The organism is Ruegeria intermedia, from assembly GCF_900129345.1.
Taxonomy (GTDB): Bacteria; Pseudomonadota; Alphaproteobacteria; order Rhodobacterales; family Rhodobacteraceae; genus Ruegeria; species Ruegeria intermedia.
This window is the reverse complement of sequence record NZ_FQVK01000010.1, coordinates 55548-111277: the sequence shown is the minus strand read 5'-3', so window position 1 is coordinate 111277 and position 55730 is coordinate 55548. Positions and strand designations below refer to the sequence as shown.

Here is a 55730-nt window from a genome sequence, read left to right as displayed (position 1 = left end):
CAACCTGAGACGGAATTCGAACGTGAAGGACCGCATTGCATGACCGCTCAGACAGACCCGGCCGCCCGCAAGAAAGCCATTATCGACCGCCTGATGGCCCTGGAAGCCCAGGAGCTTGAAGCCGCGCAGGCCCATCACGAGGCCTTTTTGAAAGAGTCGCAGCTGGACGATCGCGAGGTGCATGACAAGGACGACATCGCCGCCTCGCGCGAGAGCGCAGATCTGGCGGCGGCTTTCGACGGGCCGGTGCATGCGCATCATGCCAAGATCGACGTGATCGAAAACACCGATTTCGGTCCGAAACAGACGGTCGAGCCGGGTGCGGTGGTCAAGCTGAATGACCGGCATTTCGTGGTCTGTGTCTCGACCACGCGCTTTGACGTTGACGGCGACACCTATATGGGGATTTCGCCCCAAAGCCCGATCTACCTGGCGATGGCCGGTTTGCAGACGGGCGACGTGTTCACCCACAACGGAACCGAATTCGAAATCCAGGAAATCCTGTGAGCTTCGGCCCCGCCCTGCGCGGCGGGGTCATCCGGTCCTTTGCGGGATCAGTTGCTGGGCAATGCCGGCGAACACCAGGTACAGGCTGGTGACGACAAGTCCCCAATGCGCCCAGCTTTGCGGGTGGAAATCGACCCAGGCGGCCCATCCGGCGAAAAACGTCCAGGCAAAGGCCATGGGCAGGGACAGGTTGCGCCAGCGTTCCGTACGCACGGGGTGGATGAATTTCAGCGGCAGGAACATCGCGACGGCCAGCAGCGCCACGAGGATCAGGCTGAACCAGAAATCGGGCTTCAGCGCGAAGATCACCACCACGACCATGTTCCAGCAGCCCGGGAAGCCGGAAAAGGAATTGTCCTTGGTCTTCATTCGCGTGTCGGCGAAATACATCGCGCTGGCGAAGGTGATGACGATGATCGCGAACCAGCCGGTCCAGCCGTCCATCAGACCGGATTTGAACAGCGCATAGGCCGGGATGAACACGTAGGTCAGATAATCGATGATCAGGTCCAGCAGCACCCCGTCGAACTCGGGTGCGTTCTTTTTGACGTGATAGTGCCGCGCCAAGGGGCCGTCGATTCCGTCGACGATGAAAGACACCACCAGCCACAGGAACATCAGGCTCCATTTTTCCTCGACCGCCGCCAGCATGGCCAGCATGGCGAAAACGGCACCGGTCGCGGTGAACAGATGAACGGCAAGGGCTTTGAATCTGAGTGTCATGCCCCGTGTCATGGACGATACATGCCCCAGATGCAAAGCAAAATCCCGCCTCGAACGGTCTATGCAGGCGGCCGTGTCGATTCCGTTGCGTTCAGGCCTTGGGGTGGGTGCGGTTGTAGACCTCCATCAGCCGCGCGGTATCGACGGCGGTATAGGCCTGCGTGGTGGACAGAGACGCGTGCCCCAACAGTTCCTGAATGGCGCGCAGGTCGCCACCTGCCGCCAGAAGATGCGTGGCAAAGCTGTGGCGCATGGCATGGGGCGTGGCCGTTGCCGGCAGGCCCAACTGCATGCGCGCCTTTGCCATGACGCCCTGGATCGCCCGTGGATTCAGCGCCTTGCCCCGCACGCCCCGGAACAGCGGGGCGGTTGCACTTTGCGGGTGCGGGCACAACTCCAGATACCGGTCCACCGCCTGACGCGCGGCCGGGATGACCGGAACGATTCGCTCCTTGTTGCCCTTGCCGACGATCCTGAGCGTTTCCGGCAGGGGCGCGTCGGCGCCGTTCAGCGAGAGGGCCTCGGAAATGCGCAGCCCGCAGCCATAGAGCAGGGTTACCACGGCCACGTCGCGGGCCGCGACCCAATCCGAACTGGATTGCAGCTCGACCGTTTCGATCATGGCGCGGGCGGCGTCTTCGGCCAGGGGGCGGGGCAGCTTTTTGGTGAATTTCGGGGCGCGGGTCGACAGAACGGCGGTGGGCTCGAACCCCTCGCGCTCGGCCAGCCAACGGTAGAAGCTTTTCACCGCTGACAGCTTGCGCGCCAGAGATCGGGCACCGACGCCGGAATCGCGCTGTTGCGCCATCCAGGCCCGCATGTCCGACACGCTGATCCGTTCCAGCGCGGCCAACCCCTGACGTTCGCTGTGATGCAGGGTCATGAAGGCCAGGAAATCGGCGACATCCCGTCGATAGGCGTTGGTGGTGTTTTCCGACCGGCCGGCCAGCGCCGAGAGACTCTCCAGCCACACTTGCAGCGCATCGCGGCAGGCCGGAGAGATCAGGCTCATGACAGCCAGTGGCGCATCGACCGTTCGAACACGCCGGCGAAAAACGCCAGCAGATCGGTGCCCAGTTGCGGAGAGAAATGCCGCGGGTCGCGCGCGCCCATCACGATCATGCCCGGCAGGCGGCCCGTGCCCAGGTCCAGCAGCATGCAGGCCTCGGATTGCAGTTCGCCGGCCTGATCTCCGTGCACCAATCGGTTGGGCTGGTGAATCTCGCGCAGCACGACGTCGCGGGCGGGGCCGCCCCGGTCATGGCTCAGGTAGCGGTCGATGAAGCCGGGTTCGGCCACGGCCAGAATGCCGTCCAGCCCGGCGATGCCTGGATCGCGTTGCGCGGCCGTGGTTTCCAGAACCAGAGTGATCCGGTCGACCCGCAGGATGTCGGCGACGTCGGTGCCCAGGGTGCGCAGGAAATCCTCGAACTCCGCCGGTTCGAGAAGACGCAGGATGGCGCGGTGCACCTGGTTGGTGCCGGCCAGGTTCTCATACGCGGCGGCGATGACCGAGCGGTGCGTGTCCTCCAGCCGATCCAGCCGCGCCTCGAGCCGCTGCATGGCGATGCCGCGCAGATCGATGATGTTGTCTCCGCGCGCGCGTTCGTTCGCGGCGACCAGGGCCTGCATCAGGTCCTTGTCGTCCAGAACGGCGTCCGGTTTGGCCAGAATCGCGGCTCGGAGGTTGTCCTCGAGTTTGGGGTTGCTGCTCATGTCCTGTCCGGGTTTTTTTGGTTGCCGGCGTTATAGCACGGGCTGCCGGAAATGCCTTGGAAAAAATGCACGCTTAGGTGGATTTGCCGGGCGATGTGGGGAGGGCGCTCCCGCCTGCAGGCGCCTGATCGTTGATCAGGCCCGTGCAGTTGGGCCGGGCGCGGCCCCGGACGGGGCCGCGCGGTGGTGCGTGGGATCAGCGGATCACAGAATCTTCTGACCGGTCTTGGCCCAATCCGACAGGAAGGCCTCGAGCCCCTTGTCGGTCAGCGGGTGGTCGGCCAGCTTCTTGATCACGGCGGGCGGGGCGGTGATCACGTCGGCGCCGATGCGGGCGCTGTCGGCCACATGGTTCACGCTGCGGATCGAGGCGGCGAGGATTTCGGTTTCGAACCCGTAATTGTCATAGACCTGACGAATGTCGGCGATCAGGTCCATGCCGTCGAGATTGATGTCGTCCAGACGTCCGATGAAGGGCGAAATGAAGGTCGCGCCCGCCTTGGCCGCCAGAATCGCCTGGTTGACCGAGAAGCACAGGGTGACGTTGACCATCTGGCCCTCTTCGCTGAGCGTCTTGCAGGTCTTCAGGCCGGCCCAGGTCAGCGGCACCTTGACGGCGATGTTCGGTGCGATCTGCGCCAGCTTGCGGCCTTCGGCGATCATGTCCTCGGCTTCGGTGGCGACGACTTCGGCGGAAACCGGGCCATCGACCAGGTCGCAGATTTCCTTGGTCACTTCCAGAATGTCGCGACCCGATTTCAGGATCAGCGAGGGGTTGGTGGTGACACCGTCCACCATGCCCAGGTCGTTCAATTCGGCGATGGCGTCGATTTCGGCTGTGTCTACGAAGAATTTCATCGGGGCAGTCCTTTGATGGGTTGGCCTTGCTCGCGGATGCCTTTACCTCAAAGAGACCCGTGCTGAAACCCCTGCTGAAGAAAGGCGCGCATTGAGCGACCCGGTGCATTTCGACCAAGGTGAGCTGGTGGCGGTTCTGACGACCCAGCCGCTGGACCGGACGTTGGATTACAAGGCGCCCGAGGGGGGGTGTTTCCTGGGGGCCTTCGTCGAGGTGCCGCTGGGCCCGCGCAAGGTTCTGGGTGTGGTCTGGGGCGCGGGGCGCGGTGATTTCGACCGCAGCAAGATCCGCTCGGTCATCCGGGTGCTGGACGTGGCGCCCATGCGCGAAGAGATGCGCCTGTTCCTGCAGCGCGCGGCCGATTACACGCTGACGCCGATGCCGGCCATGCTGCGGCTGGCCACCCGCGCGCCCGGGCTGGGCGATCCGCTGTCGATGCGCAAGATCTATCGGCTGGGCAGCGGCATGCCCGACCGCATGACCGATGCCCGGGCCCGAGTGCTGGAGGTGCTGCGTGACTATGGCGGGCTGGCCTTTACCCTGAAGGAGTTGGCCGAGATGGCCGGGGTCACCTCGTCGGTCGTCAAAGGGCTGGTCAAGCAGGGCACCGTGCGCGAGGAGGACAGCCCCCGCGACCTGCCTTATCCGCATCTGGACCCGGACCGGCCCGGCAAGGCGCTGACCCCCGATCAGACCGCAGCCGCAGACACGTTGCGGGCCGCGCTGCGCAGCGGAACCTACGGCACCACGCTGCTAAAGGGCGTGACCGGGTCGGGCAAGACCGAGGTTTACCTTGAAGCGGTGGCCGAAGCACTGCGCATGGGCCGGCAGGCGCTGGTGCTGCTGCCCGAGATTGCCCTGACCGCCGAGTTTCTGACACGGGTCGAGGAGCGGTTCGGTGCGCGCCCGGCCGAATGGCATTCCGGTGCCACGATGACTGAGCGCCGTCGGGTCTGGCGCATGGTCGGGCAGGGCGATGCGCAGATGGTGGTGGGCGCGCGGTCGGCGCTGTTCCTGCCGTTTCGCGATCTGGGCCTGATCGTGGTGGATGAGGAACACGACACCTCGTACAAGCAGGACGACGGCGTGCATTACAACGCGCGCGACATGGCGGTGCTGCGGGCGGCGATCTGCGGTGCGCGCGTGATCCTGGCCAGTGCCACGCCCTCGCTGGAAAGCTGGGCCAATGCCGAGGCCGGCAAGTACGACCGGCTGGACCTGACCTCGCGCTTTGGGGCGGCGGTGCTGCCGGACATGAAGACCATCGACATGCGCGCCGAGAAGATGCAGCCGGGCACCTGGATTTCCCCCAGCCTGCGCCAGGCGGTGCAGGCGCGGATCGAGAAGGGCGAACAGTCGCTGCTGTTCATCAACCGCCGGGGATATGCACCGGTGACGCTGTGCCGAGCCTGCGGCGAACAGATCGCCTGCGACCACTGCGATGCGCGCATGGTCGAGCACCGGTTCCTCAAACGTCTGATGTGCCATCAGTGCGGCGAGACCAAGCCCATGCCCGAGGCCTGCCCCGCCTGCGGGGTCGAGGGCAAGCTGGCTCCGGTCGGCCCCGGCATCGAACGTCTGGCCGAAGAGGCCGAGGCGACCTTTCCCGACACCCGCATCGCCATGCTCAGTTCCGACCTGTTCGGCTCGGCCCGGGCGCTGAAGGCCAAGATCGAAGAGATCGCCGAGGGCGACGCCGATATCGTCATCGGCACGCAGCTGGTGGCCAAGGGGCACAATTTCCCGAACCTGACGCTGGTCGGGGTGATCGACTCGGATCTGGGCCTGCACGGGTCCGACCTGCGCGCGGCCGAGCGGACTTTTCAATTGATGCGGCAGGTGGCAGGCCGGGCCGGGCGGGCCGACAAGCCGGGGACGGCGCTGCTGCAGACTTTTCAGCCCGAACACCCGGTGATCCGCGCGATCCTGTCGGGGGACGAGGAAGGGTTCTGGCGGGCCGAGGCCGCCGGGCGGCAGGCGGCCGGTGTGCCGCCCTATGGCCGGATGGCGGGGATCGTGCTGTCCGGCCCCGAGGTCGGGCCCGTCTTTGACGTCGGCAACGTATTGGCGCGCAATGACGCGCCGCTGCGACAGATCGGGGCACAGGTCTTTGGCCCTGCCCCGGCGCCGATTGCCCGTATCCGCGGGCGGCACCGGGTAAGGCTGCTGGTCAAGGCGCCCAAGGGGGCGCCGATCCAGGACGCCATCGCCCGCTGGATCGCACCGCTGCGCCTGAAGGGTGACATCCGCCTGACCGTCGATATCGACCCGCAGAGCTTCTACTGACCCTGCATCAGCGCAGACCCGATGTGCGGCTGCGATTTCCCCTCGCCAAGGGCGTGGAATGGGCGTAGATCACTCTCATGCTGAAACCGGTGCCCTTGTCCGAGGCGCAGAACCTGCCGTTCTGGCGCCGCCCCGTCACGTTGCTGTTCGTGATGGCGCTGACCATGCCGATCGCCTTCAACACCTGGAACGCGCTGTTGAACAATTTCGTCATCGAGGTGGCAAATTTCGACGGGGCAGACATCGGCTTGCTGCACACGGTGCGTGAAATCCCGGGCTTTCTAGCCGTCGGCGTGATCGCGGTGATCCTGCTCGTGCGCGAGCAGGTGCTGGCCATGATTTCGCTGATGCTGCTGGGCGTGGCCACGGCGGTGACGGCGTGGTTTCCCAGCCTCGGCGGGCTGCTGTTCGTGACCTTGTTCAGCTCGATCGGGTTTCACTACTATGAGACGGTGAACCAGTCGCTTCAGTTGCAATGGCTGCCCAAGGACCGCGCCCCGCAGGTGCTGGGCTGGCTGGTGGCGATGGGCTCGGCCGCGACGCTGGTGATCTATGGGCTGATCGTGCTGACCTGGGAGCGGTTCGATCTGTCCTACAACACGGTCTTCATGGCGGCTGGTGGGCTGACAGCGGTGCTGGCGCTGTTCTGCCTGATCGCCTATCCGCAATTCGATGCGCCGACACCGCAGACCAAGAAAATCGTGCTGCGCCGCCGCTACTGGCTGTATTATGCACTGCAGTTCATGGCAGGCGCGCGGCGGCAGATCTTCGTCGTGTTCGCGGGGTTCATGATGGTCGAGCGCTTCGGCTTCGAAGTGCATCACCTGACCAGCCTGTACCTCATCAACCTTATCGTAAACATGGCCGCCGCCCCCTTGCTGGGCAAGGCCGTCGCGGTGTTTGGCGAGCGGCGTACGCTGATCTTCGAATATCTGGGCCTTGCCATCGTGTTCGCGGCCTATGGCGGCATCTACTGGTTCGGTTGGGGTGTGCTGCTGGCGGCCATTCTCTATGTCATCGACCACGTGCTGTTCGCGCTGGCTCTGGCGCTCAAGACCTATTTCCAGAAAATCGCCGATCCGGCCGATATTGCCCCAACCGCGGCGGTGGCCTTTACCATCAACCATATTGCGGCGGTGTTCCTGCCGGCGCTTCTGGGGCTGCTGTGGGTCGTGTCGCCCGGGGCGGTGTTCGGCCTGGCGGCGGGCATGGCGCTGATCTCTCTGGCGCTGTCGCTGCTGATCCCGCGTCACCCCGAGCCAGGAAACGAGACCATCTTTTCGAAATACGCGCCAGCGCCGGCCGAATGACGCGCGGGACGCTTGACCTCGGCGGCCGACGGCCCTAGGCGCAAGGGCGGTTTCTGCAGGAGGTTCCCATGCCCACATTCACCGCCCTGACCACCCTGAAAGGCAAAGCCGCGGCCGAAAGCCTGGGCGAAGCGATGGAGCGTCTGGATCCCGAACCCACGGGCGTGGGCGTCTTCGAGGTCGAGGACGGCTCGGGCCTGTGGGAAGTCGGCGGCTATTTCACCGAAAACCCCGACGAGGCCGCCCTGGCCCTGCTGGCGGCGGCTTTCGAGGCCAAGCCCTTCGTGGTGTCGGAATTGCCGGAAACCGACTGGGTCGCCCATGTCCGGCGCGAGCTGGCCCCGGTCGAGGCCGGGCGGTTTTTCGTCTATGGCAGCCACGATGCCGACAAGCTGCCCGAGGGCCGCATTCCGCTGCTGATCGAGGCGGCGATGGCCTTCGGCACCGGGCATCACGGAACGACGTTGGGATGTCTGAAGGCGCTGGACAAGCTGATCGAGAACGGGTTCGAGGCCGGCAAGGTCGCCGATATCGGCTGCGGTACGGCGGTGCTGGCGATGGCGGCGGCGCGGGTCTGGTCGGGCGAGATTCTGGCCAGCGACATCGACGAGGTCGCCGTGGAAGTGGCCGAGGCCAACCTGAAGGCCAACGGCATGGCCGGGGCCGTCCGCTGTGTCGAGGCCGCCGGATTTGATCATCCCGACCTTCAGGCGGCGGCGCCTTACGATCTGATTTTTGCCAACATTCTGAAGGGACCTCTGGTGGCCCATGCGCCTGAAATTGCGCAGAACCTGCGCGCAGGCGGACACGCGATCCTGTCGGGAATCCTCAACGAGCAAGCCGACGAGGTGGAATCGGTTTATGCGCGAAACGGGTTCAATACCGCTGATCGATCAATGATTGGTGAATGGACGACGCTGGTCTTAACCAAACAGGGCGCAAATTAGGCCATTTGCGGGAGTTTTGTGGATTTTCGCCACGGTTTTGACGCATTCTCTTTCTACCGTCATCCAATGAATTTGGGGGCGGTTTTTGGAGGCTGCCATGACTGGAAAACAACTTGAATTCGATCAGCGCGTTCACCGGCTGACAAAGAAACACAACAAGATGAGCCGCGGCTATCGCGCGACAATGCGCAAGGATGGTCTGGTGGTCATGAAACCCCAGCGGGTGCGCTCGGCCGTGCCGCTGAAGGTTCTTGTCATGTGTCTGGTCGGGCTGTTTGCGTTCAAGGCCTTCCTGCTGTCCAGCCTGGGACCGTCCGGGTATCAAAGCCGGCTTGACGTGCTGAACGGCGGGACTGCGATCGAACAGGCTGGCGCATGGGTCATGCAGATCGACCCGGTGACCCAGTTCGTGTCCGATCAGTTCAAGGCGATCATCTACAAGCTTTCCTGAACGCAAACACCGCGCACCCTCCGGTCCGCGGTGTTCGTTTGTTGCCCCGCCTTCGCGCGGAAGACTGGGGTGAGTGAGTGGTGGGCTTCGTTCAGCGGCGGCCTTCGGCGACCGCGTCGATGTCGCCCCGGCACAGGCCGATGTCTTCCAATTCACGATCGCTCAGGCCGTTCAGCGTCTTGCGGGTGATGCGAGCATCGTTCCATTCGACGACGGCATTCACGACCGAGGCCAGAAATGCGCCGATACGGCCTGCAAGGCCGATCGAGCCAATCGCGGCGCGGGTGGGTTCCAGTGCAGCCATATCCTGCTTCCTTCTGGTTGGTGCTTCGTTCCAAATGATGCGCGGCAGCTAATGACGAAGATGCGCCCGAGCAAGGCACAAAATTGCATGTGTCCCATGCAGTTTTTGCAAGGGTCCAGAAGTCTGAAAAAGCAATGAAAAAAAGGTGAAATACGACCCCCGAACCATGTCGATTTCAGGCCTTTCGGCGTCGGATTCAGGCCGCAATGTCGCGAGTGAAACAGCGGTGTCGTTTTTGGATGTGATGTCAATTCGCTTGGAAAATGTTCACGCTTCGTGCTAATCGATGAAAAAGATCACGAAAACCCGAGCAGGCCGAGGCACGACATGCGAATTCTGGGCATTGATCCGGGGCTGCGCACCCTGGGATGGGGCGTCATCGAATCACATGGCAGCCGGCTGAGCCATGTTGCCAACGGCCTGTGCAAATCCGACGGGGATGATCTGGGCGAGAGGCTTTTGTCGCTGCACAACCAGATCGTCGAGGTGATCGCCGAACATCAACCCGACCAGGCAGCCATCGAACAGACCTTTGTGAACAAGGACGGCGCCGGGACGCTTAAGCTGGGTCAGGCGCGCGGAGTGGCGTTGCTGACCTTGGCGCAGGCCGGGTTGCCGGTGGGCGAATATGCGCCCAACCGGGTCAAGAAAACCGTGGTGGGCGTGGGGCACGCCGAGAAGGAACAGATTCTGCACATGGTCAAACTTCAACTGCCGGGATGCCAGCCCAAGGGGGCCGACGCAGCGGATGCGTTGGCGATCGCGATCTGCCATGCGTTCTACGGGGCGACGCCGCAGGCGCGCATCAAGCAGGTGGCCACATGATCGGCAAGCTGACCGGACGCATCGACTACCGCGCGGCGGATCACCTTCTGATCGACGTTCGCGGGGTCGGCTACATCGTCTATTGCTCGGACCGGACCATGGCGGCCCTGCCCGGGGTGGGCGAGGCGGTCTCGCTGTACACCGATCTGGTGGTGCGCGAGGACCTGATGCAGCTTTACGGCTTTCTGTCGCTGGTCGAGAAAGAATGGCACCGGCTGCTCTGCTCGGTTCAGGGGGTGGGGGCCAAGGTGTCGCTGGCCATTCTGGGGGCGCTGGGGCCGGACGGGGTCAGCCGGGCCATCGCGCTGGGCGATTGGGGTGCGGTGAAGGCGGCCAAGGGCGTAGGTCCCAAGACCGCGCAGCGCATCGTGCTGGACCTGAAAGACAAGGCGCCCGGCGTCATGGCGATGGGCGGCACGGTGACCGAGGCGATGGACGGCCCCGTGGCCGAGGTGGTTGAACCCGCAGACCCGAAGCCGGCCCCGGTAAGGGCCCCGAAACCCGGCGCGGGCGCGGCGTCGGCAGGTGCATTGTCGGCGCTGTCGAACCTGGGCTATGGCCCGTCCGAGGCCGCCTCGGCCGTGGCCGAGGCCTCCGCCAACCTGCCCGATGCCGGCGAGGCCGAATTGATCCGCGCGGCGTTGAAACTGCTGGCTTCGAAAGGCTGAATGAATGGTTGATGCCGACCCGACCCTGCGCCCGCAGCCTCTGCCCGAGGACAACGACCGCGCCTTGCGCCCGCAGGGGCTGGACGAATTCATCGGCCAGGCCGAGGCGCGGGCCAATCTGCGCATCTTCATCCAGTCGGCCCGCCAGCGGAACGAGGCGATGGACCACACGCTGTTCCACGGCCCGCCGGGCTTGGGCAAGACGACGCTGGCGCAGATCATGGCGCGCGAGCTTGGGGTGAACTTCCGCATGACCTCGGGGCCGGTTCTGGCCAAGGCTGGGGATCTGGCGGCCATCCTGACCAACCTTGAAGAGCGCGACGTGCTGTTCATCGACGAGATCCACCGCCTGAACCCGGCGGTGGAAGAGGTGCTGTACCCGGCGATGGAGGATTTCGAGCTGGATCTGGTGATCGGCGAGGGGCCCGCGGCCCGTACCGTACGGATCGAGCTGCAGCCCTTTACCCTGGTCGGGGCGACCACGCGGATGGGCCTGCTGACCACGCCGCTGCGCGACCGGTTCGGCATTCCCACCCGGCTGCAATTCTACACCGTGGACGAACTGCACGAGATCGTCACCCGCAACGCCCGCAAGCTGGGCGCGCCGGCCGATGACGACGGTGCGCGCGAGATCGCGCGCCGGTCGCGGGGCACCCCCCGTATCGCCGGGCGGCTGCTGCGGCGGGTCGTGGATTTCGCCATCGTCGAGGGCGACGGACGCATCACGCGCGAACTGGCCGATGGGGCGCTGACACGGTTGGGCGTGGACAATCTGGGCTTGGACGGGGCCGACCGCCGCTATCTGAAACTGATCGCCGAGAACTATGGCGGCGGCCCGGTGGGGATCGAGACCTTGTCGGCCGCCCTGTCCGAAAGCCGCGACTCGCTGGAGGAAGTGATCGAGCCCTACCTGCTGCAACAGGGCCTGATCCAACGCACGCCGCGCGGCCGGATGCTGGCGCAGAAGGCCTGGACGCATCTGGGCATGGCCGCGCCCAAGGGACAGAGCGACCTGTTTGGTTGAAGCCGCGGGTCTCAGACCTTAAGGCTGGGGCGAGAGAGTTTTCAAAAGACGAAGGGCAGGGCGTGACACCCGAAGAGATCCAGGCGTTGTTTACCCGATCCGATGGCGCGTTCCTGTTTGCGCGCTGGGGCCGACCGATCGTGCCGATCGTGTTCGGGGTCGCGGATGAAACCCTGGCCACGGTCAAGGGCGCGTTCGAGGCGGTGGTTGCGCTGGCCGATCACAAGATGGCCGAGACCGACCCCGAACTGGGCGCCAACTGCATGGTGTTCTTCTTTCGCGAGTGGAGCGAGTTGCCGGACGTGCCCGACCTGGATCGTCTGATTCCCGATCTTGTCCCGCTGGTTGCTCGGCTGGAAGACGCCGATGCGAACCAGTACCGGGTTTTCCGGTTCGACGAAAACGGCGCGATCCGGGCGGCGTTCGTCTTTCTGCGGATGGATCGCGAGTTGTCGAAGGTGCCGGCTGAAACCCTGGCCCTGTCGCAGGTCGTTCAGACCGTTCTGCTGTGGTCCGACACGGCGTTCCGCGACCGTTCACCCCTGGCCATGGCGGGCGACACGACGATCCTGCGGCCTGACATTGCCGGGCTGATCCGCGCCGCCTATGATCCGGTTCTGCCGGCGGTGGCGCAGGACCCTTCGCACGCGCTGCGCCTGTTTGCCCGGATGGAGCGTCCGCAATGAAACACGTCTTTCCCATTCGCGTCTATTACGAGGACACCGACATGGGGGGCGTCGTCTATCACGCCAATTACCTGCGCTATATCGAGCGCGCCCGGTCGGATTGGGTGCGCAATCTGGGCAACGACCAGAACGCCATGCGAGAGGCGGGTATCGTCTGGGTCGTGCGGCGGGTCGAGGCGGATTATCTGGCCTCGGCCAGGTTCGACGACGAGTTGCTCGTCGAGACCGAGGTCGTCGCGATCTCGGGCGTGCGTCTGACCATGGCCCAGCTGATCCGCCGGGGTGACACCGAGATCTTCCGTGCCACCGTCACCGCCGTCTGCATCAACCGCGACGGCAGGCCGATCCGGCTGCCGGCAGAGATTCGCGCATTGATGTAACAATTTCCTCAGGCCCTGTGGTTCTGTTGGCATTTTGCCCGCAACTGCGCTAGCGTCTGGCAAAACAAGGCCGAACAACGGTCGTCAGGCAAAACAAAGAGCAGGTTCATGGAAGCTGAAACGCTGGCGCTTGCGCAGGGGATCGATTTCTCCATGTGGGGGCTGTTTGCCCGCGCGACATTCATCGTCAAGGTCGTGATGCTGATACTGGTCGTCGCGTCCTTCTGGTCGTGGTCGATCATCATTCAACGGCTGATCAACTATCGCGCGGCCCGGCGCGAGGCGGAGGCATTCGATCAGGCCTTCTGGTCGGGCAACCCGCTGGACGAGCTGTTCGAACAGATCGGACCGCAGCCCGGCGGCGCATCGGAAAAGATCTTCGCGGCCGGCATGATCGAATGGCGCAGGTCGCATCGCAACGACGGCGGGCTGATCGCGGGGGCCACCGCGCGGATCGACCGGTCGATGGACGTGGCCATCGCCAAAGAGGCGGAAAAGCTGAACAAGGGCCTGCCGATCCTGGCCACGGTGGGGTCCACCGCGCCCTTCATCGGGCTGTTCGGCACGGTCTGGGGCATCATGAACGCCTTCATCGAAATCGCCGAGCAGCAGAACACCAACTTGGCCGTCGTGGCGCCGGGCATCGCCGAGGCGCTGCTGGCCACCGGGCTGGGCCTGCTGGCGGCCATTCCGGCAGTGATCTTCTACAACAAGCTGAGCGCGGACAGCGACCACATCGTCGGCGGGTACGAGGCCTTTGCCGACGAATTCGCGACCATCCTGTCACGCCAGTTGGACAGCTGACATGGGTGCGGCGATTCAGCAATCGTCGGGCGGCAACGGGCGTCGGCGCGGACGTCGCCGCGGCCGTGCCCAGCCGATGGCCGAGATCAACGTCACCCCCTTCGTGGACGTGATGCTGGTGCTGCTGATCATCTTCATGGTTGCGGCTCCGCTGATGACGGTGGGTGTTCCGGTGGACCTGCCCAAGACGGCGGCCAGCGCCTTGCCCGGCGACAACGAGGAACCGCTGACCGTGACCCTGACGGCCGATGGACGGGTGCAGATTCAGACCACCGACGTGGCGCGTGACGATCTGGTCGGCAAACTGCGCGCCATCGCGGCCGAGCGCAGCAGCGATCGCGTGTTCCTGCGGGCCGACGGCGCGATCCCCTATGCGCAGGTCATGCAGGTCATGGGCGCGTTGAACGCGGGTGGCTTTTCCAATGTGGGTCTGGTCACGGATACTGGCGGACCGACGCTGGACCAAGGCCAAGAGTGAGGCCGCGCGGTGGATACCGGCACCAAGATTTCGGCGATTGCCCACGTCACCCTGATCGGCTGGGCCTTGTTCGGTGGCACCTTCCGGTCCGAGCCTTTGCCGATGGCGGTGCAGGAGGTCTCGGTGATCTCGGCCGAGGAATTCGCGGCGCTGACCGCACAGCGGGAGGCTCCGGCTGTGGCGGTTGCGCCCGGTGGGCTTGAAGCTCCGGACGCGCCCCCCCCGGCGCCACAGCTCCCCGAGCCGGTTGATGAGGAACCGCCGCGACCCGACACCGTGACACCGCCGGAACCAGACCCCGAGCCGCAGCCCGCCCCGATCGAGGCGCCGCCCGAGCCGGACGTCATCGAGCAGCCCCCGGTTCTGGCGGAACCCGAACCCGAGGTGGCCGTTTTGCCCGCCTTGCCCGAATCTCAGCCGCGCCCCGCCGACAAGATCGCGCCGGAACCCATCGCGCCGCCACCACCGGATGCCAAGCCCGACGACATCGAAACACCGGCCGTGTCATTGGATGAGGGCGCCGAGACCCAGCGGGAACAACAGGATCAGACTGCCCCCAAGGAGGCGACCGACCAGATCGTGACCGAGGCGGAACAAGGCAAGGACCTGTCGCCCCAGCGGTCACCACGCCCGCGGGCCCGGCCCAGCCGGCCGCAGCCGACCGCGCGGCCCGAGGTGGCCGAGACCGATACGCCATCCAAGCCGGCGCCGCAGGATCAGGCCGCCATCAACGATGCCCTGGCCGAGGCGTTGGGCGTCGCCGAGGAACCGGCCGGTCCGCCCCTGACAGGCGGCGAGAAGGACGCGATGCGTTTGGCCGTTTCGCGGTGCTGGAACGTGGGGTCCCTCTCGACCGACGCCCTGCAAACCATCGTGGTGGTCGGCTTTTCGCTGAACCGCGACGGCACGATCGTGGCGGGCAGCCTGCGGATGCTGGACAGCTCGGGCGGGTCGGCGGGCGCCGCGAAACAGGCATACGAGGCCGCCCGACGCGCGATTTTGCGCTGTGGCGCCAAAGGATACGACCTTCCTGCTGACAAATACGCGCATTGGAAGGATATTGAGATCACCTTCAATCCCGAGAGGATGCGGATCAAATGATGAAACTTCTGACCAGCCTCCTAGTCGGCCTGACCTTGCTGTCGGCCCCCGCTTCTGCCCAGACAGGGCCGCTGAGGCTGGAGCTGGATCAAGGCATCATCGAACCGATGCCGTTCGCCGTGCCGAATTTCGTGCCCGATACCCCGGCGGCCGCGCAATATGCCGCCGACATCAGCCGCGTGATCGCCGCCGATCTGACCGGCACCGGCCTGTTCCGCGAAATCGCGCCCGAGGCCTTCATCAGCCGGGTCAACAGTTTCGAGGCCCCGATTCAGTTCGCCGACTGGAAGGCGATCAACGCCGACGCGCTGTTGACCGGCGCGGTGAACCTTTCGGGCAATACGCTGACGGTGCGGTTCCGGGTGTGGGATGTGTTTTCGGGGCAGGAACTGGGCAACGGGTTGCAGTTTTCGGGCCCGACCGATGGATGGCGGCGGATGGCGCACAAGGTGGCCGATCAGGTCTATGGCCGCATCACCGGCGAGGGCGGTTATTTCGACAGCCGCGTCGCCTTCGTGTCGGAAAGCGGTCCCAAGGACCAGCGGCGCAAGCGGTTGGCCATCATGGACTACGACGGCGCCAATGTGCAGTACCTGACCGACAGTGCCGCCATCGTTCTGGCGCCGCGCTTTTCTCCGGCGGGCGACCGGCTGCTGTACACCAGCTATGAAAGCGGCCGCCCGCGCATCTATCTGCTGGATGTGGGCCGGGTCAGAAAGCAGGAATTGAAAACGCAGGACGGCACCATGAGCTTTTCGCCGCGGTTCTCGCCCGACGGCCGCTCGATCGTCTATTCGCTGACGCAGGGCGGCAATACCGACCTGTGGAAGATGGATCTGGCCTCGGGGCAAAGCGTGCGCCTGACCAATACGCCCGCCATCGAAACCGCGCCAAGCTATTCGCCGGACGGGTCGCGGATCGTCTTTGAAAGCGACCGGTCGGGCCAGCCTCAGCTGTACGTCATGCCCGCCAATGGCGGCGAGGCAACCCGCATCAGCTTTGGCCAGGGCCGCTATGGCACGCCGGTCTGGTCACCGCGGGGCGACCTGATCGCCTTCACCAAGCAGAACAAGGGCCGGTTCCACATCGGCGTGATGCGCGTGGATGGCAGCGAAGAGCGCCTGCTGACCGCCTCGTTCCTGGATGAAGGCCCGACCTGGTCGCCCAATGGCCGGGTCATCATGTTTACCCGCGAGACGCAGGGCGCCAGCGGGCGGTCCTCGCTGTATTCGGTCGACATCTCGGGGCGCAACCTGCGCCCGGTCCGTACACCGGATGGGGGCAGCGATCCATCCTGGGGGCCGCTGTTGAATTGAACGGATTGTCAATGGTGCCGACGTTCACAAGGTACCTTGGCTGTGATAGACAGGCGTCAAACAACAAAATGGAACCAGAGGCGATTGAAATGAACGTATTGAGCAAGATCGCGGCACTGGGCGCGCTGGCGCTGGTGACCGCCTGTACCAACAATGATCCTTCGGCTCTGGGCGGGGCAGGTGGGGCCGGGGCGCTGGTGCCGGGTTCGGCCAGTGATCCGCGCTCGCCGGCCTATTTCCAGCAGGCGGTCGGTGACCGGGTTCTGTTCGCGGTCGACCAGTCCACGCTGTCGCCCGAGGCGCAGACCATTCTGCAGGGGCAGGCCGACTGGCTGCTGGCCAATACCGACTATACCGCCACCATCGAAGGCCATGCCGACGAACAGGGCACGCGGGAATACAACCTGGCGCTGGGCGCCCGCCGGGCCAATGCGGCGCGCGAGTTCCTGATTTCGCGCGGGGTGGCCGGGAACCGCCTGCAGACCGTCAGCTATGGCAAAGAGCGCCCGATCGAGATTTGCAGCACCGAGGAATGCTACTCCAAGAACCGCCGTGCGGTGACGGTGCTGACCGGTTCGACCGCGGGGTGACGGCATGAAGGTTGCAGGTTTGGTGCTGGCGGCGGTCCTGACCGTCGCCACCGGGGCGCAGGCGCAGGATCAGCAGACCCTGGCGGATATCCGGCAGGAGCTGACCGTGCTGCATGTCGAAATCCAGCGGCTCAAGCGCGAATTCTCGACCACAGGCGCGCCTGCGCCGAACCTGTCCGGCAGCTCGATCCTGGAACGGGTCGATGCGATCGAGGCCGAATTGCAGCGGCTGACCCGCCAGACCGAGCAGTTGAACCAGCGCATCCAGAACATCGTGAGCGACGGAACCAACCGGATCGGTGACCTGGAATTCAGGCTTTGCGAGCTTGAGCCGGGCTGCGAGTTCAGCGGCGAGCCGACCGTGCCCCTTGGCGGCGAGGACGCCGCGGCGATCGTAACCCCACCGGCGCCGGACATCGCAGAGGGTGCAGGCCAGGTCGAGCTTGCCGTCGGCGAGCAGGCCGATTTCGACGAGGCCGCGCAGGCCCTGGCCGATGGCGATTTTCGGACGGCGGCTGATCTGCTGGCGCAATTCGACGCCAAGTATCCCGGCAGCCCACTGGCTGCCGAGGCCAATCTGCGCCGCGGTCAGGCGCTGGAAGGGCTGGGGGACACGCGTGAAGCCGCGCGGGCGTTTCTAGCGAGTTTCACCGCCGATTCCGAAGGCCCCGTGGCCCCCGAGGCATTGTACGAGCTTGGGGCGGCATTGGGTCGGCTGGGCCAGGTTGACCAGGCTTGTATCACGCTGGGAGAAGTCGGCGTCCGGTTCCCGTCGTCGGCCTTTGTGGCCACGGCAACCGAGGAAATGGCGTCGCTGAGCTGTTCTTGAACTCACCGGCCGACACCCTTCCCGAGCGCGTCAGGGCGCTTCTGCCTGAAAAGCTTCCGTCACGGCTGGGCGTGGCCGTGTCCGGCGGAAGCGACTCGCTTGCATTGCTGCATCTTTTGGTCCGGATCGCACGGGACGAAGACGTTCGGCTGTTTGCGGCCACCGTGGACCACGGTCTGAGGCCGGATGCGACCGCCGAGGCCGCCCGTGTCTCCGAGATGTGCACGCATCTGGGCGTGCCCCATGTCACTCTGAAATGGACGGGATGGGACCGATCGGGAAACCTGCAGGATCAAGCGCGGCGGGCACGTTACGGCCTGCTGCGGGACTGGGCGGTGTCGAAGGACATTCCTGCGGTCGCCGTGGGCCATACCGCAGATGATCAGGCGGAAACCGTGTTGATGCGTCTTGGGCGCGCGGCTGGCGTGCGCGGATTGTCGGCCATGTCTTTCGCGCGGGATCTTGACGGTGTCACGCTTTGGCGACCTTTGCTGGGCGAAACGCGCACGGTTTTGCGGGGCTACTTGCAGGCTGAGGGGGTGCAATGGATCGAAGACCCTTCGAATCAGGACCTGCGCTTCGACCGGATCAAGGCCCGCGAGGCGTTGGGCCACCTGTCCGGCTTGGGGATTACGGCTCAAACATTGTCCCGGGTTGCCGCGAACCTCGGGCGTGCGAACCGGGCGCTTGAGCATTTTGCGCAGGAATCCGCCCGCCGATTTGCGAAAGAGAAAGCCTGTGCGGTGCGTGTGGATCGCGCCGGTTTTGCCGCGCTGCCTGAAGAAATGCAGCGCCGGCTTGTGGCCGGTATCCTCCAGCGGATTTCCGGTCCGGGGTACCCGCCGCGGCAAAGCAAAGTCGAGCAGGTCGTACAGGCCGTTATTGCGGGACGTTCGTCGACGCTGAGCGGTTGTCAAATCCTGACGGACGGGAATAGTTCGTGGTTTTGCAGAGAGCTGATCGCTGTTTCGGCATGTGTGGCCCGACCGGATGAACTCTGGGACGGGCGTTGGATCGCGACAGGACCGGACACGCCCGGAGCGCAGATCCGTGCGCTTGGCGAGACCGGGTTGCCACAAGTACCCGACTGGCGCGCGACGGGGGTGCCGCGCATGGTGCTGATGGCCACGCCCGCCGTTTGGCAAAGCGACCAAATCGTGTCCGCGCCATTTGCCGGTTTTTCGAACGGATGGACGTTTGAAATGAACCCGAAATTCCCCGAGTTTTCGGCTTCTTTTTTATCGCATTGAACCTGCTTCAATCATCTCTATTTTAAGAGGCAACCCGGCAGCGCCTCATCTGCCGATGTCTTTTGGGAGAAATTTCTTGGGCAACGCTCGCAACATAGCCTTCTGGGTCGTTCTCTTCCTGTTGATCCTTGCACTGTTCAATCTGTTCAGCGGACCGGGAGGAACCCTCCAGAGCAATGAAAAAACCTATTCGGATTTCGTAAGCGCCGTCGAAGCAGGCGACGTAAAAGGCGTGACGCTGGATGGTGAGCAGATCCGATACACAACCAGTTCCGGCGGCAATTTCGTCACGATCAAGCCGGGTGACGCCGAAGTCACCAAGCTGCTGATCGAGAAAGACATCCCCGTGCGGGCGGAAAAGCAACAGCAATCGGGTTTCCAGTCGTTCCTGATCACGCTGCTGCCGTTCCTGCTGCTGATCGGTGTCTGGGTCTATTTCATGAACCGGATGCAGGGTGGCGGCAAAGGCGGTGCCATGGGCTTTGGCAAGTCCAAGGCCAAGATGCTGACCGAAAAGCACGGCCGCGTCACCTTTGACGACGTGGCGGGCATCGACGAGGCCAAGGAAGAGCTGGAAGAGATCGTCGAATTCCTGCGCAACCCGCAGAAGTTCTCGCGCCTTGGCGGCAAGATCCCCAAGGGCGCGCTGCTGGTCGGCCCTCCGGGTACCGGCAAGACGCTGCTGGCCCGAGCGATTGCAGGTGAGGCCGGCGTGCCGTTCTTCACCATCTCGGGTTCGGACTTCGTGGAAATGTTCGTGGGTGTGGGTGCGTCCCGCGTGCGCGACATGTTCGAACAGGCCAAGAAGAACGCGCCCTGCATCGTCTTCATCGACGAGATCGACGCCGTGGGCCGCCACCGTGGTGCCGGATATGGCGGCGGCAACGACGAACGCGAACAGACCCTGAACCAGCTGCTGGTCGAGATGGACGGGTTCGAGGCCAACGAAGGCGTCATCATCCTGGCCGCAACCAACCGCAAGGACGTGCTGGACCCGGCACTGCTGCGCCCGGGCCGCTTTGACCGTCAGGTGACCGTCGGGAACCCCGACATCAAAGGGCGCGAGAAGATCCTTGCGGTGCATGCCCGCAAGACGCCGCTGGGCCCGGATGTCGATCTGCGCATCATCGCCCGCGGCACGCCGGGGTTCTCGGGCGCCGATCTGGCCAACCTGGTGAACGAAGCCGCGCTGATGGCCGCGCGGGTCGGTCGGCGTTTTGTCACCATGGAAGACTTCGAGAACGCCAAGGACAAGGTGATGATGGGAGCCGAGCGCCGCTCGATGGTGCTGACCCAGGACCAAAAGGAAAAGACCGCCTATCACGAGGCCGGCCATGCCGTGGTCGGCATGACCCTGCCGCTGTGCGATCCGGTCTACAAGGCCACGATCATTCCGCGCGGCGGCGCGCTGGGCATGGTGGTCAGCCTGCCCGAGATGGACCAGCTGAACTATCACAAGGACGAGTGCGAGCAGAAGCTGGCCATGACCATGGCGGGCAAGGCGGCCGAAGTCATCAAATACGGTGAAGACCATGTGTCGAACGGCCCGGCCGGCGACATCATGCAGGCCAGCCAGCTGGCGCGGGCCATGGTGATGCGCTGGGGCATGTCCGACAAGGTCGGCAACATCGACTATGCCGAGGCGCATGAGGGCTATCAGGGCAACACCGCCGGGTTCTCGGTTTCGGCCCATACCAAGGAGTTGATCGAGGAAGAGGTCAAGCGCCTGATCCAGCAGGGATATGAGCGCGCGCACCAGATCCTGACCGATCATCACGAGGAATGGGAGCGCCTGGCGCAGGGCCTTCTGGAATACGAAACCCTGACCGGAGATGAGATCAAGCGGGTGATGAAGGGCGAGCCCCCGCACGCAGGCGATGACGAGAGCGGTACACCCGACCAGGGCGGTGCGGCCAGCGTGACGGCCATTCCGAAGACCAAGCCCAAGAAATCTCCGCCCGAGGGCGGGATGGAGCCCGAACCCACTGCATGACGCAAAAAAACCCGGCCCAAGCGCCGGGTTTTTCTTGCCTTTCCTGCAATGGGACACAGGCTGCGACGGATGGATCGTCAGACAAGGAAACTCCCATGCCCGTTTTGCGCGAAACCGATTTCAAGGCCACGGTCGTCTGGCTGGGGCATGTCCCGGCCGGGGACTCTCTGCGTGCCCGGTCGGTAGACCGGCTGGACCTTGATTTCGCGGGCGACGGCGGTGCGCGCCACGAAGGGCTGAACCGCCCTTCCTGCGTGCGGGTCAGCAATCTGTATCCGCGGGGCACCGAGATCCGCAACGTGCGCCAGCTGACGATCCTGTCGGCCGAAGAACTGACCGATATCGCCGCCGAAATGGGTCTCGACAGTCTGGACCCGGGCCTGCTGGGGGCCAGCATCGTGGTGCAGGGCATCCCGGATTTCACCCATGTCCCGCCATCCTCTCGCCTGCAGGCCAGCGGCGGGATGACGCTGACCGTCGACATGGAGAACCGCCCCTGCGTGCTGCCGGGCCGCGAGATCGAGGCTGACGCGCCGGGCCATGGCGCTGCGTTCAAGCCGGCCGCACAAGGGCGGCGTGGGGTGACGGCCTGGGTCGAACGACCGAGCGCGGTGGCGGTGGGCGACACCCTGACCCTGTTCGTTCCCGATCAGCGTCCCTGGTTGCCCTGACGTGCAGGCGTTTCCCATTCGAAACCGCTGAACGGTGACAACGCCGTTTCGCGGCCGGAAAATGTCGGAATCCACATCCACCCGAACGGTACACGACGGTATGGGTTACGCAGCATCGGCGCCTGGCGTCGGTTTTGCACGGAATTCAATCAGGGACCTTGCCCAATGAGCTACAAATCCGACATTGAAATCGCGCGAGAGGCGAAAAAGCTGCCGATCCAGGAGATCGGGGCCAAGCTGGGCATCTCCAGCGACGATCTGCTGCCCTACGGCCACGACAAGGCAAAGGTCAGCCAGAGCTTCATCAACTCGGTTCAGGACCGCGAGGACGGCAAGCTGATCCTGGTGACCGCGATCAACCCGACCCCGGCGGGCGAGGGCAAGACCACCACCACCGTCGGTCTGGGCGACGGCCTGAACCGCATCGGCAAGAATGCGATGATCTGCATCCGCGAGGCCTCGCTGGGCCCGAACTTCGGCATGAAGGGCGGCGCCGCGGGCGGCGGCTATGCGCAGGTCGTTCCGATGGAAGAGATGAACCTGCACTTCACGGGCGACTTCCACGCGATCACCTCGGCGCACTCGCTGCTGTCGGCGATGATCGACAACCACATCTATTGGGGCAACGAGCAGGAAATCGACGTGCGGCGCGTTGCCTGGCGCCGCGTGGTCGACATGAACGACCGCGCCCTGCGCCAGATCACCTGTTCGTTGGGGGGCGTGGCCAATGGCTTCCCGCGCGAAGCCGGGTTCGACATCACCGTGGCCTCCGAGGTGATGGCGATCCTGTGCCTGGCCAACGACCTGAAGGATCTGGAAAAGCGTCTGGGTGACATCATCGTGGCCTATCGCCGCGACAAGTCGCCGGTCTATTGCCGCGACATCAAGGCCGAGGGCGCAATGACCGTTCTGCTGAAGGACGCGATGCAGCCCAACTTGGTGCAGACGCTGGAAAACAACCCGGCCTTCGTGCATGGCGGCCCGTTTGCCAACATCGCGCATGGCTGCAACTCGGTCATCGCGACCAAGACCGCTCTGAAAGTCGCCGACTATGTCGTGACCGAAGCCGGTTTCGGGGCCGATCTGGGCGCCGAGAAGTTCATGAACATCAAGTGCCGCAAGGCGGGCATCGCGCCGTCGGCGGTGGTGATCGTGGCCACGGTGCGCGCGATGAAGATGAATGGCGGCGTGGCCAAGGCCGATCTGGGCGCCGAAAACGTCGCGGCCGTGCAGTCGGGCTGTGCCAACCTGGGCCGCCACATCGAGAACGTGAAATCCTTCGGCGTGCCGGTCGTCGTGGCGATCAACCACTTCGTCACCGATACCGACGCCGAGGTTCAGGCGGTCAAGGACTACTGCGCCGAGCATGGGGTCGAGGCGGTTCTGTCGCGCCATTGGGAGCTGGGTTCGGAAGGGTCCGAGGATCTGGCCCGCAAGGTCGTGGAACTGGCTGATGCCGGCACCGCGAACTTTGCGCCGATCTACCCCGACGAGATGCCGCTGTTCGAAAAGATCGAGACCATCGCCAAGCGCATCTATCGCGCCGACGAAGTGCTGGCCGATGCCAAGACCCGCAACCAGCTGAAGGACTGGGAAGCCGCCGGATACGGAAACCTGCCGGTCTGCATGGCCAAGACCCAGTATTCCTTCTCGACCGACCCGTCGCTGCGCGGCGCGCCCACCGGCCACTCGGTTCCGGTGCGCGAAGTACGCCTGAGTGCCGGCGCCGGCTTCATCGTTGTGGTCTGCGGCGAGATCATGACCATGCCCGGCCTGCCCCGCAAACCGGCGGCCGAGACGATCCGACTCAATGACGCAGGCCAGATCGAGGGCTTGTTCTGAGCCGCCGAATAAGACATCTCGTGGTCCGGGGAATCCCCGGGCCATGAGGAGATTGCGATGCCCACTCTGACACCGCCGCAGGGCTGTGGAACCATGCAGGAACTGCGGAAACAGATCGACAAGCTGGACCGCCAGCTGATCGAGTTGCTGGTGACGCGCGCAACCTATATCGACCGCGCGTCCGAGCTGAAGCCGGGCGAGGGCCTTCCGGCCCGAATCCCTGAGCGTGTCGAAGACGTGGTGCAAAAGGTGCGTTCGAACTCGGTCGATCTGGGCCTGGACCCCGATCTTGCCGAACGACTGTGGCGCATCCTGATAGATTGGTCGATCGCGCGCGAGGAGCGTGTGCTCGGCCCGAGTTGAACGAACCGGGCGCCGCATGCGCCCGGCCTGGTGTTTGAACAGAAGGGATCGAGCGATGGTAGCCCAGGTTATCGACGGCAAGGCGTTTGCAGCAAAGGTGCGCGCACAGGTGGCCGACAAGGTCGCGAAGCTGAAAGAGGAACACGGCATCACGCCCGGTCTGGCCGTGGTGCTGGTGGGCGAGGACCCGGCCAGCCAGGTCTATGTCCGCTCGAAGGGCAAGCAGACCGTCGAGGTCGGCATGAACTCGTACGAGCACAAGCTGGATGCCGAAACCTCGGAACAGGACCTGCTGGCGCTGATCGACAAGCTGAACAACGACCCGGCGGTGCATGGCATCCTGGTGCAGTTGCCGTTGCCCAAACATCTGAATGAAGACCTGGTGATCAATGCGATCAACCCCGCCAAGGACGTGGATGGGTTCCATATATCGAACGTGGGTCTGCTGGCCACCGGGCAGAAGGCCATGGTGCCCTGCACCCCGCTGGGCTGCCTGATGATGCTGCGGGATCAACATGGCTCGTTGTCCGGCATGGATGCGGTGGTGATCGGCCGGTCGAACATCGTGGGCAAGCCGATGGCGCAACTGCTGCTGGGCGACAGCTGCACCGTGACCATCGCGCACAGCCGTACCAGGAACCTGCCCGACGTGGTGCGCCGTGCAGATATCGTCGTGGCCGCCGTGGGCCGCCCCGAGATGGTGCCGGGCGACTGGATAAAGGAGGGCGCCACCGTGATCGACGTGGGCATCAACCGGATCGAACGCGATGGCAAGACCAGGCTGGTCGGGGATGTGGATTATGCAAGCGCGGCCGAACGGGCAGGTGCGATTACCCCCGTTCCAGGCGGTGTCGGACCGATGACCATCGCCTGCCTGCTGGCAAATACCCTGACCGCCTGCTGCCGGGCAAATGGTCTGCCCGAGCCCGAAGGTCTGACCGCATGACCACAGGCTGCGGCCAGCGCATGGCCGCAGCCTGGCGACCGGCCGGTCTGCCGGACTATTAGGAATGCACACGAAAAGTTTACCGGCGACCGATCGTATTGGATGCCGGTCGCTTTCGTGATAATTCCATCTTATCAGAGTGTTGAAAGGTGAAGGTGCCCGGCAGTCCTGGCCTGCACGGCGTCGGATCGGGGCGGAGTGATAAGTTGGAATGACGTCGATGTTGCGCTCAATCAGGGCCGAGTGCACGCCGCAACGGCTTGTGGCTGGTTTTGTCTTTGTTCCGTTGTTGGCCTATACGATCAATCCGTTCAACGAGCTGGATTTGTCCTACCCGCTGCGGTTGTCGTTTTGGACCGGGCTCATGGCGCTGGCGGTTCTGGCGGTCTGGAGCGGGCGAAAATTCGCCCTGCAGCGCTTTGGCCATTTGGGAATGACGGCGCGCAACTATGCCGTCGCGCTGATGATCATGGCGTTCTTTACGCCTGTGTTCTGGGTCTTTACCGTTCTTCTTTTCACGGCTTGCGGCTACCGGTCTCCGGGATTCAGCGCGGTCGGTGCCTATGGGGTGCTGTTGGGAACAGGCCTTGTTCTGGTGTCCAAAAGCATCAGGAGTGACTCTGCCGAGCAGCGCCCCACGGAATCCGCGCGTCTGGTTCGGCGCTTGCCCGAGGGGTTTTCGGGCGACATCCTTCGGCTCAGCGCTCGGGGTCATCATGTCGACGTCGTGACGACCCAAGGGGTCTTCACCGTGCGTCTTCGCCTGAGCGATGCCGTCGTCGAAATGGATCCCGTCGTCGGTCATTGTGCGCACAGGTCTCATTGGGTGGCCGAAGCGGCGGTCGAGGGTGTCGAGAAAGCCGGTGGCAAGCTGTTCCTGCGCCTTTGCAATGGCGATCTTGTTCCGGTCAGCCGGAAATACAAGCCGGATCTGGAAGCAGCCGGTCTGGTCTGACCGGTCACCGCGGCATGGCGGTGAGGCGCGGCTGTTCCCCGGTCAGGATCGCGCGCGCGTCGGGCCCCATCAAGCCGGACAACGCGGTGTCACTGCTGCGCAGCCCGCCGGTATAGGTGCCGTAGGCCGGAAGAATCAGGCGCCGGTCGTCGAAGAGAAACGCAGGTCGTGTGATCGAACGGCCCCGGGCCTGCAGCCGCACCTTCGGGTGATAGTGACCCGAGACCTCGCCCCGCGCATCGTTTTGGGCGATGTGGCGGAATACCAGCGGCGCGCGGCGCCACTCGGCCAGATGAGTCCCACCCAGGGAAACGGGTCCGGGATCGTGATTCCCTTCGATCCAGATCCACATCCGACCGGCCTGCAGAGCCGGGATTTGCAGTCGATCAGTTTCGTGTAGCGTATCAGCGGCCTCGATGTCGTCGAAGCTGTCTCCGAGGCAGATCACGGTCTTGGCCCCGGTCCGCTTCAGGTCCGCGGCAAGACGCGCAAGCGTGTCGCGGGTTTCATACGGGGGCAGGGCGGGGGCGCCCCGCCGGGCCATGCGGGCCGATTTTCCGAGATGCAGGTCCGACACGCACAACAGGTCGTGATCGGGCCACCACAGGGCGCCCGAGCCAAGGGCGTGCAGGCGCACACCGGAAAACGAGAACGCGAGGCTGTTCATGGTCCGGTCCTTGCCTGATCCGCGCGTAGTTTCAACCTGATTCTCAGTCCGGCGACAGACCTGCAGCCGCCAGCAGGCGGGCGCTTTCCTCGGCCAGCAGCCGCTCTTCGGCCGCGCCCTTGACCGGGACCTTTCCCACCTCGAGCAGCAACGGCGCCGCCAGCGGTGACACCCGGTCCAGCCGGATCAGGTCGATCCGGTCGCCGATGCGCGCGATCATCGCCTCGATCCGTCCGAAATCGACCAGCCCGCGCATGGCTTCTTCGCGGGTGATCTGCATCAGCAGGTGGTCGGGGTCGTATTTCAGCAGCGTGTCGTACAGGATGTCCGACGAAAAGGTCGCCTGCCGCCCGCTTTTGCGTTGGCCGCCCGAGTTGCGCTCGATCAGCCCGGCGATGGTGGCCGAGGCGCGGAAGGTCCGTTTCATCACCGCGTTGCCTGCCAGCCAGTTGTCCAGCCCGTCGCGCAGGGCCTCGATCTGGAACAGGGGGCTGGGGTCGGTCACCGCGTCCAGTCCCCAGATCAGCGTGGCATAGTCGGTCGCGACAAAGCCCAGCGGCGCAAGTCCGGTTTCCTCCATCCGTTTGGTCAGCAGCAGGCCCAGCGTCTGTTGCGCGTTGCGTCCGGCAAAGCCGTAGACGCACAGGTTTTCGCGGCCGTCATTGGGAAAGCTCTCGATCAACAGCCGGTCACGCCCGGGCAGCCGCGACATCCGGCGCTGCAGGTCCAGCCATTCACCCGTATGTTCGGGCAGTTGCGGCCAGTCGGGCTGTGCGAACATCCGCAGGATGCGGTCGCTCAGTTGGGTCGAAGTGGCGAACTTGGTGCCCGAGAAGGTGGCGATCTTGGGCTTTTTGTCCGCACGGCGCGTGACCTCGACAACCATTTCGCGCAGCCCTTCATAGCGCACGATCTGACCGCCGATCAGGAAGGTGTCGCCGGGGGTCAGTGATGCGGCAAAGGACTCTTCGACCTCGCCCAGGGGTTTGCCGCCCCGGTTGCGTTTCAGCCGGACCTTCAGGGTATCGCTGTCCTGGATCGTGCCCAGGTTCATGCGGATGCGTTGCGCCGCGCGCGGGTCGCGCAGCTGCCACAACCCGTCGGGGCGCTGTTGCAGGCGTTGCCAGCGGTCATAGGCCCGCAGCGCATAGCCACCAGTTGCGCAGAACTCCAGACAGGCATCGAAGGCGGTGCGGGACAGATCGGCATAGGGACCGGCCGAGGTGACCTCGGCATACAGGGCGTCGGCATCGAACGGCCCGGCGCAGGCCGCGATCAGGATGTGTTGGCACAAGACGTCACGCGGTCCGGGGCCGCGCGGCTCGCCGTCCAGATCGTGTTCGCGCGCGGCCTCCAGCGCGGCAACGCATTCGACCACCTCGAACCGGTTGGCAGGCACCAGCAGGGCCTTGGACGGCGCGTTGTAGCGGTGGTTGGCCCGCCCGATCCGCTGGACCAGGCGCTTGACGTTCTTGGGGGCGCCGATCTGGATCACAAGGTCCACGTCGCCCCAATCGATCCCCAGATCGAGGCTGCCGGTGCAGACGATGGCGCGCAGGTCTCCACGGACCATCGCCGCCTCGACCCGTTCGCGCTGTTGCCGGTCGAGGCTGCCGTGGTGGATGCCGATGGGCAGGCCTTCGTCATTGGCCAGCCACAGGTTGTGAAAGAAGATCTCGGCCTGGGCGCGGGTGTTGTGGAAGATCAGCGTCGTCTTGTGCTGCCGGACCTGCTCCAGCACCGCCGGAATGGCATAGGCCGCGCCGCCCCCGGCCCAGGGCGGCATTTCGGCCGTCTGCAACATGGCGATATCGGGGTCGGGGCCGGGGTCGGCCAGAACGATGTCGCAAGGGTCGGGGTGACGGGCCAGAAAGCGCGCGATGGCGTCCGGGTCCTCGACCGTCGCCGACAGGCCCACACGCCGCAGATCGGGGCACAGGGTCTGAAGCCGGGCCAGGGCCAGCATCAACTGATCGCCCCGCTTGCTGTCGGCCAGCGCATGTATTTCGTCAACGATCACGCGCTGGACGCCTTGGAACATGCGCGGCGCATCCTCGTAGGACGTCAGCAGCGCCAGGCTTTCCGGGGTCGTCAGCAGGATATGCGGCGGGTCCACGCGCTGGCGCTTTTTCTGGGTGGGGGTGGTGTCACCGGTGCGGTCCTCGATCCGGATCGGCAAGCCCATCTCGTCGGCCGGGCCGCGCAGGTTGCGCTTGATGTCGGCGGCCAGCGCTTTGAGAGGCGAGACATAGATCGTGTGCAGCCCCGCGTGCCGCCCATCGGCCAGTTCGATCAGCGAGGGCAGGAACCCGGCCATCGTCTTGCCGCCGCCCGTGGGCGCGATCAACAGCGTTGCCGGGGCCTGCGCCCGGTCGATCATGGCCTGTTGATGCGGGTGCAGGGACCAGCCGCGTGCGGAAAACCAGGCGTCTATCCGGTCAGGTGGCCTGATCATGTAGCGGACCGGGTGGTCGTGGTCGCCCGCGCGGAAATAGATCGAAAAACCGCGACGGATCGCAGTGCCGTGAACGTGTCACTTTCGGCACTACGAATCCTGGAGAGAACTATGTCCAATCTGCGCAGCTGGGCGACACCTTTGACCATCGGCAGTTTCCTGATCATGGGAACGACGGGAAGCCTCATGTTCTTTCATTTGAACAGCGGCTTCAACAAGTCGATCCATGAATGGGCGGGTTGGGCGATGATGATCGGGGTTGCGGCACATTTGATATTGAACTGGCGGCCCTTCACTGTCTATTTCAAGCGCCCCGCGGCCCTGGCGATCATCGCGGGGTGCGCAGGGCTGCTGGCCCTGTCTTTCCTGCCCATTGGGGGCGGCGGAAACCCGATGCTGGCCGTTTTCCGGGCGATCAACGACGCGGATGCGGCTGTGGTCATTCAACTGAGCGGGCTGGATCTGGAAACCGGATTGCAACGGCTGGAACAGGCCGGATTCCACGCCGAGCCGGGAACCCGGATCAGCGACCTGACCGACGGTGACCGCGGCAGGCAGATGCAGATTGTCGACGCTCTCTTCACGCAGTAGGAGCGTACCAGGCCGTGCCCTATTTCACGATCTTCTCGTCCTTGACGAACATGTTCGCCCAGGCGCGGTCGATCAATTCGGGGCTCATCTGATAGGGGATGCCCTCGAACTCGCAGATCGAGATCATCTGGTCGATCAGGAAGATCGGTTGATAGTTCGCATAGACATTGTTGATGGTCGGATACTTGACCTTCAGCAGATGCACCAGCGCGGCCTCGTCCAGCGGCATGCCGCGCTTGCGGGCGACCATGGCGAAAATCTTCAGGAAGTTTTCCTGGTTCGGGCCGTCGATCTTGATCTTGAAGAAGATCCGGCGCAGCGCGGCCTGGTCGAAGATCTCGTTGGGGTGGAAGTTGGTCGAAAAGATCACCAGCGTGTCGAAGGGCACCTCGAACTTTTCGCCCGACTGCAGGCCCAGAATGTCCTTGCCCTCTTCCAGCGGAACGATCCACCGGTTGATCAGGGCCTGCGGCGGCTCGGCCTGGCGGCCAAGGTCGTCCACGATGAAGATGCCGCCGGTCGATTTCAGCTGCAGCGGCGCCTGATAGGTGCGCGCCGTGGGGTTGTAGACCAGGTCCAGCATGCTCAGCGACAGTTCGCCGCCGGTGATCACCGTGGGGCGTTCACATTTGACATAGCGCGTATCGAACCGTTTGCGGCGGCGCAGGCTGTTGGCGTCGTCGGGTTCGTCCTCGATCGCGTTGTGCACGATCGGGTCATAGACGGTGATCACCTGGCCGGCATATTCGATGGCGCGGGGCACATAGACATTGTCGCCCAACGCATCGCGAATCCCGTTCGAGATCGAGGATTTGCCGTTGCCCGGCGGACCATACATCAGGATCGACCGGCCGGCGCTGACCGCAGGCCCCAGATGGTCCAGCAGGCTGTCGGGAAGGACAAGATGACCCATGGCGCTGGTCAGTTGCTCGCGCGTGACCTGGATGTTGCGGATCGACTGGCGTTTGACCTGTTCGCGGTAGACTTCCAGCGGCACAGGCATCGCGCCGAAATATTCGGACTGGCTCAGCGCATCCAGCGCTCGCGCCTTGCCGGCATCGGTCAGTTGATAGCCCATCTCGTTGCCGCTGTTGGCGTTCAGCGTGCCGGTCGCCTCGAGCAGCTTTTGTTCGCGGGCGATGTCCACCAGCTCCTGCGTGACCGACGCCGGCAGGCAGATCGCCTGGGAAATCTGGGTGACCGTGTCGACGTTCTTGCGGAAGATGGTCTTGAGAAGGATGTCCCGCATCATCACCAGCGGAAGCTGCATTTCCTTCAGCCCTTTGGGGGAAGGGGGGGCCATCACGGAAGTGGTCTGCATATTCATGAGCGCTGCTCGTCCATCAAAAAATGTCACACGGTCGCCCCCTCGGGTAAGGGGCGGATGTGGAAAATCTGGCGCAGCTTTGTGGCAGTACCATGGCGAGGGCGCGGCGCAGGAAAGATGGTTTACGAACCGTAAACGGCGCCGAGAATCAGGTAGATGGCCAGAGCCCCGGCAAGCGCCAGACCCATGGGGAACTTCTTGCCCTGCTCCCAGCTTTTCCATTCCGGCGCGAACCGGCGCAGGCCGGTGTGTTTCGCCAGTCGGTGGGTCGTGAACGCCGCCAGGACCGTGGCCATCAGGATGGCGGCAACCGACAGAAGGTCGCCCAACCAAACATAGGGGGCGGCGGCGGCGCAGAATTTGGCGTCCCCGGCCCCCATGACACCCGCGGCGTTCAGCAGGATGCCAAGTATCAGGACCACGATCAGGTGATGCAACTGCCAGGCGTAGACCGGCAGCGAAAAGGACAGCGGGCCGAGCGTTCCGGGCAGCCAGTCGCCCGACCAGGGCGGAACCGCGACCAGGCCGACCACCACGAACACGGCCGCCAAGGCAACGACCGCGTGGTTCTTGATGCGCATTTCACGCATGTCGGTGAAGGCGACATACAGGCAGATGGGCAGCACAAAGGGCAGGAACCACAGCGCCGCGGCAGACGGGATGGTCATCTATCAGGCGTCCTCGAATGCGCGCAACGATCGCACCGCCGCGTCGAAATGCTGCGGGTGCGTCGCGATGGCCTCGCGGAACAGGTTCTTGGCCAGGTTCACGTCGCCGCGCTTGACGGCCGAGATCGCCATCGTGTTCAGCAACTCGGCCCGTTCGGCCTGGGTCATGGGAATCACGGGCATGGAATAGTTGCCCTGTGCGGCCCGCGCCAGGACCAGATTGTTCTTGGCTGTGAACAGGTTTTTGTCCTGGCGGATGGCCTCGGTGAACAGCCGCTCGGCTTCGGCATACTGGCCGCGGCTCAGCTTGGAATACCCCCAATTGTTCATGACACCGGCCGGTCGGGTCGTCAGGCCCACGGCGGTCTCATAGAAATGATCGGCGCGTTTCCAATCCTTGTTGGCATCGGCGACCAACGCTTCGAGACGGTATCGCTTGAAGGTCTCGTGCGTCGGCGGCACGGAATCAAGGACCGCCTTGGCCTCTTTCCAGTTTCCGCTGCGGACCAGCGCATCCGCATATTCCACCCGGTCGGCGCTGGTGGCGCCGGGCATCGTGGTCACACGTTTCCACGCCACCGCGGCCTCGGTGCTGCGTTTGGCGCGAACCAGCGAAATGGCCAGCCCACGCTGCAGGTCGATCCGATCGGGGTTCTTGCTGGCGGCACCCTGGAAATAGGTGACGGCCTCGTTCGGGTTCGACGCATTCAACATCACGTCGTTCAGGTTGGTCTCGTCGATGACGTTCACTTCCTGGAACGTGCGTTCGACCTTTTCCTGCTCGGTTTCCTTGGCGCAGGCCGTCAAGATCAGCCCGCATGCCGCGACTGTGGGAATCAGAAAGCTGTGGCGCATTTTTGCGTCCCTTGCTGCTCGTGCCTCTGTTACCGGTTCCTGCGCAACAGGAATGCCCCATCCCCTTGTTGCTCAAGCCGGAATTCTTGTTCTTGCGTGGTAATATTAACAGGATTTTCCATTTTTGCGAGTGCCAAGCGCAGATTGTCCCGGATTGCGTCACTTTCGCCATTGTCCAGCGCATAGGCCCGTCGGAACACATGCGAGGCTTCGGCATATTCACCGGTTTCCATCAGCAACACGCCCAGATTGTTCCAGGCGATCGGCCATTCCGGGTCTTTTTCCACGGCTTCGCGCAATAGCGGTTCCGCCTGGCCAAGACGCCTGAGCCCAAGATTGGCGGTTCCGATCGAGGTCAGGATTTCGGCGGTCATCCCTTCGGCCAGCGCCGCGCGGGTGAAAGACTCCAGCGCCAGTTCGTATTCTCCGGCAGCCATCAGGCGGTTGCCCACGGCGACTTCGTCGACCGGGCCGCCCTTGGGGTCGATCCCCGGGGGGTAGGGGCCTTGGGTCAGGCCGGTCTCGGTACACGAAACCACCGCGGATGCGGCCGCGGTGGTTGTCAGGATGAAAATCCCCGTTCTCGTGACGCGAAGCAGCGTTGTCTGCATCCGGCTATTTGCTCATGTTCGTAAAGTCCATGATCCCTTTGGCCGACGGCCCGATCAGAATGATCAGCAGTGGCGGGACCGTCAGCATCATTGTGGCAAGCGTCATTTTGGTTGGCAACTTGTTTGCGGCCTCTTCCGCGCGCATAACCCGCTTGTCACGCATCTCGCCCGCATAGACCCGCAATGCATCGGCGATCGAGGTGCCGAAAGTCGCCGATTGGATCATCACGGTCACGAACGAACTGACGTCCTGCACGCCGCAGCGGGTGCCGAAGTCGCGCAGAACCGTGTCCTTGTCCTTGCCGGCCTTCATCTCGTACGCGACGGTTTCGAATTCCTGCGCAATGTCCGGATACGAAGCCTTCATCTCGGACGCCACGCGAACGATGGCCTGGTCCAGCGACTGACCCGCTTCCACGCAGACCAGCATCAGGTCGAGCGTATCGGGGAAGCCGGCGGTGATGGCCTCCTTCCGTTCTTCGATGCGGCGCGTGATCCAGTATTTGGGAAGATAGTATCCGATGGCACCGGGCACCAGAACGCGGATCATCATCTGCTGGCCGGTGAATTCCTGCCCGTTGCTGAACACGGTGACCAGCAACACCCCGATGATGATACCGAAAATTCCCAAAGCGAACTGCGCAAAGTGGAAGAAACGAACCGCGTCCTTCGACCGGTAACCGGCCTGGCGCAGCTTGAGCTCCATGGCGGAATATTCTTCCTGGTTCTGCGGCTCGAGAAAGGTGGCGAATTTCTCCAGCTGTTCGTTGCGGCTGGAATTGCGCAGCTTATCCTTTTTGCCCTTCTTTTCGCGATTGGGCGCGGCGTTGGCGCGCTGCAGCTTCTTCAGGGGGTCCTCGGGCTGGTTCAGCAGAATGGGGATGGTGATCAGGATCATGAACAGGCCCAGCACACCCACGACGATCAGCGGCCCGAACTCTCCCAGCTGCTGGGTCAGAAATTCATTGATCTGGTTCAGGATTTCCATGCTTGCCCCATCAGACCTTGATGTTGGTGAGGATGCGCATCACGATCAGGTTAAGGGTCAGCATGATGCCGACAACGAAACAGGCCGGGATGAACCACGGGTGATCAAGGACCGAGTCATAATAATTGGGGTCCTTCACCAGGATGAACAGCAGGCAGCCGAGAGGGAACCCTGAAAGGAACTTGCCTGACCATTGCGCCTCGGCTGTGATGGCCTTGACGCGCCGGAACAGACGGAAGCGGGCCCGGATCACCTTGGCAAGACCGGCAAGGATTTCGGCCAGGTTGCCGCCGGACTGCTGTTGAATGCCCACCGCAACGGCCAAGAAGCGAAGGTCCTGCATGCCCAGACGCTCGGCCATGTCCTTGAGCGCTTCGCCCACGTCGCGGCCATAGGCGCATTCGTCGGCGATCACGCCGAATTCGGTGCCCAACGGGTCTTCGACCTCGTTGGCGACGATCTGGACGGACGATACGAAGGGGTTGCCCACCCGCAAGGATCGCACCATAAGTTCGACCGCATCCGGCAGTTGCTCCTCCAGCATGGCCATCCGCTTTTTGGCCTTGTTGTTCACCCATGCATAGACCGCGCCGACCCCGATCGCCACCGACAGCGCGACCCGCAAAAGTGTCTCGGTGCGGGTGCCGATGCTCAGCCCCATGAAGGCGACGATCGACAGCAGGGCCATCATCATGATCAACTGGCGCGGGCTGAAGGCGATTGCCGCCTTCTGCGCCTTGTCGGCCAGCAGCGAATAGAGCGGGATGCTCTGGGATTTCATGTGCTGCTGCATTTCCTTGCGCAGCTGTTCCAGAACCTGTTCGCGGCCGACACCCTTGTCCAGCATGTCCAGACGGCGGTTGACCTTGCTGTTCAGGCTGATGGACTTGCCGAAAGCCACCAGATAGATGCCCTCGACCAGCGCCAGAACCCCGACGAAGATCGCGACATAGATAAGCGCCTCGGTAGGCAGTTGCATGTCCGGCTCTCCTACATGGTCGTCGGTTCATAGATCGATGCGGGCAGGTCATACCCCCAAAGACGGAACCGTTCCGAATAGTGGCTGCGTACGCCCGTGGCCGTGAAGTGACCGATGATCTTGTTGTCGGGTGTCAGCCCAACGCGTTGAAACCGAAAGATTTCCTGCATCGAGATCACGTCGCCTTCCATGCCCGTGATCTCGGTGATCGAGGTCATCCGGCGCGAACCGTCCTGCAGGCGGCTGGCCTGCACGATCAGGTTCACGGCGCTTGCGATCTGGCTGCGCACGGCCTTGATCGGCATCTCGATCCCAGCCATGGCGATCATGTTTTCCAGGCGCGAGATACCGTCACGGGCCGAGTTGGCGTGGATCGTGGTCATCGATCCGTCGTGGCCGGTGTTCATGGCCTGCAGCATGTCGATCACCTCGGCGCCGCGCGTCTCGCCGACGATGATGCGGTCGGGGCGCATCCGCAGAGCGTTCTTCAGACAGTCACGCGGGCTGACTTCGCCCTTGCCTTCCACGTTGGGCGGGCGGCTTTCCATCCGTCCCACATGGGTCTGCTGCAGCTGCAGTTCCGCCGTGTCCTCGATGGTCAGGATGCGTTCGGCATCGTCGATGAAGCTGGACAAAGCATTCAGCGTGGTGGTCTTGCCCGAACCGGTACCACCCGACACGATGATGTTCAGACGGGTGGACACGGCAGCCTGAAGATAGGCGGCCATTTCCTCGGTAAAGGCGCCGAATTTCACCAGGTCGTCGATGCTCAGCTTGTCTTTCTTGAATTTCCGGATCGACACCAGCGATCCATCCACCGCGATGGGCGGGACCATCGCGTTGAAACGCGAGCCGTCCGCCAGACGGGCGTCGACATAGGGATTCGATTCATCGACACGCCGGCCCACGGCAGACACGATCTTGTCGATGATCCGCATCAGGTGCTTTTCATCCTTGAAGGTGACGTCGCTGAGTTCGAGCTTGCCGAACCGTTCGACAAAGATTTGATGCGGGCCGTTGACCAGAATATCGCTGACCGTGTCATCCTGCAGCAGCGTTTCCAGAGGGCCGAGGCCGGTCACCTCGTCATACAGTTCCTTGTTCAGCTGCGAGCGGTCTTCGCGGTTCAGAACGATGCTCTTGGCTTCCAGAACTTCGCTTGCGATGGCGCTGATTTCGGCCCGAAGTTCCGCCTCGGACGCGTTTTCCAGCGCGGCCAGGTTCAGGTTTTCCAGAAGCTCGCGATGCAGCTCGATCTTGATTTCGCTCAGGCGCTCCTTGCGCTTGCGCTCGCGGTCCATTCCCTTGACTTCGCCCGCTTTCTTGAGCGCAGGCTTGCGCGCGACCGCCGTCGAAGACGACGGCTGAGCCGAGCTGGCAGGGGCTTCCGGCGACTTGGCTGCCTCGGCCGGCGTGGCCACCGGCTGAGCGGCTGGTTGCTTCTTGTATCGTGAAAACACGGCGGCTCCTCCCCTTGGGGGCTGTGATTATGCGGCCTCGGCGCTGTTGCTGCCGAGGTTGTGCAATGACTGAGCAAGTTTGGCGATTTCCCGACGCAGCGGATTCTTGGCGGCGGAATTGGCCAGCGGCAATCCGTGATCGCCGGCCTGAAGAACCGGCTTGCCACCATCCGGCAGTCGCAGGTCGATCGAAATGCCCAGGCTCTCGCCCATGCGCTTGACCCGGCTCTTGCCGTTGAGATCGGTGAATTTCGGAGCGCGGTTCAATGCGAACCGCAACTTGTTGAAGGGCAGTTCCTCGGCCTGCAGCGCCCGCTTGAGACGCAGCGCGTTCTGGGCCGAGCGCATGTCGAGTTCGATCAGGGCGAAATACACATGCGCGGCCTGCAATACCGTTTCGGACCAATGCACCAGTGTCTTGGGCATGTCGATCAGAACGTAGTCATAGTGTTTGCGGGCCATGTCGATCACGCGCTGAATGTCTTCGGGCGTGAGCAGGTCAAGCGGCACCATGTCCGACGGGGCCGTCAGCACGTCGAGCTTGTCATCGAATTTCTGCAGCGCCTGTGCGAACACGTCATCATCCATGGCGGCTGTGTCCGACAGCATCTCGAACACGGCTTCGCGGCGGGGAAGATCCAGATAGGTCGATACGGTCCCGTACTGAAGATCCAGATCGATCAGGCAGACCCGAGGGGCATCCTTGCCCGAAACGGTTGCCAGTTCCCAGGCGAGGTTCACCGCCATGGTCGTGGCGCCGACACCGCCGGCCAATCCGTGAACCACCAAAAGCGCGCCTTCCTTGGATGTCCCGGCCGCCAATGGTACCGCTGTCGGTTGCGGCACCGGTTCGGGATCGGGCTGGTTCATCCGCTCGATGGCTTCCTGCAGCTCGTTTTCCGGCAGAGGGTAGGGGACGAACTCGTCGGCCCCCTTGCGCAGCAGTTGGTGCAATGCCGCCGGCGTGACGTCTTCGGCGATCAGAACGACCTTGATGTTCTTTTCCTTGGCCTTGGTGATGATCTCGCCCATCAACGTCAGATCGTCTTCATCCTCTCCATCGATGGCCAGGGCGACGAATTGAAGGGTTTCGGCCTCGGGTTGGTTGAAAAAGGCCAGCGCTTCGGCAAAACCAAGATCGCCCCAGCGTTCACCCAAGGCGGTTTCCATGTCCTCGATCAACAGGTCGAAGTTCTGAACGTCCCGGCTGATCGTACAAGCCAGAATGGCGGTGTCATCGTTTTGCGGCGTGGCGCTCGTCATTAACACAATCCTCGTCGTAAGAGCGCAGCAAACGTCGATACGGTCGAGAATCGTGTGTCGGTTTGCTGTCGCCCTGTTGCGGCCAATTTTGGCCGCAGGTCACCCAATTGTTCACAATGTCGCTTGGAACTGGGGCAAGAATGGGGCGCAAAAAAACCAATTGTAGGGAAACGGGCGACGATGCCGCCCGATTTCCAATTATTGTTCGCTGGTCTCGCCCAGCGCCGTCTCGCGGCTCAACTTGCTCGGGTAGGTCGCGCTTTCGACATACTCGCGGTAGATGACATCGGCGTATTTCCCGTCCAAGATGTTGGGGTGGCGGTCCACAAGGCCGGATACCTCAGTCACGGTGCGTCGGTTGCGACGATCGCGATTCGGTGTCGCCACCAACGGCTTGGTCTTGCCGAACGACGCCACTGCTTCGAGACGCGAACGCGAGATCCCCTGCTGAACCAGGAAATTCACCGCCGCATTGGCCCGGCGCAGACCCAGGTTGTAGTTGTAGCCTTGGGACCCAACCGCATCCGTGTGGCCATAGACGCGGAACCGGGCCTCGGGGAACTGTTTGATCCAGTTGGCCTGCTGCAAGAGGATCCGGCGTGCCGAGTCGTCCAGCTGGGCGCTGTCGAAGGCAAAGTTGATCTGGGTCGGGACCTCGGCCGCGAATCGCTGAGCCAGGATTTGGCCATAAGACAACTCGCCGTTCATGACCTGAACGTTGTTCAGGGTCGCGTTGCCGAAGGCGCCTTGGTCGATCTCGTAGCCGGCTTCGCGGGTGCAGTTGGCAACCGCGACTGCAAGACCCAGTGTGATCATCCACTTCTGCATTGGTCTGTCCTCCCTATCAGTCCAGGACATAGCCGTAAGAGCTGCCGAAATCCTGTTTGGCGACTTCCGACGCCGCGCCGTTGCCCGTGCGTTCGGTGCGGGCCACACGACCATTGACGAAAAGGTCGAATTCGCTTGGCGGTTTGACCCGGTCCGTGGGCAGGGCCAGAGCCTCACCCCGCGTCGGCGACACGAGATGCGCGGTGATGATGATCACCAGTTCGCTCTGCTCGCGCTGGTATTCGGCGCTGCGGAACAGCGCGCCCAGCACCGGAACGTCGCCCAGCCAGGGGATCTGATTGCTCAGGTCGGTAAAATCGTCCTGGATCAGGCCCGCGATCGCAAAGCTTTCCCCGTCGCGCAGTTCGACCGTCGTGCTGGTCTGGCGCGTGATGAAGCTGGGAACGCTGTCGCCGTTGATGGTGAAGTTCGAGCTGGTGTCGATGCTGGACACCGAGGCGGCCATCTCGAGGTTGATCAGGTCGCCGTCGACGACCCGTGGCACGAAGTCGATCTCGACGCCGAAGGCCTTGTATTCGATGGCAACCACGCCGTCATCCTGCGGTACCGGAATCGGAACCTCGCCACCGGCGAGGAATGTCGCCTCCTGGCCGGACAGGGCCGACAGGTTCGGCTCGGCCAGGCTGCGGGCCAGGCCCTTGGCCTCCAGCGCTTCGAGCAGCAGGCGAACCTGGGTCGACCCGGCGCCGAAGCCGAACAGGATGGCGCCCGTGTTGGACTGGGTCACCGGAATATTGTTGGCCAGGGCGTTGGTCAGGGCGCCCTGGTTGTTCAGAGTGTTGATGCCGCCGGTCACGTCACCGCCGCCAAAGCCCAGTGAGGCCGACAGGTTCTTGGCGACCGTGCGGTTCATCTCTGCAAAGCGGACCTTCAGCATGACCTGCTGCACACCGCCCACATTCATCAGGTTCGACACGCGTTCGGGAGCATAGCGTTCAGCCAGTTCCAGAGCCCGCGCCAGCTTGGCCGAGCTGGACACCGTGCCGGACAGCACGATCCCGTCATTGGCCGTGCGCACCTCGATCGGTTCGTTTGGCAGAATCTGCTTCAGACGCTCTTTGAATTCGGTCACGTCCGGGGCGACCCGAACGCGCACATTGGTGATCAGATTGCCGGCGCCATCGAACAGGGTCAGCGTCGTCATGCCGGGCGCCTTGCCCAGCACTTAAATGGTGCGGTCCGAAAGCGACGAAATATCCGCGATGCCCGCATTCGCGATGCTGAGCTCGGCGAAGGGTGTTTCGCTTTCAACCACGATGGCGCGGTTGATCGGCACATCCAGCGTTTCCGCCGTACCTTTCTTGACCACGCGAAGATTTTCGGCCCAAGCGGCATCGAAGCCGGCCGGGCTCGTAACAAGCGCCACCCCCAAAAGGGTTGCGCCAATCCAGGAACGAAATGTCATGTGACCTGCCTCTCCGATCACCACTCAGTTTTTGTGGGTCTGTTGCCCTATGATGGCGAACTGTGCGCGAATTCGGGTTTTATTGCAATAATCAAGGGTTTCCGGAATTTTCCTTATGTGGACAATGGGCAACAACCAAAACGAGAGAAGCCGCGCAAAAAGCGCGGCTTCGTTCCGAATTCTGCTGGCAAGTTGTTGAGCAAGCGTCAGTTTGTACAGGGAATCGGTGTCTCGACGATCTGATCGCCCCTGCGGGTCCGAATGGTGCAGACCTTCTCTTCTTTTTTGACCGGGGCGGGGGCGCTCTCCTTGATGCCCAACAGCTTGCGCTGGTCCATTTCGATTGCGCTTGCGACGGTTTCATCCTGAACACCCACCAAGGCCAGGGACAGCCGACCGGTGTTCTGCGCCTGCGCCAGCGCTGCGATCTGTTCGGGGGTGGCGGCCACCGTCACCGTCCGCGCAATGGTCGTGCCGGTCACGTCGGACCCGGCCGTCTGGTCGACCGCGATCAATTCGATATTCGGCTGGATCAGGCGCGTGATTTCGCCGTTCGCGCCCTCGACCGCGCCCCGCAGCGACCCGGTCCAGTACACATCGACCACGTCCCCGGGACGCAGGAAGCCCGAAACGCCCGAGGCCACGTCCACACTGATGGCAAAGGCGCGTTTGCCCTTTTCCAGCATCGAGGTCAGGCCGGCTGGTTCACCCGGTTCGGTGATCTTCACCGTCATGATGGCTTCGTCCTTCTCCATCGCGCGCAGGACGAAACGTTCGTTCTCGCCCGTTTCGGGGAACAGAACGGTCATGTCGGTGAACGTGCCTTCGGGGATCGCATTTTCAGGCCACTCGACCACGCGCACATCCTCGGCGGTCAGCGGTTCACCATATTTCAGTTTGCGATTCGCGACGATGACGCCGACGGTCGGCACCACGTCGACCTTGGCATTCGCAAGCGCCTCCTGGGCTGCCTGTCTTTCCCGGGCCAGTGCGTTTTGATACTCGGCAATGTAATTTCGGGCCATGTACACCGCGCCACCTGCCAAGGCGACCCCGACGATCAGGACAAGTCCAAAAACAGCTCGCATGCGTTCACCTCATTCTTTTGTTGGTCGCACGTGTATCGGCCCAAACAAGACATTGAAACAGCGTATTTGATAAATCCGAATTGTGTCGAAATGTGGGACAAATTCCAGCTTTTCAGCAGGGTTGTTTGAGGAAATCTCGAAAGTGCCGCCGCACAAGCGCAGACCACGGAGCAAATACAGGTTGCGTTGGTCGGGCAAAAGCCTGACCTGTGGTAAGTTGGTTCGGGCTCCGCCGCGTCAGCTCCCGCTGGTACCCGCGGTTGCGATGCCGCCGTTCCCGCCGGCGCTGGTGCCGGTGCTGACGGTTGAGCGACTCAACGCCGTATCAACGTTGCCGCCCATGTTGGTTGTCGCCGTCTGGATGACCAGATAGGTCACCATCGACAGACCCACGACCAGCGCGGTAATGACAACCCAATCAATTGTGACAGCGCCGTCTTCATCGCGAATGAAATCATTTGCAACTCGAATCATGGCGTATACCTCTTACCCGTCGGCGTCCCGTGTCTTGCGTGAACTGCGCAGCAGGTGCCGACCAAACCGTTGCTTTAGTCTCCTCGTGCAACCGGGCTGCCCGTCCATGGCGGACAGCAAGTTGGCCAGGCAGGGGGCTATGCCTATTCCAACACTAGGAGTCCTGAGTTTTGGTTAAAAAAAGGCCGCGCCAGTTTGGCGCGGCCCGGAATGCATGGCTCGGGGCTTAGCTGCCGCCGGTGCCGGAACCTGCGGTGGTGATACCACCGGCCGCGCCAGCGTTGGTGCCGGTCGAAACGGTTGCACCGCTCAGGGCGCTGTTCACGTTGGTTGCCAGGCCGGTCGCGCCGCCCGAGATCTGCGTGTAGGCAACGGTGCCCAGGCCCACGACGGCTGCGGTCAGAACGACCCAGTCAACAGTCACGGCGCCGTCTTCGTCTTTGCGGAAGTTCTTGATGAACTTGATCATGTTGCGTCCCTCCTAAAGGATCAAAAAGTCAATAAAACCTCGGGGTCTTGCAGAGCTTTGTCTCTCAACCGGCTCATGACCGTCTCGGTATGGCATTATGTTTGCCCCTCGTGCGTGGCAGGAATTGGGCCAAACAACGAATTTTTTGCCTCAGGTTTAACTTTTTGGTCACCAATAAGCTAACATGCGGAAAGACAATAAGAAAAAATCTCTTCGTCTGCCGCGGTTCAGATAGGCAAGATGCAAAATTGCGGCAAATGAGGCAAAAACGCCCCAATTCACGCGGTTTTTCTGGCCCGCAGCGCGGATTCGCGTAACAAATCAACGGAAAAAGAAGATGAGGCAGGCAAGATGAGAATCCCGAGCGTACTGACATGCGCCGGCGTTTTGGCGTTTGCGGCAGCTATCGTCGCACCGGCCCAGGCCACCGATATCGAACCACGCGGCGTCTACAAACGGATCAAGGCGCCCAAGCCGGGTGCGCGCCCGCAAGTAACCGTCCAAATCTCGCCCGAGGAACACGCCAAGGCGCCATCGGCCCCCAGCACGGGCGCCACGCTTGTCGTGCCCGACATCATTGCCCGCACCAAAGTACCTTCGGCCACCCTTCCGCAGATCCAGCCCGAGAAAACGCCCGAAGGGGCGTACAAGGCCTTTTGGGAGAGGATTTCGCCGGACATGGCCCAGGCCGGTCCGGGGCGGTTGGATCCGGCGCTTCAGGCGCTGGCAACGGTCGGGGTCGCTTCGCCGCGGCTTCAAACTCTGCAGCGCATCGTCGAGCAGCGCGGCGTGGATATTCTGCGCTCGACCGTGGGCACCAAGGTGTCGCCCGCGCTGGTGCTGGCGGTGATGTCGGTGGAATCGGGCGGGCGCGCGACGGCCGTCAGTTCGGCGGGGGCGCAGGGGTTGATGCAGCTGATGCCGGCCACCGCCAAGCGGTTCGGGGTGACCGACAGCATGCTGCCGGAGCAGAATATTGCCGGAGGCGTGAAGTATCTAGACTGGTTGATGGAGGAGTTCGGGAGCGATCCGATTCTCGTGCTGGCCGGCTACAACGCGGGCGAAGGTGCGGTGCGCAAACACAACGGTGTTCCGCCTTATGCTGAAACCCGCGACTATGTTCCCAAGGTGCTGGCGGCGTTCCAGGTCGCCCGCGCCTTGTGCGCCACGCCGCCCGATCTGATTTCCGACGGTTGCGTGTTTCAGAACATGAAGTGAAAAAGGCCGGCGAACTGGCCCTGCCGATTTCTTGACCGTGGCCGCTGAAATGTCGCTGGAACCGGGTCGGTCCATGATCGTCCGAAACTGTCCCTGTTTCGGCCTTTGAGTTTGCCCCACCGAGTGTCGCGCGATCTTCATGGGGTTCTGTGCGTTTGCCGTGTGCGATCCGATAGGACGTGCTGCCCGCCTGGGCGATGGCTCCATGATGGGATGCGTCGTCCGGAAACGCGGTTGTCATATTTGGCATCGGCCATTACCGAGACCCACCGTCCGAACTGCGGGCGGGGGGCATGATGACACGCCTCCCATGGAACTTGCCGGGCAGATGGAACGGCAATGGGCGGCTTGGGCGCGGCGGGTCGCAAAGGCGGCTGCGGGCTAGCGGAGGCCCGAATCCGGGGATGGAAGATGCGCTCCTCCGAGCGCGAGACGCAGGTCACCACGATCCTGGGATTTTCAGTGATCCACGGCACGGAAAGACAGCGCCTGCGCGAAGGCATTCAGCACCATCTCCTGGGCTTCGCCGAGGCAGGCTGCGGCCAATGGCTTCGATCCGCGATGATCCCGTCTTCCGCGCACCTAGTCGGAAGCCGCGCCCCCCAACCGATATCCGTCGCCGGGTCTTCGACACGCCGTCCACCGGTGAAAACCGCTCGTTCCTCAGCGCTACCAGGCAGTTGCAACAAAGACAGGGGGAGGTCTCGCCTGCAGCCCACCCAAAGGGCGCAATTTCTCATGTCGCGTTTCCGGGGTGAATACCTTGCAATGCGCCAACACATTGCAAGGCATCGCATTTTCGTCCGCTGTTCCTGCAGAGTTCACGAACAGGCTGCAAGACGGCAAGCGGCCGCACAATCGCGGACCTTTTCAGTTCACGCCGCCAAGCGGGTCAATCGACAATGGTCGCCTCGGTCGCCGCGCGCATGTCTTCTTCGGTGACGCCATCGGCCCGTTCGACGATCTTCAGGCCGCCTTCGACCACGTCCAGCACGCCCAGATTGGTGATGATGCGGTCAACCACGCCCTTGCCGGTCAGCGGCAGGGTGCATTCCTTCAGCACCTTGGACTGGCCGTGCTTGTTGGTGTGGTCCATCACCACGATGACCCGTCCGACCCCGGCCACCAGGTCCATCGCGCCGCCCATGCCCTTGACCAACTTGCCTGGGATCATCCAGTTGGCCAGATCGCCTTTCTCGTCGACCTCCATCGCGCCCAGGATCGCCGCCGCGATCTTGCCGCCGCGGATCATGGCAAAGGACGTGGCGCTGTCGAAATAGGCGGTGCGGGGCAGTTCGGTGATGGTCTGCTTGCCGGCGTTGATCAGGTCGGGGTCCTCTTCGCCCTCATAGGGGAAGGGACCCATGCCCAGCATGCCGTTTTCCGATTGCAGGGTGATGTCCTTGTCGCCCACATAGTTCGCCACCAGCGTCGGAATCCCGATGCCGAGGTTCACATACATGCCGTCTTCCAGTTCCTCGGCCGCACGCGCGGCCATCTGATTGCGGTCCCAGGGCATTACGCTTCCTCCTTCTTGCGGGTGGTGCGCTGTTCGATGCGCTTTTCGTGCTGACCTTGAATGACCCGGTGCACATAGATGCCGGGCAGGTGGATGCAGTCGGGGTCCAGCGAACCGCGCGGCACGATCTCTTCCACCTCGGCCACGCAGATCTTGCCGCAGGTCGCCGCCGGCACGTTGAAGTTGCGGGCGGTCTTGCGGAACACCAGGTTGCCGGTGTCGTCGGCCTTCCATGCCTTGACGATGGCCAGATCGGCAAAGATCCCTTCTTCGAGGATATAGGTCTCGCCGTTGAATTCCTTGTGCTCCTTGCCCTCGGCGATCACGGTGCCGACGCCGGTCTTGGTATAGAAGCCCGGGATGCCCGCGCCGCCGGCGCGCATGCGCTCGGCCAGGGTGCCTTGCGGGGTGAATTCCAGCTCAAGCTCACCCGACAGGTACTGGCGCATGAATTCGGCGTTCTCGCCGACATACGAGCTGATCATCTTCTTGACCTGCCGCGTCTGCAGCAGGATGCCGATGCCGAAATCGTCGACGCCTGCGTTGTTCGAGGCAAAGGTCAGGTCCTTCACGCCCGACTCCTTGATCGCCTGCAGCAGCAATTCGGGAATGCCGCACAGCCCGAACCCGCCGGCCGCGATCAGCATGCCATCCCGAAGTATCCCATCGAGGGCCTCGGTGGCATTGGCATAGACTTTCTTCATGGAAAACTCCCCCAATGACATGGTGATGGGCAGGTTGTGCCGCCACGTCATTGGGAAGTCAATGAAACCTGCGGGCGGGTGGTATTTCTACCTAACCGCCCGCGGGGGCCGGGATCAGCCGGCTTTCTTCTTGGTGGCTTTCTTCTTGGGCGCGGTCTTTTTTCGGGTGCCCTTCTTGGCGGCCTTCTCATTGACCAGTTCCACCGCCATTTCGGGCGTCACGTCTTCGGGCTTGATGTCCTTGGGCAGGGTCGCGTTGATCTTTTCCCACTTCACGTAAGGCCCATAGCGCCCGTCCATAACCTGGATCGCGCCGCCATCAGGATGCTCGCCCAGTTCCTTCAGCGGTTTGGCCGCAGCCCGTCCCCGCCGCCCGGGATTGGCGCGCTTCTCCGCCAACAGTTCGACGGCCCGGTTCATGCCGATCTCGAACACGTCGTTGGGATCCTTGAGGTTTGCATAGACCGGCTTTGCCTCATCCGGCAGCTGGTGCATGATATAGGGGCCGAAACGCCCGAAATTGGCGCTGATCATACCGCCCTCGGGGTGCTCGCCGATCTCGCGCGGCAGGCTCAGAAGGGTCAGAGCCTTCTCGAGGTCCATGTCATCCTTGTTCCAGCCCTTGGGCAAAGACGCGCGTGGCGGTTTCTTGTTCTCGGGCGTGGCCTCGCCGCGCTGGACATAGGGGCCGAAGCGTCCGGATTTCAGCCAGATCTCGTCATTGCCATCCATGCCCAGCAGACGTTCCTCGCCCTGGGCGCCTTCGCCGGCGATGGGGCGGGTATAGGTGCATTCGGGATAGTTCCCGCAGCCCACGAATCCGCCGGTCCGCGAGGTTTTCAGGTGCAGCCGTCCGACCCCGCATTTGGGGCAGATGCGCGGGTCGGAGCCATCTTCGCGCGGGGGGTACAGCTGCGGGGCCAGCGCCTCGTCCAGCTTGTCGAGCACTTCCGAAATCCGCAGCTCGGACGTCTCGGCGATCGCGGCCGAGAAATCGCGCCAGAACTTGGACAGCAGGTCCTTGTAGTCGCGGGCGCCGGCGCTCACCTCGTCCAGCTGCTCTTCGAGGTTCGCGGTGAATTCGTAACCCACATACTGGCGGAAGAAATTCAGCAGGAAAATCGTGACGATCCGGCCCTTTTCCTCGGGGATCAGGCGGTTCTTGTCCTTGCGGACGTAACCGCGGTCCTGAATCGTGGTGACGATCGAGGCGTAGGTCGAGGGTCGCCCGATGCCCAGCTCCTCCATCCGTTTGACCAGGGTCGCCTCGGTATAGCGCGGCGGCGGCTGGGTGTGGTGTTGCAGCGCCAGAACCGCCTGGTTGTCCGAAAGGATGGCCTTCTTGTCCGCGCCGTCGGCGGTGGCCTTGTCAAACTGATCCTTCAGCGTGGTCCTGGCAAAGCGCGCCGGATCACCCTGCATGATCTGGGGGAGGCGCTTGTCATCCTCATCCTCGACATCGTCGCGGCCTTCCTCGTAGACGCGCATGAAGCCGTCGAATAGCACGACCTGACCGGTGGCGCGCAGGCCGACCTGACCGTCATCGCTGCCGATTTCGACGGTGGTGCGTTCCAGCCGCGCGGCAGCCATCTGGCAGGCGATCGTGCGCTTCCAGATCAGATCGTACAGCTTGCGCTGATCGTCATCCGACAGTTTCAGGGCTGCCGCGTCCTTGGTCATGTCCGTGGGCCGGATGCATTCGTGCGCTTCTTGCGCGTTCTTGGCCTTGTTCTTGTAAATGCGCGGGCTGTCCGGCACGTATTCGGCACCGAACCGGTCCTTGATCGCGTCCCGCGTGGCTGCGACGGCCTCGGGTGCCATGTCGATGCCGTCAGTTCGCATATATGTAATGTGCCCGGCCTCGTACAAACGCTGGGCCACCTGCATCGTGTGGCGCGCGCCCATACCGAATTTGCGGCTGGCTTCCTGCTGCAGGGTCGAGGTCATGAACGGAGCGCTGGGATTGCGCGCGGCCGGCTTCGCTTCGACCGAGGTCACGCTCAGCGCGCGGCTGGTGATGGCCTGTACCGCCAGTTCGGCCTGGGTGGCGTTGGCGATGTCATGCTTGTCCAGCTTCTTGCCGGCCAAGGTGACCAGACGCGCCTCATAGGTCTGGCCGCGCGGCGTTTCGAACAGCGCCTTGACCGACCAGTATTCGACGGGCTTGAACGCCTCGATCTCCATCTCGCGCTCGACGATCAGGCGCAGGCAGACCGATTGCACGCGCCCGGCCGATTTCGCGCCGGGCAGCTTGCGCCACAGAACCGGCGACAGGTTGAAGCCGACCAGATAGTCCAGCGCGCGCCGGGCCAGATACGCCTCGACCAGAGGCATGTCCACCTCGCGCGGGTTCTGCATCGCCTTGGTCACCGCATCCTTGGTGATGGCGTTGAAGGTCACGCGCCGAACCTCGGTGTCCTTCTTGATCGAGCGGCGTTTGGTCAGCGCCTCCTGCAGGTGCCAGCTGATCGCCTCGCCCTCGCGGTCGGGGTCGGTTGCCAGGATCAGCGCGTTGTCGTCCTTGAGTGCGTCGGCGATGGCCTTGACGTGTTTGCGGCTGTCGGCGGCGACCTCCCATTTCATGGAAAAATCGTGGTCCGGATCTACCGACCCGTCTTTCGGGGGCAGGTCGCGAACATGGCCGTACGAGGCCAGCACCGTGTAGTCGGGGCCGAGATATTTGTTGATCGTTTTTGCCTTGGCCGGGGATTCTACAACAACTACAGGCATTTAGTCTGAAACCTCGCTCGACGGATTGGGCGGCATGTATGGCCGTGCAAGATGTGGAGGGCAAGGCGGATTTGTCAATGCACTGTATTGCCGGACCGAATCCAGGTGTGTCGCAGGTCGGCGAGCCGTCGAAATGAACCCGGGTCAAACGGCCAGCGACAGCAACCCGCCCGCCTGTCTATGGATGCGCCCCGCCAGTTCCAGCTCGACCAGAACCGGACCGACGGCGCTGGCCGGAACCTGCACGTCCCGGATCAGTTGGTCTTCGGCCACCGGCGAAGGGCCGAGGCGCGACAGGATCATGCCCTGCAAGTCATCGGTCGAAACCGGCTGCGCGTGATCCGGGGCGGGCTGCGGCGGCGCGTCGAACAGGTCGGGCGTCTGAGGGGGCAGGGCTTCGATCACGTCGTCGACCGACCGCACCAGCGTGGCGCCTTCGCGGATCAGCAGGTTGCACCCCGCCGCGCGCGCGTCGAACGGGTGGCCTGGCACGGCCAGTACGTCGCGCCCTTGGTCCAGAGCGTCGCGCGCAGTGATCAGACTGCCGGATTTGGCGGCCGCTTCGACCACCACCACCGCCTGCGCCAGGCCCGAGATGATCCGGTTGCGGCGCGGAAAATGCCGGGCCTGCGGGGTGACGCCCATGGGTTGTTCGGACAGGCGCAGCCCCCGCATCGCGATATCGCGGGCCAAATCCGTATTCTCGGCCGGGTAGATCACATCGACACCACCGGCCATCACCGCGACCGTTCCGGATTCCAAAGCGGCCTTGTGGGCGGCGGTATCGATACCCCGCGCCAACCCCGAAACCACGACATAGCCTTTTGCACCCAGCCCCTCCGCCAGCGCGCGGGCCATTCGTGTACCCAGTGACGAACAGTTCCGAGCCCCGACAAGGGCAATCATCTGCCGACGCAGGATCGACATATCCCCAATCGCCCAAAGCAGGGGGGGCGCGTCGGGCAGGTCCGCCAACATTGAGGGGTAGTCGGCCGAGCCAAGGCACAAAAGCCGCGCTTTGGCGGCTTTTGCGGCCTTGAGCTCTGCCTCGATCACGCCGGGTGGGCATGTTTCATACCCGTCAATTCCGGCAGCGCGTGCCACTTCCGGCAGCGCGGCCAGCGCATTCTGCGCCGAGCCATGTTCGTGCAGCAGGCGCCGGAACGTGGCCGGGCCGACCTTGCGCGAACGCATCAGACGAAGCCAGGAAAACCGGTCCTCTTCCGTGGTGGGTGGGAGTGGGGGGTGATTGGAAGATTGCTGCTCTTCGGTCATCCGTCGCTCCGCCTGATTGCAGAACTGGTTTACGGCTGGCCGGGTTAACAGCGCGTGAATCTCGGAAAATTTTAGAAGGTCAGGCGCAAATTTCAGGCGTGGTTTCCGCTATGAGTTTGAAAGAAAACTAGAAAAGTTTCAGTGTCCAGCGTCCGCGCGTGTGCGGAATGCTGGGAAGGGCGGCCCCCGCTTAACCAAGCCTGGGCCGCGAAGAGACTGATTCGTCTCAGGCGGCAGACCCGCCTACGGTCAGACCGTCCATCAAAACGGTGGGCTGGCCCACGCCGACCGGAACCCACTGGCCGTCCTTTCCGCAGGTTCCCATGCCCGGATCCAACGCCATGTCGTTGCCCAGACCCCGGATGCGCTTCAGCGCCGACGGACCGTCGCCGATCAGTGTCGCGCCCTTGACCGGGGCGCCGATCTTGCCGTTTTCGACCCGGTAGGCCTCGGTGCAGCTGAACACGAACTTGCCATTGGTGATGTCAACCTGGCCGCCGCCGAAACCCACGGCCCAGATGCCGTCCTTGATCTCGGCCACCAGGTCCGCCGGATCGGCATCGCCGCCCAGCATGATCGTGTTGGTCATGCGCGGCATAGGTTTGTGTGCATAGCTTTGCCGCCGTCCGTTGCCGGTGGGGGTCACCCCCATCAGACGCGCATTCTGTCGGTCCTGCATATAGCCGGTCAGGATTCCATCCTCGATCAGCACGGTGCGCGAACTGGGCGTGCCCTCGTCATCGACGGTGATCGAGCCCCGACGATCCGGGATCGTCCCGTCATCCACCACGGTCACGCCCTCGGACGCGATCCGCTGCCCCATCAGACCGGCGAAGGCCGAGCTGCCTTTGCGGTTGAAATCTCCTTCCAACCCATGCCCGATGGCCTCGTGCAGCAGGATGCCGGGCCAGCCGGGACCCAACGCCACCTCCATCACGCCGGCCGGAGCGGGGACCGCATCGAGGTTCACCAAAGCGATGCGCAGGGCCTCGCGCGCCTTGTCCTGCCAATCGGCCGGGTCGATCAGCCCGTCCAGCCCGACGCGTCCGCCGCCACCGGCCGAGCCGCTCTCGCGGCGGCCGTTCTGCTCGACGATCACCGAGACATTGACCCGAGTCATCGGGCGCACGTCGCGCACCAGGGTTCCGTCGGGGCGCAGAATTTCGACCTCCTGCACCGATGCGGCGATCACCGCGCTGACCTGCACGACGCGCGGGTCAAGGTCGCGGGCAAAGCCGTCGATCTGGCGCAGCGTCTCGATCTTGACCGGGAAGCTGGCCGATTCGATCGGGTCTTCGTCGGTGTACAGTTTCTTGTTCGTGGCCCGCGGTGATTCGGCCAGCGTCCCGCCGCCATCCCCGACGGCCAGCCGCGCGGTCTCGGCCGCGCGTTTCAAGGCCGGAATGGAAACGTCGGTGGAATGGGCGTAGCCTGCCACCTCGCCCTGAACTGCGCGCAGGCCGAACCCCTCGGACGCGTCATACGAGGCCGACCGCAGGCGCCCGTCATCAAAGACCAGAGACTCGGATTTGCGCCGCTCGACGAACAGCTCGCCATCCTCGGCGCCATCGGTGGCCGACCGCAGTACGGGCAGCGCTTCGTCCTGCGGCAAAACGGTTTCGAACGGGCGAAACGGGGCGTGAGTCATCGGTTGCGGCCTTTCGGATTTGATCCAGATCAAAAATAGCGTCTGTTTGACGCAAGCATTTTGCTTTATCTAGCCCCCGGAATATGGTTTTTAACGCGGCCAAAGACAACGGGAGAGGTGTGACCGATTCACAGCTTTCCGACAAAGACGCAAAGATCAAACGATCAGGACAAAAAATGAAGAATGCTTTGATGCTTTCGGGGGTGTTCGCAGCCCTCTCCAGCCTTCCCGCTATGGCTCAGGACCTTGAGATCATCGGCAAGCCGGTCGATGGCGGCATGGGCTTCCAGCCGGCGGCCACCAGCTTGGCCGAAGGGATTCAACGCCTTGATGGCATGATTCTGGTGATCATCACGGCCATCTGTCTGCTGGTCGGGGCGCTCCTGGTCTATTGCATCGTGCGCTACAACCAGCGTGTAAACCCGACCCCGGCGCGGTTCTCGCACTACACCCCGGTCGAGATCGCATGGACGCTGGGCCCGATTCTGATTCTGGTGTTCATCGGGGCGTTCTCGCTGCCGGTTCTGTTCAAGCAGCAGGAAATCCCCGAGGGCGACGTCGTCATCAAGGTGACCGGCAACCAGTGGTACTGGACCTACGAGTATGTCGATCACGACTTTGCCTTCGACAGCTATCTGCTGGGGCACCCCGCCACCCTGGACGAAAGCACCCGCCCGGCCGATGCCGACGTCACGCCCTTCGTTCTGGACGACGCAATGCGCGCCAAGCTGACCGATGCGGGCTACAGCGAGGATGAATGGCTGCTGGCCACCGACACCGCCGTCGTGGTGCCCGTCAACAAGGTGGTCGTGATGCAGGTCACCGCGGCTGACGTGATCCACTCGTGGACGATCCCGGCGTTCGGCGTCAAGCAGGACGGCGTTCCGGGCCGCCTGGCCGAGCTGTGGTTCAAGGCCGACAAGGAAGGCATCTATTTCGGTCAGTGCTCCGAGCTGTGCGGCAAGGACCACGCCTACATGCCGATCACCGTCAAGGTCGTCAGCGAAGAAGCCTATGAGGATTGGCTGAAATCGGCGCAGGAAGAATATGCCGGCCTGCCGGCGTCGTTCCAGATCGCCTCGAACTGACGATCCCGCGGCCTGAGGGCCGATCGAAACCAAGGACAGGCTGCGCGGGTTTCGCGCAGCTTTCGCACCACAAGGACCTGACATGACCGACGCGAGCATCAATGCCAGCACACTTGCCGCACAATCCCGTGCGTACGAGGCCGGCTTTGGCGACTATTTCGCCCTGCTCAAGCCACGGGTGATGTCGCTTGTCGTGTTCACCGCGTTGGTGGGCCTGCTGGCCGCCCCTGTGCCAGTGCATCCGTTCGTCGGCTTCTGCGCCATCCTGTTCATCGCCATCGGCGGCGGCGCCTCGGGTGCGCTGAACATGTGGTGGGACGCGGATATCGACAAGGTTATGAAACGCACCAAGGGCCGTCCGATCCCGTCGGGCAAGGTCGAGCCCGGCGAGGCGATGGCGCTGGGCCTGGCCCTGTCGGGCCTGTCGGTGATCATGCTGGGCTTGGCGACCAACTGGTTCGCGGGCGCGTTTCTGGCCTTTACCATCTTTTTCTATGTCGTGATCTACACGATGTGGCTCAAGCGCCTGACGCCGCAGAACATCGTGATCGGTGGCGCCGCGGGCGCCTTCCCGCCGGTGATCGGCTGGGTTGCCGCCACGGGTTCGATGACTCTTGAACCGTGGCTGATGTTTGCCCTGACCTTCATGTGGACCCCGCCGCATTTCTGGGCGCTGGCGCTGTTCATGCGCTCGGATTATGACGACGCGGGCGTGCCGATGCTGACCGTGACGCATGGACGCCGCGCCACGCGGACCCATATTCTGGTTTACACCGCATTGCTGGCCGTGCTGGCCGTAGGCACCGCGTTCTCGGGCATTGGAGGGCCGATCTACCTGACTGTTGCCGTAATATTGAACGCTCTGTTCTTGCGGGGGGCCTGGGCCATCGCGCGGCGCACCGAAGACGACGCCGAGGCGGACAATTTCCAGGTCGAGCGCAGCTTTTTCAAGCTGTCGCTGCTGTACCTGTTCCTGCATTTCGGCGCGATCCTCGCCGAGGCGCTGCTGAAACCCTATGGGTTCGGAGGCTGGTCATGAGCCTGCGTAAAAGCCATGAACTGCACCAGCGCCGGTTCGGCCGTAATCTGGGTGTCGGTCTGACGCTGGCGGCGTTCATCGTGATCATCTTCGGCCTGACCATCGTCAAGGTCTCGGGCAGCGATTTCGGCATGTCCACCGAGGAGGTTCAGAACTGATGGCTTTGAGCGGACCGCAGAAGACCGTTGTACAAACCGTTGGTCTGGTCATTCTGATGGGCAGCCTGGCCTGGGCGGCCGTGCCGTTCTACGACTGGTTCTGCCGGGTCACAGGGTTCGGGGGCACCACCGGAGTCGCCGAGGCCACGCCTGATGAGATCCTCGACCGGGTGGTGACCATTCGCTTCGACGCCTCCAAGGCCAAAGACATGCCGTGGGAGTTCAAACCCGTCGAGCGCGAGATGAAGGTGCGCATCGGTGAGACCGGACTGGCCTTCTATGAGGCGTACAACCCGACCGACAAGCCGGTCGCGGGGCAGGCGTCCTACAACGTGACGCCCTATTCCGCCGGTGGCTATTTCCAGAAGATCGCCTGTTTCTGCTTTGAAGAGCAGGTTCTGGAGCCCGGTGAACGGATCGAGATGCCCGTAACTTTCTTCGTCGACCCCGAAATAGTGGAAGACCCCGAAGCACAGTATGTTCATACGATCACGCTGTCGTATACATTCTACGAAATCGACCTGCCCGAGGGCTATGCCGCCCTGGATGCGCAGGCAAAAACAAACACGAACTAACGCCTGTAGGTGAGGGACGCTGATGGCACACGCAAAAAACCACGATTACCACATTCTGGCCCCTTCGATCTGGCCGCTGATCGGCTCGATCGGTGGCTTCGTCATGCTGTTCGGAGCCGTCTTGTGGATGCACGGAGAGACGTCCTTCGTGTTCTGGGCCGGTCTTGTGGCGGTTCTGTACACGATGTTCGGCTGGTGGTCCGACGTGGTGGCCGAAAGCCGCGCCGGTGACCACACGCCGGTCGTGCGCATCGGTCTGCGCTATGGCTTCATCCTGTTCATCATGTCCGAGGTGATGTTCTTCTTTGCCTGGTTCTGGTCATTCTTCAAACACCGGATGTACCCGATGTACGAATATGCCGGCACCGAGTACATCCAGCCGGATATCCACGCGGTGGACCCGTTCCACCTGCCGCTGATCAACACGCTGATCCTGCTGCTGTCGGGTTGCGCCGTGACCTGGGCTCACCACGCCTTGGTGCATGAAAATGACCGCAAGGCACTGGTCCAGGGTCTGGCCATCGGGATCTTTCTTGGGATCGTTTTCACTGGGCTGCAGGCCTATGAATATTACGAACTGCTGGCCCATGAAGGCTGGGAGTTCGGCGGTGATCAGTTCTATTCGAACTTCTTCATGGCAACCGGCTTCCACGGCGCGCACGTGATCATTGGCACCATCTTCCTGACGGTCTGCCTGATCCGTGCGATGCGGGGCGACTTCACGCCGGAGAAACACATCGGCTTCGAGGCGGCGGCCTGGTACTGGCACTTCGTCGACGTCGTCTGGCTGTTCCTGTTCTTCGCCGTCTACATCTGGGGTCAGGCCCCCCTGATGTAACTTCGCGCAAGGCTGTCGAATTGCAAAAGCCGCCCTTCGGGGCGGCTTTTTCTCGATCAGGGGCGCAAGGGATTGCGCCCCGTACAATTGCAAGGTTGCATTTCCTTGCACTCAGACCGTAACAAGACGCCGGCTTGACTCCGAGCCGCCATGACACGCAACAAGGGCCAGATATGCGCCGCATCCTGTTTCTGCTGATTTTCGGGCTCGCCGGGCTGGCGGTGCTGGTTTCGCTGGGCACTTGGCAGGTTCAGCGTCTGGCGTGGAAAGAGGGCATTCTGGCCGATATCGAAGCCCGGATCGCCGCCGATCCGGTGCCGCTGCCCGAAGCGGTCGATCCCGAAGCCGACCGCTATCTGCCCGTAGAGGTATCGGGCGAGATGCTGCCCGGCGAAATCCATGTATTGGTCTCGGTCAAGCAGGTCGGGCCGGGCTATCGGATCATCGCTCCGTTCCGGACCGGTGACCGCACGATCCTGGTGGACCGGGGCTTTGTGCCCACGACGGCCAAGCAGGCTGAACGCCAGATCGGCCCCATGCAGGTTGTCGGCAATCTGCATTGGCCGGATGAGATCGACGGCTATACTCCCGATCCGGACCGGGTGGGCAACATCTGGTTTGCCCGCGACGTGCCCGTGCTGGCCGATGCGCTTGGGGCCGAGCCGATCCTTCTGGTTGCCCGCAGCCGGACCGATCCCGCCATCACGCCGCTGCCGGTGGATACGGCGGGTATTCCCAACGACCATCTGCAATACGCGGTGACATGGTTCGGCCTGGCACTGGTCTGGGCCGCAATGACCGGATATTTCCTGTGGCGCGGCCGCGCCCCATCAGAAAGTGACGCGCAATGAAATACATCTCGACCCGCGGGCGGGCGCCCGAACTGAGCTTTGAAGAGGCGATGTTGACCGGTCTGGCCCGCGACGGCGGCCTGTACCTGCCTGCCGAAATCCCGGTTCTGAGCC

56 protein-coding genes and 1 pseudogene (1 of these 57 only partly in view) are annotated in these 55730 nt (G+C 63.3%); 32 read left to right on the top strand and 25 right to left on the bottom strand.

All coding sequences use genetic code 11. The features are described 5' to 3' along the window. Positions 1-39: 39 nt before the first annotated feature. Complete coding sequence (locus F3H26_RS09265) at positions 40-507, top strand: hypothetical protein (protein ID WP_149775774.1); 468 nt, start codon at positions 40-42, stop codon at positions 505-507. 27 nt (positions 508-534) lie between these two features. Here the strand turns inward: F3H26_RS09265 and F3H26_RS09260 are convergent, their stop codons facing one another. The 4 genes from F3H26_RS09260 to fsa all read right to left on the bottom strand — a co-directional run bounded on the left by F3H26_RS09260 (position 535) and on the right by fsa (position 3804). Next, positions 535-1230: a CDP-alcohol phosphatidyltransferase family protein gene (locus F3H26_RS09260; protein WP_149775773.1), complete on the bottom strand. Its 696-nt coding sequence runs from the start codon at positions 1228-1230 to the stop codon at positions 535-537. A 91-nt stretch (positions 1231-1321) separates the two neighbouring features. Next, complete coding sequence (locus F3H26_RS09255) at positions 1322-2242, bottom strand: tyrosine recombinase XerC (RefSeq protein WP_149775772.1); 921 nt, start codon at positions 2240-2242, stop codon at positions 1322-1324. After that, positions 2239-2946, bottom strand: coding sequence for a DUF484 family protein (locus F3H26_RS09250; RefSeq protein ID WP_149775771.1), 708 nt, complete (start codon positions 2944-2946; stop codon positions 2239-2241). The genes F3H26_RS09255 and F3H26_RS09250 overlap by 4 nt, the downstream gene beginning before the upstream one ends. A gap of 204 nt (positions 2947-3150) precedes the next feature. Next, positions 3151-3804, bottom strand: coding sequence for a fructose-6-phosphate aldolase (fsa, locus tag F3H26_RS09245; protein ID WP_149775770.1), 654 nt, complete (start codon positions 3802-3804; stop codon positions 3151-3153). A 91-nt stretch (positions 3805-3895) separates the two neighbouring features. Between fsa and F3H26_RS09240 the strand changes: the two genes are divergently transcribed. The 4 genes from F3H26_RS09240 (at position 3896) to F3H26_RS09225 (ending at position 8799) form a co-directional block, all read left to right on the top strand. Next, positions 3896-6091 (top strand): primosomal protein N', encoded by a 2196-nt coding sequence (locus F3H26_RS09240; protein ID WP_149775769.1) that lies wholly within the window; start codon positions 3896-3898, stop codon positions 6089-6091. A gap of 77 nt (positions 6092-6168) precedes the next feature. After that, on the top strand, positions 6169-7401 hold the full coding sequence (locus tag F3H26_RS09235) for an MFS transporter (protein WP_149775768.1): 1233 nt from the start codon (positions 6169-6171) through the stop codon (positions 7399-7401). Between the two features lie 68 nt (positions 7402-7469). Then, positions 7470-8348 (top strand): 50S ribosomal protein L11 methyltransferase, encoded by an 879-nt coding sequence (locus tag F3H26_RS09230; protein WP_149775767.1) that lies wholly within the window; start codon positions 7470-7472, stop codon positions 8346-8348. 97 nt (positions 8349-8445) lie between these two features. Then, entirely contained in the window at positions 8446-8799 is a 354-nt protein-coding gene (locus F3H26_RS09225; RefSeq protein WP_149775766.1) for a hypothetical protein, read from the top strand. A 91-nt stretch (positions 8800-8890) separates the two neighbouring features. On the opposite strand, the gene F3H26_RS09220 is transcribed toward F3H26_RS09225, so the two are convergent. Next, complete coding sequence (locus F3H26_RS09220; RefSeq protein ID WP_149775765.1) at positions 8891-9103, bottom strand: DUF1127 domain-containing protein; 213 nt, start codon at positions 9101-9103, stop codon at positions 8891-8893. A 327-nt stretch (positions 9104-9430) separates the two neighbouring features. Between F3H26_RS09220 and ruvC the strand changes: the two genes are divergently transcribed. The 18 genes from ruvC to F3H26_RS09130 all read left to right on the top strand — a co-directional run bounded on the left by ruvC (position 9431) and on the right by F3H26_RS09130 (position 25824). Then, the gene (ruvC, locus tag F3H26_RS09215; protein ID WP_149775764.1) at positions 9431-9928 is read left to right on the top strand and encodes a crossover junction endodeoxyribonuclease RuvC; all 498 of its coding nucleotides are present in this window, start codon (positions 9431-9433) and stop codon (positions 9926-9928) included. Next, positions 9925-10596 carry a Holliday junction branch migration protein RuvA gene (ruvA, locus tag F3H26_RS09210; protein ID WP_149775763.1) on the top strand — a complete coding sequence of 224 codons (672 nt, stop codon included), beginning with the start codon at positions 9925-9927 and terminating at the stop codon, positions 10594-10596. Before ruvC ends, ruvA begins: the two co-directional genes overlap by 4 nt. Positions 10597-10600: 4 nt before the next feature. Continuing rightward, positions 10601-11620: a Holliday junction branch migration DNA helicase RuvB gene (gene ruvB / locus F3H26_RS09205; RefSeq protein WP_149775762.1), complete on the top strand. Its 1020-nt coding sequence runs from the start codon at positions 10601-10603 to the stop codon at positions 11618-11620. A 62-nt stretch (positions 11621-11682) separates the two neighbouring features. Next, positions 11683-12306, top strand: a complete 624-nt coding sequence (locus F3H26_RS09200) for a hypothetical protein (RefSeq protein ID WP_149775761.1) — start codon at positions 11683-11685, stop codon at positions 12304-12306. Beyond that, positions 12303-12686, top strand: a complete 384-nt coding sequence (gene ybgC, locus F3H26_RS09195) for a tol-pal system-associated acyl-CoA thioesterase (protein WP_149775760.1) — start codon at positions 12303-12305, stop codon at positions 12684-12686. The genes F3H26_RS09200 and ybgC overlap by 4 nt, the downstream gene beginning before the upstream one ends. Positions 12687-12794: 108 nt before the next feature. Beyond that, entirely contained in the window at positions 12795-13490 is a 696-nt protein-coding gene (gene tolQ, locus F3H26_RS09190) for a protein TolQ (protein ID WP_149775759.1), read from the top strand. A gap of 1 nt (position 13491) precedes the next feature. Then, positions 13492-13968, top strand: coding sequence for a protein TolR (gene tolR / locus F3H26_RS09185; protein ID WP_149775758.1), 477 nt, complete (start codon positions 13492-13494; stop codon positions 13966-13968). 9 nt (positions 13969-13977) lie between these two features. Continuing rightward, the gene (locus F3H26_RS09180; protein WP_149775757.1) at positions 13978-15069 is read left to right on the top strand and encodes an energy transducer TonB; all 1092 of its coding nucleotides are present in this window, start codon (positions 13978-13980) and stop codon (positions 15067-15069) included. Then, positions 15066-16385: a Tol-Pal system beta propeller repeat protein TolB gene (tolB, locus tag F3H26_RS09175; protein ID WP_149775756.1), complete on the top strand. Its 1320-nt coding sequence runs from the start codon at positions 15066-15068 to the stop codon at positions 16383-16385. The genes F3H26_RS09180 and tolB overlap by 4 nt, the downstream gene beginning before the upstream one ends. Before the next feature lie 89 nt (positions 16386-16474). Then, positions 16475-16975, top strand: coding sequence for a peptidoglycan-associated lipoprotein Pal (gene pal, locus F3H26_RS09170; RefSeq protein ID WP_149775755.1), 501 nt, complete (start codon positions 16475-16477; stop codon positions 16973-16975). Positions 16976-16979: 4 nt separating this feature from the next. After that, on the top strand, positions 16980-17804 hold the full coding sequence (gene ybgF / locus F3H26_RS09165) for a tol-pal system protein YbgF (RefSeq protein WP_149775754.1): 825 nt from the start codon (positions 16980-16982) through the stop codon (positions 17802-17804). Positions 17805-17875: 71 nt separating this feature from the next. Beyond that, positions 17876-19054: a tRNA lysidine(34) synthetase TilS gene (gene tilS, locus F3H26_RS09160; RefSeq protein ID WP_223162471.1), complete on the top strand. Its 1179-nt coding sequence runs from the start codon at positions 17876-17878 to the stop codon at positions 19052-19054. Positions 19055-19130: 76 nt separating this feature from the next. Further along, positions 19131-21047: an ATP-dependent zinc metalloprotease FtsH gene (gene ftsH / locus F3H26_RS09155; protein ID WP_149775753.1), complete on the top strand. Its 1917-nt coding sequence runs from the start codon at positions 19131-19133 to the stop codon at positions 21045-21047. Positions 21048-21142: 95 nt separating this feature from the next. After that, a complete protein-coding gene (locus F3H26_RS09150) occupies positions 21143-21718 on the top strand; it encodes an MOSC domain-containing protein (RefSeq protein WP_149775752.1) in 576 nt (191 codons plus the stop codon). Positions 21719-21883: 165 nt separating this feature from the next. Beyond that, entirely contained in the window at positions 21884-23560 is a 1677-nt protein-coding gene (locus tag F3H26_RS09145) for a formate--tetrahydrofolate ligase (protein WP_149775751.1), read from the top strand. Between the two features lie 57 nt (positions 23561-23617). After that, complete coding sequence (locus tag F3H26_RS09140) at positions 23618-23923, top strand: chorismate mutase (RefSeq protein WP_149775750.1); 306 nt, start codon at positions 23618-23620, stop codon at positions 23921-23923. A gap of 55 nt (positions 23924-23978) precedes the next feature. Then, positions 23979-24869 (top strand): bifunctional methylenetetrahydrofolate dehydrogenase/methenyltetrahydrofolate cyclohydrolase FolD, encoded by an 891-nt coding sequence (gene folD, locus F3H26_RS09135; RefSeq protein ID WP_149775749.1) that lies wholly within the window; start codon positions 23979-23981, stop codon positions 24867-24869. A 220-nt stretch (positions 24870-25089) separates the two neighbouring features. Next, positions 25090-25824 (top strand): LytTR family DNA-binding domain-containing protein, encoded by a 735-nt coding sequence (locus tag F3H26_RS09130; protein ID WP_188127735.1) that lies wholly within the window; start codon positions 25090-25092, stop codon positions 25822-25824. 4 nt (positions 25825-25828) lie between these two features. On the opposite strand, the gene pdeM is transcribed toward F3H26_RS09130, so the two are convergent. Next, complete coding sequence (pdeM, locus tag F3H26_RS09125) at positions 25829-26491, bottom strand: ligase-associated DNA damage response endonuclease PdeM (RefSeq protein ID WP_149775747.1); 663 nt, start codon at positions 26489-26491, stop codon at positions 25829-25831. Positions 26492-26534: 43 nt separating this feature from the next. Then, complete coding sequence (locus F3H26_RS09120; RefSeq protein WP_149775746.1) at positions 26535-28946, bottom strand: ligase-associated DNA damage response DEXH box helicase; 2412 nt, start codon at positions 28944-28946, stop codon at positions 26535-26537. A 111-nt stretch (positions 28947-29057) separates the two neighbouring features. Between F3H26_RS09120 and F3H26_RS09115 the strand changes: the two genes are divergently transcribed. After that, the gene (locus F3H26_RS09115) at positions 29058-29537 is read left to right on the top strand and encodes a DUF4405 domain-containing protein (protein ID WP_149775796.1); all 480 of its coding nucleotides are present in this window, start codon (positions 29058-29060) and stop codon (positions 29535-29537) included. Between the two features lie 19 nt (positions 29538-29556). Here the strand turns inward: F3H26_RS09115 and F3H26_RS09110 are convergent, their stop codons facing one another. The 13 genes and pseudogenes from F3H26_RS09110 to F3H26_RS09050 form a co-directional block, all read right to left on the bottom strand. Then, the gene (locus tag F3H26_RS09110) at positions 29557-30864 is read right to left on the bottom strand and encodes an ATPase (RefSeq protein ID WP_149775745.1); all 1308 of its coding nucleotides are present in this window, start codon (positions 30862-30864) and stop codon (positions 29557-29559) included. Between the two features lie 122 nt (positions 30865-30986). After that, positions 30987-31532 (bottom strand): prepilin peptidase, encoded by a 546-nt coding sequence (locus F3H26_RS09105; protein ID WP_149775744.1) that lies wholly within the window; start codon positions 31530-31532, stop codon positions 30987-30989. Positions 31533-31535: 3 nt separating this feature from the next. Then, positions 31536-32387, bottom strand: a complete 852-nt coding sequence (locus tag F3H26_RS09100) for a tetratricopeptide repeat protein (RefSeq protein WP_149775743.1) — start codon at positions 32385-32387, stop codon at positions 31536-31538. A 29-nt stretch (positions 32388-32416) separates the two neighbouring features. Beyond that, the gene (locus F3H26_RS09095) at positions 32417-32998 is read right to left on the bottom strand and encodes a tetratricopeptide repeat protein (protein ID WP_149775742.1); all 582 of its coding nucleotides are present in this window, start codon (positions 32996-32998) and stop codon (positions 32417-32419) included. A 4-nt stretch (positions 32999-33002) separates the two neighbouring features. After that, entirely contained in the window at positions 33003-33986 is a 984-nt protein-coding gene (locus tag F3H26_RS09090) for a type II secretion system F family protein (protein ID WP_149775741.1), read from the bottom strand. A gap of 10 nt (positions 33987-33996) precedes the next feature. Then, on the bottom strand, positions 33997-34965 hold the full coding sequence (locus F3H26_RS09085) for a type II secretion system F family protein (protein WP_149775740.1): 969 nt from the start codon (positions 34963-34965) through the stop codon (positions 33997-33999). Between the two features lie 11 nt (positions 34966-34976). Next, positions 34977-36425, bottom strand: coding sequence for a CpaF family protein (locus tag F3H26_RS09080; RefSeq protein ID WP_149775739.1), 1449 nt, complete (start codon positions 36423-36425; stop codon positions 34977-34979). A 27-nt stretch (positions 36426-36452) separates the two neighbouring features. Further along, entirely contained in the window at positions 36453-37688 is a 1236-nt protein-coding gene (locus F3H26_RS09075) for an AAA family ATPase (protein ID WP_149775738.1), read from the bottom strand. A gap of 198 nt (positions 37689-37886) precedes the next feature. Further along, positions 37887-38516: an OmpA family protein gene (locus F3H26_RS09070; RefSeq protein WP_149775737.1), complete on the bottom strand. Its 630-nt coding sequence runs from the start codon at positions 38514-38516 to the stop codon at positions 37887-37889. A 16-nt stretch (positions 38517-38532) separates the two neighbouring features. Next, a pseudogene (locus tag F3H26_RS09065) lies at positions 38533-39942 on the bottom strand (type II and III secretion system protein family protein). A 206-nt stretch (positions 39943-40148) separates the two neighbouring features. Beyond that, positions 40149-41030 (bottom strand): Flp pilus assembly protein CpaB, encoded by an 882-nt coding sequence (gene cpaB, locus F3H26_RS09060; RefSeq protein ID WP_149775736.1) that lies wholly within the window; start codon positions 41028-41030, stop codon positions 40149-40151. Positions 41031-41267: 237 nt separating this feature from the next. Further along, positions 41268-41504, bottom strand: a complete 237-nt coding sequence (locus tag F3H26_RS09055) for a Flp family type IVb pilin (protein ID WP_149775735.1) — start codon at positions 41502-41504, stop codon at positions 41268-41270. Positions 41505-41730: 226 nt separating this feature from the next. Then, positions 41731-41973, bottom strand: coding sequence for a Flp family type IVb pilin (locus tag F3H26_RS09050; protein ID WP_149775734.1), 243 nt, complete (start codon positions 41971-41973; stop codon positions 41731-41733). 351 nt (positions 41974-42324) lie between these two features. Here F3H26_RS09050 and F3H26_RS09045 point away from each other — a divergent pair, with 351 nt between their 5' ends. Further along, complete coding sequence (locus F3H26_RS09045) at positions 42325-43191, top strand: lytic transglycosylase domain-containing protein (RefSeq protein WP_149775733.1); 867 nt, start codon at positions 42325-42327, stop codon at positions 43189-43191. A gap of 892 nt (positions 43192-44083) precedes the next feature. On the opposite strand, the gene F3H26_RS09040 is transcribed toward F3H26_RS09045, so the two are convergent. From F3H26_RS09040 to tldD, 5 genes are all read right to left on the bottom strand, one after another. Beyond that, positions 44084-44710 carry a CoA transferase subunit B gene (locus F3H26_RS09040; protein ID WP_149775732.1) on the bottom strand — a complete coding sequence of 209 codons (627 nt, stop codon included), beginning with the start codon at positions 44708-44710 and terminating at the stop codon, positions 44084-44086. Beyond that, positions 44710-45414, bottom strand: coding sequence for a CoA transferase subunit A (locus F3H26_RS09035; RefSeq protein ID WP_040634234.1), 705 nt, complete (start codon positions 45412-45414; stop codon positions 44710-44712). Before F3H26_RS09035 ends, F3H26_RS09040 begins: the two co-directional genes overlap by 1 nt. A 114-nt stretch (positions 45415-45528) precedes the next feature. Continuing rightward, on the bottom strand, positions 45529-48144 hold the full coding sequence (topA, locus tag F3H26_RS09030) for a type I DNA topoisomerase (RefSeq protein WP_149775731.1): 2616 nt from the start codon (positions 48142-48144) through the stop codon (positions 45529-45531). 144 nt (positions 48145-48288) lie between these two features. Continuing rightward, positions 48289-49419 carry a DNA-processing protein DprA gene (gene dprA / locus F3H26_RS09025; protein WP_149775730.1) on the bottom strand — a complete coding sequence of 377 codons (1131 nt, stop codon included), beginning with the start codon at positions 49417-49419 and terminating at the stop codon, positions 48289-48291. Between the two features lie 226 nt (positions 49420-49645). Then, entirely contained in the window at positions 49646-51067 is a 1422-nt protein-coding gene (gene tldD, locus F3H26_RS09020) for a metalloprotease TldD (protein WP_149775729.1), read from the bottom strand. A 176-nt stretch (positions 51068-51243) separates the two neighbouring features. On the opposite strand from tldD, the gene coxB reads away from it, so the two are divergent. From coxB to thrC, 7 genes are all read left to right on the top strand, one after another. After that, positions 51244-52155, top strand: coding sequence for a cytochrome c oxidase subunit II (gene coxB, locus F3H26_RS09015; RefSeq protein WP_149775728.1), 912 nt, complete (start codon positions 51244-51246; stop codon positions 52153-52155). An 82-nt stretch (positions 52156-52237) separates the two neighbouring features. Beyond that, positions 52238-53194 (top strand): heme o synthase, encoded by a 957-nt coding sequence (gene cyoE, locus F3H26_RS09010; RefSeq protein ID WP_149775727.1) that lies wholly within the window; start codon positions 52238-52240, stop codon positions 53192-53194. Next, entirely contained in the window at positions 53191-53352 is a 162-nt protein-coding gene (locus F3H26_RS19450) for a hypothetical protein (RefSeq protein ID WP_188127734.1), read from the top strand. The genes cyoE and F3H26_RS19450 overlap by 4 nt, the downstream gene beginning before the upstream one ends. Then, complete coding sequence (locus F3H26_RS09005) at positions 53352-53927, top strand: cytochrome c oxidase assembly protein (protein WP_149775726.1); 576 nt, start codon at positions 53352-53354, stop codon at positions 53925-53927. The genes F3H26_RS19450 and F3H26_RS09005 overlap by 1 nt, the downstream gene beginning before the upstream one ends. A gap of 22 nt (positions 53928-53949) precedes the next feature. After that, positions 53950-54765: a cytochrome c oxidase subunit 3 gene (locus tag F3H26_RS09000; RefSeq protein ID WP_149775725.1), complete on the top strand. Its 816-nt coding sequence runs from the start codon at positions 53950-53952 to the stop codon at positions 54763-54765. A 173-nt stretch (positions 54766-54938) separates the two neighbouring features. Continuing rightward, a complete protein-coding gene (locus tag F3H26_RS08995; protein WP_149775724.1) occupies positions 54939-55616 on the top strand; it encodes an SURF1 family protein in 678 nt (225 codons plus the stop codon). Further along, positions 55613-55730: the beginning of a threonine synthase gene (thrC, locus tag F3H26_RS08990; protein ID WP_149775723.1), read on the top strand. It continues 1271 nt past the right edge of the window; 118 of the gene's 1389 nt are visible here — the first part of the coding sequence; its start codon is at positions 55613-55615; its stop codon lies beyond the right edge, outside the window. Before F3H26_RS08995 ends, thrC begins: the two co-directional genes overlap by 4 nt.

Bases quoted from the DNA above. Each gene is read 5' to 3' on its own strand.
- F3H26_RS09235 (WP_149775768.1), top strand. From the start codon at position 6,169: ATGCTGAAACCGGTGCCCTTGTCCGAGGCGCAGAACCTGCCGTTCTGG.
- F3H26_RS09075 (WP_149775738.1), bottom strand. From the start codon at position 37,688: ATGACGAGCGCCACGCCGCAAAACGATGACACCGCCATTCTGGCTTGT.
- tolR (WP_149775758.1), top strand. From the start codon at position 13,492: ATGGGTGCGGCGATTCAGCAATCGTCGGGCGGCAACGGGCGTCGGCGC.
- ruvB (WP_149775762.1), top strand. From the start codon at position 10,601: ATGGTTGATGCCGACCCGACCCTGCGCCCGCAGCCTCTGCCCGAGGAC.
- F3H26_RS09035 (WP_040634234.1), bottom strand. From the start codon at position 45,414: ATGAAGAAAGTCTATGCCAATGCCACCGAGGCCCTCGATGGGATACTT.
- F3H26_RS09265 (WP_149775774.1), top strand. From the start codon at position 40: ATGACCGCTCAGACAGACCCGGCCGCCCGCAAGAAAGCCATTATCGAC.
- ruvC (WP_149775764.1), top strand. From the start codon at position 9,431: ATGCGAATTCTGGGCATTGATCCGGGGCTGCGCACCCTGGGATGGGGC.
- F3H26_RS09130 (WP_188127735.1), top strand. From the start codon at position 25,090: ATGTTGCGCTCAATCAGGGCCGAGTGCACGCCGCAACGGCTTGTGGCT.
- ybgF (WP_149775754.1), top strand. From the start codon at position 16,980: ATGAAGGTTGCAGGTTTGGTGCTGGCGGCGGTCCTGACCGTCGCCACC.
- folD (WP_149775749.1), top strand. From the start codon at position 23,979: ATGGTAGCCCAGGTTATCGACGGCAAGGCGTTTGCAGCAAAGGTGCGC.
- ruvA (WP_149775763.1), top strand. From the start codon at position 9,925: ATGATCGGCAAGCTGACCGGACGCATCGACTACCGCGCGGCGGATCAC.
- F3H26_RS19450 (WP_188127734.1), top strand. From the start codon at position 53,191: ATGAGCCTGCGTAAAAGCCATGAACTGCACCAGCGCCGGTTCGGCCGT.
- F3H26_RS09090 (WP_149775741.1), bottom strand. From the start codon at position 33,986: ATGGAAATCCTGAACCAGATCAATGAATTTCTGACCCAGCAGCTGGGA.
- F3H26_RS09055 (WP_149775735.1), bottom strand. From the start codon at position 41,504: ATGATTCGAGTTGCAAATGATTTCATTCGCGATGAAGACGGCGCTGTC.
- F3H26_RS09100 (WP_149775743.1), bottom strand. From the start codon at position 32,387: ATGCGCCACAGCTTTCTGATTCCCACAGTCGCGGCATGCGGGCTGATC.
- cyoE (WP_149775727.1), top strand. From the start codon at position 52,238: ATGACCGACGCGAGCATCAATGCCAGCACACTTGCCGCACAATCCCGT.
- F3H26_RS09255 (WP_149775772.1), bottom strand. From the start codon at position 2,242: ATGAGCCTGATCTCTCCGGCCTGCCGCGATGCGCTGCAAGTGTGGCTG.
- F3H26_RS09005 (WP_149775726.1), top strand. From the start codon at position 53,352: ATGGCTTTGAGCGGACCGCAGAAGACCGTTGTACAAACCGTTGGTCTG.
- F3H26_RS09140 (WP_149775750.1), top strand. From the start codon at position 23,618: ATGCCCACTCTGACACCGCCGCAGGGCTGTGGAACCATGCAGGAACTG.
- F3H26_RS09250 (WP_149775771.1), bottom strand. From the start codon at position 2,946: ATGAGCAGCAACCCCAAACTCGAGGACAACCTCCGAGCCGCGATTCTG.
- F3H26_RS09050 (WP_149775734.1), bottom strand. From the start codon at position 41,973: ATGATCAAGTTCATCAAGAACTTCCGCAAAGACGAAGACGGCGCCGTG.
- F3H26_RS09145 (WP_149775751.1), top strand. From the start codon at position 21,884: ATGAGCTACAAATCCGACATTGAAATCGCGCGAGAGGCGAAAAAGCTG.
- F3H26_RS09230 (WP_149775767.1), top strand. From the start codon at position 7,470: ATGCCCACATTCACCGCCCTGACCACCCTGAAAGGCAAAGCCGCGGCC.
- F3H26_RS09095 (WP_149775742.1), bottom strand. From the start codon at position 32,998: ATGCAGACAACGCTGCTTCGCGTCACGAGAACGGGGATTTTCATCCTG.
- F3H26_RS09110 (WP_149775745.1), bottom strand. From the start codon at position 30,864: ATGAATATGCAGACCACTTCCGTGATGGCCCCCCCTTCCCCCAAAGGG.
- F3H26_RS09045 (WP_149775733.1), top strand. From the start codon at position 42,325: ATGAGAATCCCGAGCGTACTGACATGCGCCGGCGTTTTGGCGTTTGCG.
- pdeM (WP_149775747.1), bottom strand. From the start codon at position 26,491: ATGAACAGCCTCGCGTTCTCGTTTTCCGGTGTGCGCCTGCACGCCCTT.
- cpaB (WP_149775736.1), bottom strand. From the start codon at position 41,030: ATGCGAGCTGTTTTTGGACTTGTCCTGATCGTCGGGGTCGCCTTGGCA.
- F3H26_RS09120 (WP_149775746.1), bottom strand. From the start codon at position 28,946: ATGATCAGGCCACCTGACCGGATAGACGCCTGGTTTTCCGCACGCGGC.
- F3H26_RS09260 (WP_149775773.1), bottom strand. From the start codon at position 1,230: ATGACACTCAGATTCAAAGCCCTTGCCGTTCATCTGTTCACCGCGACC.
- F3H26_RS08995 (WP_149775724.1), top strand. From the start codon at position 54,939: ATGCGCCGCATCCTGTTTCTGCTGATTTTCGGGCTCGCCGGGCTGGCG.
- topA (WP_149775731.1), bottom strand. From the start codon at position 48,144: ATGCCTGTAGTTGTTGTAGAATCCCCGGCCAAGGCAAAAACGATCAAC.
- F3H26_RS09225 (WP_149775766.1), top strand. From the start codon at position 8,446: ATGACTGGAAAACAACTTGAATTCGATCAGCGCGTTCACCGGCTGACA.
- tolQ (WP_149775759.1), top strand. From the start codon at position 12,795: ATGGAAGCTGAAACGCTGGCGCTTGCGCAGGGGATCGATTTCTCCATG.
- coxB (WP_149775728.1), top strand. From the start codon at position 51,244: ATGAAGAATGCTTTGATGCTTTCGGGGGTGTTCGCAGCCCTCTCCAGC.
- F3H26_RS09150 (WP_149775752.1), top strand. From the start codon at position 21,143: ATGCCCGTTTTGCGCGAAACCGATTTCAAGGCCACGGTCGTCTGGCTG.
- F3H26_RS09085 (WP_149775740.1), bottom strand. From the start codon at position 34,965: ATGCAACTGCCTACCGAGGCGCTTATCTATGTCGCGATCTTCGTCGGG.
- fsa (WP_149775770.1), bottom strand. From the start codon at position 3,804: ATGAAATTCTTCGTAGACACAGCCGAAATCGACGCCATCGCCGAATTG.
- F3H26_RS09115 (WP_149775796.1), top strand. From the start codon at position 29,058: ATGTCCAATCTGCGCAGCTGGGCGACACCTTTGACCATCGGCAGTTTC.
- F3H26_RS09040 (WP_149775732.1), bottom strand. From the start codon at position 44,710: ATGCCCTGGGACCGCAATCAGATGGCCGCGCGTGCGGCCGAGGAACTG.
- pal (WP_149775755.1), top strand. From the start codon at position 16,475: ATGAACGTATTGAGCAAGATCGCGGCACTGGGCGCGCTGGCGCTGGTG.
- tolB (WP_149775756.1), top strand. From the start codon at position 15,066: ATGATGAAACTTCTGACCAGCCTCCTAGTCGGCCTGACCTTGCTGTCG.
- F3H26_RS09105 (WP_149775744.1), bottom strand. From the start codon at position 31,532: ATGACCATCCCGTCTGCCGCGGCGCTGTGGTTCCTGCCCTTTGTGCTG.
- F3H26_RS09070 (WP_149775737.1), bottom strand. From the start codon at position 38,516: ATGCAGAAGTGGATGATCACACTGGGTCTTGCAGTCGCGGTTGCCAAC.
- F3H26_RS09000 (WP_149775725.1), top strand. From the start codon at position 53,950: ATGGCACACGCAAAAAACCACGATTACCACATTCTGGCCCCTTCGATC.
- F3H26_RS09220 (WP_149775765.1), bottom strand. From the start codon at position 9,103: ATGGCTGCACTGGAACCCACCCGCGCCGCGATTGGCTCGATCGGCCTT.
- dprA (WP_149775730.1), bottom strand. From the start codon at position 49,419: ATGACCGAAGAGCAGCAATCTTCCAATCACCCCCCACTCCCACCCACC.
- tldD (WP_149775729.1), bottom strand. From the start codon at position 51,067: ATGACTCACGCCCCGTTTCGCCCGTTCGAAACCGTTTTGCCGCAGGAC.
- ybgC (WP_149775760.1), top strand. From the start codon at position 12,303: ATGAAACACGTCTTTCCCATTCGCGTCTATTACGAGGACACCGACATG.